Origin of the sequence: Shewanella sp. SR43-4 (assembly GCF_014163845.1) — a bacterium.
Lineage (GTDB): Bacteria > Pseudomonadota > Gammaproteobacteria > Enterobacterales > Shewanellaceae > Shewanella > Shewanella vesiculosa.
Map to the genome: position 1 here is coordinate 1 of NZ_JACJEB010000016.1, position 57671 is coordinate 57671.

The window sequence follows — 57671 nt, forward strand, 5'->3', positions numbered from 1 at the left end:
AGCTGTGGCACCACCTGATCCCATTCCGAACTCAGAAGTGAAACACAGTATCGCCGATGGTAGTGTGGGGTCTCCCCATGCGAGAGTAGGTCATTTCCAGGCGCCAAATAAAACAGCAAGGCCACCTTAATAGGGTGGCCTTTTTGTTTTGTGTCTTAAACCTAAGCAATTAGTCAGTGTGGATGATATGCCCATGTCAGAGTAGGTCATTTTCAGGCACCTAATTGACTTGAAAGAGTCGTGAAATGGCCCGCTATTACATAAATAGTTCTTCATTTTGTAGTTAGTCGAGATTTTGGTTTATAGGGTATTAATGTGCGTAACACAGTAAAAAATAACTATGATCGATATACCCTTGAGAGAGTAGGTCATTTCTAGGCGACTTAATAACTTAAATGAGTGCCAGACAGATCGCCATTATATCGCTAATGCTTTTGTGTCTATTATTTGATATGTTAAAAAGCGTGAGATCAGCATTAGGTCGATATGTTCCTCATTAATTGATTCATGTATCAATAGAAACAATTACTGTTGTTGTTTATGCAAATGGGATACGACTTAATATGCTTTTGACTTGATATTTAATCGATAATACATAGATAATGTCACTCTAATTTGCTCATCTAAGTGCCTCAATGACGTCTCAATCTCATCCAGTAAAACAATGGCAACACCATCATCAATTCAGTCATCAGAACTCTGATGGTGAGCGGAATACCCTTTACGTACTTATTTTAACCATTATTACTATGTTAGCTGAGATTATTGCCGGCTCCATTTATGGTTCAATGGCATTATTGGCTGATGGTTGGCATATGGGTACACATGCTGCAGCATTTATGATTACTTTATTTGCCTATCGATATTCCCGCAAAAATGCTGATAACCCCCAGTTTTCTTTCGGTATCGGTAAAGTTAGTGTTCTGGGGGGCTTCACCAGTGCCATCGCTTTAGGTATGGTTGCATTGATAATGTTAGTTGAATCATTAGTTAGAATTATCAATCCAGAACAAATCTATTTTAACCAAGCTATCTTTGTTGCTTTTATCGGTCTTACAGTCAATATTGTTAGTGTATTTTTATTGAAAGATCATCATCACGCTGAGCATGAGCATGAGCATGAGCATGAGCCAGTACATCATCATGATCATAATTTAAGAGCTGCTTATTTCCATGTTCTTGCAGATGCTTTAACGTCTGTTTTAGCCATTGTGGCGCTAGTCTTTGGTAAATATATGGGACTGACATTCCTCGATCCTGTTATGGGTATAGTTGGCGCAGTGATTATTACACGTTGGGCATGGGGGTTAATGAAGCAAACGAGTCCAATCTTGCTTGATAATTCAATCGGGTTGGACAAGAAGTCACGAATAAAACACTTCCTCGAGCATGATGGCGTTATTGTTACTGATCTTCATATTTGGAAGGTAAGCGCTGAACATTATGCTGCGATTGTCTCGTTACTAGTCCATAGTGACATTGATGCTGTGCAATTAAAGCAACAACTTGAAAGTAAGTTTTCGCAACTTAGCCATATCACAATCGAAATTAATCAATGCCCACTGGCATCCTGTAAAAGCATAAGCTACTCATAAATGCCTTTGAACGGCTTACTTGTGTGAAAAAACTGCAATTGAGCACTTTATTTGAAAAAGTACTTTACCTTTGGAAGGGGGTTTAGCATAATGCCCCTCGTCAACAGGGGTGTAGTTCCAATTGGTAGAACAGCGGTCTCCAAAACCGATGGTTGCGGGTTCGAGTCCTGCCACCCCTGCCAAATTTAGAAGGCCTAGCAGAAATGCTAGGCCTTTGTCTTTTCCGTTGCTATTTTTTCCTGGCAAATCCGCACTCTGATTTCAGTCTGCAATATTCAATTTATCCTTTTAAGATTGAGCAAGTTAACTCTTCCTATATTACTCGGTGAGTAAATCTTTTCTATAACACTATTTAGTTCCTTTTCCCTTTATTTCTTTTAGTTCATTTGCGCTATCTTGATGCACTCCATTGGGTTAATGCCCGATATTAGAGCAAAATACGCAAATCCTCTTAATTTACAATAAATTTTAATCCATTTAAAAACATAGTTTTACCCTTTTTTTACCCATAATTGTGCAAATTTTTGTGGAAAACGTTTACCCTTGGTGTTATAAAATATCTGCTAGATGGATACATCTAGTTAACAAAATGGTTGTCGCGCTCTCTACTCTATAAAAATAAATGTTAAGAGAATGGATAAGATAATGAAAAATAATATATTCAAACTCAGTAAAGTCGCAGTTGCATTGCTCCCTTTATGCTATGTAACTCATGCTTTTGCTGCGGAAGATGATACTAAAAAAGAAACAACAGAGGTTGCTGCTACAGCTACTGCCGAAGAAAAAGTTGAGGTAATACAAGTTAGGGGGTTTGCCTCAACTCTAAAACAATCGCTGTTTAGCAAACGTACTTCATCACAAACAGTCGAAACAATTTCTACCGATGATCTTGGCAATATGCCTGATGTGACTATTACTGACGCTCTTGCTCGTCTGCCTGGGGTGGCTGCCGATCGCGATCGTGGTAACGCAAGTCGTATTTCAATTCGTGGTATGGGGCCTCGGTTAAATATGGCCACTTTGAATGGCCGTGAGATTGTTAGTGGTGAGCCAAGTCGTGATGTGCGCTACGAACAATTTCCTGCTGAATTGATTAATTCGGTTCAAGTGTATAAAAGTCCAACGGCCAGTAATGTTGAAGGCGGTATTTCTGGCTTAGTGAATATGGATTTTGTCAGTCCATTAGCGCAAAGCGAACGTAAAGTAACATTAAGCGCTAATGGTATGTACTACGATCTGGCTGATGAATTGCCAGATGGGCAAACCAATGGCTCTAAATTGAGCTTTAGTATCGTTGATAACATTACCGATAACTTAGGTTATGCCTTCGGTATTGCTTATCAGGATCAGCCTTCAGTACAACGTGGTACTAAAAGTTGGAATTACAATAATGGCGCTGATAGAGGCGATATTAACGATAATGGTATCCAAGAGTCTGCACCTTGGGGCGCACAGTCAGGTGATAAAGTTGGTACCAATAAACGCTTAGGCTCTATGGGGATCCTAGAGTGGCAGGCGACTGATAAACTAAAGCTAAAATACGATCTGTTTTATTCAAAGTTTAAAATTGAAGAACGTGAAGATCAAATGTACTTCAATGACTTAGGAAATTATCAAAGCAGTAAAAATTGGAATTATAACAATTCTGCAGCTCAGCCCGAGATCATCACAAAGGCCGACGGTAGTGAACAGCTTGTTGGAGGCGGGTTAGCCTATGCAAACCATGAGGTGCATAACGCAACTTGGTTCCAAGAAAACGAGTTGTTGAGTACAGGATTGAATGCGGTATGGGAAGGCGATATATGGCGCATTAAAGCGGATGTCGGTTTTTCTAAAGCACAAATCGATTCTGTATGGGTTGATATTATCTCTAGCTACAACGGCCCTAGTTATGATTTAGGTTGGAGTGTGGCCGATGGTAATAGTTTCAGCGCTGAAGTGCATGATAATTCGGCGGAAGGGTTAAGTGCAATAGACATCTCTAATCCAGATTATTACACCTTAGGGGCCATGGAATGGGTTGAGACGGCACCCGGTGTTTGGGAAGAACAAAATATTGGTATGATCGGCGATAATGACCGCGACCTGTCGGATCAAATGGTGAATACCCGTGTAGACTTTGAGCGTTATGTCGATTGGGGAATTTTTCAACAATTAAGCTTCGGTATACGTTATTCAGATCGCGAGAAGGAAAACCGTGTCATAGACTGGCAGAAAGCCGTTGTTGCTGATAATGGCTTAACTAATTACGGCACAAGCTATGCTCTTGGTGGTGGCTATAAGGTGCCTAACCTTTACGCATTAAAGGATTGGGATAAAGTCGCACATGATGCGTTTGGTGGGCTTGGTAGTGCTGATTATGCATTGCAAAACAGCGCCGATAAGCTCGCATCTTGGAATTTAACTGAAAAGAACAGTGCTGCCTATGTGATGTTAAATATCAACAGTGAATGGGGCGATACACCTTATTCGGGCAATATTGGCGTTCGTGTTGTAAATACTCGCTCAACATCAGAAGGTTATGAGCAATTGCTTGATGGCTCTTTAGGTTCTGCGAGTATTGATCATGAATACACAGAAGTGCTGCCATCACTTAACTTGTTGTTTAATATAACTGATGATTCACAAATACGCTTCGGCTTAGCACGTACTATGTCACGTCCTCCGTTGATTGAAATGCGTACCGGTTTTTCAATCGATACTACAGTAACGCCAAATACCGCTTCTGGTGGTAACCCTGAGCTAGATCCATATATTGCCAATCAGGTAGATCTTGGCTACGAGTATTACTTCTCTGACAGTGGTGCTATGACAGTGTCTTTATTCTATAAAGACATGCAGAGCCATATTGGTATTGCGACCAGCACTAAAACCTTGGATGGTGTCGCCTATGAATATAGCGGCCCAGTCAATGGCGATGGCGGTGCAATTAAAGGGTTTGAAGTCTTATACCAACAGGGCTTTGATTTCTTACCGGCACCATTTGATGGTTTAGGCATTTACGCTAACTATTCCTTCACTGATTCAGAAGTGGAAGAATTCACACCACAGGATAATCCATATGCTTTAGCAGGCTTATCTAAAAATGTCGGTAACGTGACCTTGTGGTATTACAAGGAAGGGTTTGAAGCACGAGTAGGCTATGACTACCGTAGTGAATACACTGGGATCAATAGCTGGGATCCAAGCGAAATCTCCTTATATGATGCCCAAGCTACTGTAGATGCGAGTATTTCATATCAGTTCACTGATAACTTTAAAGTGATGTTACAGGGGCAAAACCTGACTAACGAAGCGTCAACAAGTTATTGGGACAACGATAAAACCCGTGTAGCAGAAAATGCAGAGTGGGGTCGCCGTTACGTGTTGGGCTTTACGCTCTCTATGTGACCATAACTGAAGCGCTCACTTATGTGAGCGCCTTGGTTCATTTTTCACTACCGGGATTTCTAGTTTTTGGTTTATTCCGTTTATAAGGTACCTTGGTATGTATTTCAAGTTGTTGTTTGCAATTGTATTACTGTGTTTCCCCAGTGTGCAAGTGCAGGCTTCGCCAAAGGCGCAGACTGCTATCAAACTGTCGTTCAATGAGGATTGGCAATTCCAAAAGTCACCCGCACACGCAACCGTGTTTCAGCCTGAAGCTAAAGCATGGGAAAAGGTGAGTTTACCCCATACTCCTAAGCTTGAACCTTTGTTGGTTAATGACCAATGGCAGGGTATTGCTCTGTATCAAAAGCAATTCAATGCCCCTAAATCGTGGCAAGGACAAAGTCTTTACCTACGTTTCGAAGGCGCAATGAACTCCACTCGAGTGTGGTTAAATGATAAGCCAATAGGTGAGCATTTAGGTGGTTATCTGCCATTCAGTATTGATATATCAACTGCAGTAAATTACGGGGCTGACAATCAGTTAAGGGTGGAGTTAGACAATAACGATAATCCAACAACTGGTCCTAAACCGCTACAATTACTCGACTTTAATACCTATGGCGGTTTATACCGCGAGGTTAACTTATTCATTAAAGCGCCACTGCACGTCAGTGATGAGATGCTGACTAATTTACCTAATCGTGGCGGTTTACTGATTTCGAGCAAGATAGACAATAAGGCTAAGGCAAGTGTGGCCGTTCAGACCGATATCCGTAATCAAGGTAGTAAACCGGCTAACTTCACCTTAAAACAGGTGCTTGAGTTCGACGGTAAAGCGGTTGCAACAACAGCGCAAAGCTACACTTTAGCTGCCAATAGCCAGCAAGTCTTTGACCAGAGCCTAACGGTTAAAAAACCAAAGCTGTGGCATCCAACTCATCCAAATCTTTATCAATTAAATACTGAACTTTGGCAAGGTAAAACCTTGCTTGAGCGAAGCAATAATAACGTTGGAATTCGTGAGTTCGCCTTTAATGCTAAGCATGAGTTGCTGATTAATGGTGAACCCTATTTTTTACGCGGTGTTAATCGTCATCAAGATTATCCCCATGTCGGTTATGCCACCTCAAATCAGGCTGATTACCGGGATGCGATCAAAATTAAAGAGGCTGGATTTGATTATGTCCGTTTATCTCACTATCCCCATTCACCAGCTTTCATGGATGCTGCAGATGAATTAGGTTTAGTGCTGATTGATGACATATTAGGTTGGCAGTATTACTCTCCAGATCTAGCATTTGCTGAGCAAACGTACCAATCTTGCAAAGATTTAATACGTCGTGATCGCAATCATGCCAGCGTATTAGCATGGGAATGTTCGCTCAATGAAACTGAGATGCCACTGGCGTTTATTGAGCATTTAAAAGGTATTATTCAGGCGGAGTTACCTGGTGCTATGTCTGCAGGTTGGCAGACTCAATACGATATCTATTTACAAGCACGTCAACATAGAATGCAGCATTATCAAACACCTATTCAGCCGTACAATGTGTCTGAGTACGGTGACTGGGAATACTATGCGCAAAATGCGGGTCTTAACCAACAGTCATGGGCTGATTTAAAAGATGATGAACGCACCAGTCGTCAGTTACTCGGTGCGGGTGAGAAACGTCTTTTACAACAAGCGATGAACCTACAGGAAGCGCATAACGATAATCTTCACACTCCAGCGTTTGCTGATGGTTATTGGGTGATGTTTGACTATAACCGTGGCTATGCCAATGACTTAGAAGCATCTGGCATTATGAGTATTTATCGTCAGCCTAAGTTCAGTTATTACCTGTTCCAAAGTCAGCGTGATCCGGCGTTAACGTCAACCCAATACAATGCCGGACCTATGGTGTATATCGCTTCAGATTGGCAAGCGGACTCTTCGCCAAATGTTCGGGTTTTTAGTAACGCGGATGCCGTCGAGTTATGGTTAAATGGCAAATTAATTGCCCGTCAAACGCCCGATAACGGCGCGAATACAGACAAGCTGCTTCATCCACCCTTTACTTTTCATCTGCCACGTTTTGAGGCCGGAAAGTTGAGTGCGAAGGCTTTTATTGGCAATAAATTAGTCGCAACCCACAGTGTTAGCACCCCAGAAGCGATTCACGCCCTTGAGATTTCACTCGATACCGCAGGTGTACCTGTTAATCCTACTGGCAGTGATGTGTTATTTGTCAATGTCAGATTAGTTGATACTAATGGCACCACCGTTCCTATGAATGGCAAAGTCGTCAGCTTTGAAGCCGATAGCGCTATTGAGGTACTTAACCCTGAAGCGATAGTGACTGAAAAAGGCGTTGCTACGGCTTTAGTTCGAGTACATAACGGCGCCAAAGGCGCGCACTTGCGAGCAAGTTTCAACCTTGAAAATGCCGTTACACCTTTAACTGCAGAGTTGAAATTCTAATACCATGAATGAGTTGAGTAATATCATGAACCCCGAATTTGATCCGACTGAACACCCACATCGCCGCTATAATCCGCTGCTGGGAGAATGGGTTTTAGTGTCGCCCCATAGGGCAAAACGTCCTTGGCAAGGCCAAGTTGAGGCTGTCGATGACGCGCCAAAGCCGAGTCACGATCCGAGCTGCTTTTTGTGTTCGGGTAACACACGTATTAATGGTGAGGTTAATCCGAGCTACACAGATACGTTTGTTTTCACCAATGACTTTGCTGCGTTAAAAGCTGATACGCCAAAATTTCAACAAAATTCTCCACTGTTTCGCATGCGTACCGAACAAGGTGAGAGTCGAGTAATATGCTTCTCACCCGATCATGCTAAAACCCTACCTGAGCTCTCAGTTGATTCAATCATTAAAGTGATTGAAACTTGGCAGAGTCAGTGTGCCGATTTATCCCAGCGTTATGTTTGGGTGCAAGTGTTTGAGAATAAAGGCGCTGTTATGGGCTGCTCCAATCCACATCCCCATGGGCAAATTTGGGCCCAGACCCAACTGCCCACACTAATAGAGCGCAAGCAACAAAGTCAGAGTGAGTATTTCAAGCAACAGGGTACAGCCTTGCTTGCCGATTATGTGGAGCAAGAAGTTGTCAGCTGTGAGCGTTTGGTGGTGAGCAATGAAGATTGGGCAGTGGTTGTGCCTTATTGGGCCGCTTGGCCATTTGAAACTTTACTACTGCCACGTTTTGCAATTCAGCGTATGACAGATTTAAGCGCCAGTCAGCAGGCCAGCTTGGCAGATATTTTGAGCCAAATTACCATTCGCTATGACAATCTGTTCCAGTGTTCCTTCCCGTATTCGATGGGATGGCATGGTGCACCATACGATGGCGAAGCACATGATGAATGGCGCTTACATGCCAGTTTCTTCCCGCCATTACTGCGTAGCGCATCTGTGCGTAAGTTTATGGTTGGCTACGAAATGCTTGCCGAAGCCCAACGAGATTTGACCCCTGAGCAGGCCGCCGAGCGCCTACGTCAGTTGTCTCCCGTTCACTATAAAATGAAGTCTTAAACATGAATCAAGATACGTTGAACCTAACCCATAATAGCAATGATGATATCAATGCGATGAGCCAAACAGTGGCTCAGTCGGACATTATCGCCCTGCTGGAGCAGACATTTGTAGAGCACTTTGGTTATGCTGCGACACAAATTAGCCATGCACCAGGTCGTGTGAATTTGATTGGTGACCATACCGATTATAACGGTGGTTTTGTGTTACCCGCCGCGATTAACTTTGGCACTTGGATGGCAGGTAAAGCAAGAAATGATCGCACTATCAATGTAGTTGCGCTGGATTGTGATGGTGAACGCATTAGTTTTTCCCTCGATGATATCGCTTTTGATAAGGTTTCGTCGTGGAGCAACTATGTCCGCGGCAGTTTGATTGCACTGGCTAAAGCATTACCAGATTTTGGTGGTGCCGATTTAGTGGTCAAAGGTAATGTGCCACGCGGCGCGGGATTAAGTTCATCGGCTTCATTTGAAGTGGTGACCTTAAAGACCATGGCGGCACTGTATGATTTACCTTTATCTGGCGTACAAGCAGCCTTGATGGGGCAGCAAGCCGAAAACGAGTTTGTGGGATGCAACTGCGGCATTATGGATCAGATGATTTCTGCCATGGGTAAACAGCACAACGCTATGTTGCTTGATTGTCGTAGTCTAGACATTCAATACGCTCGTATGCCTGAAGATCTTGCCATCATCATAGTCAATTCCAATGTAAAGCGTGGCTTAGTTGATAGCGAATACAATACTCGCCGTAAACAGTGTGAACAAGCTGCAGCCTTATTAGGTAAAACCTCATTACGTGATGTGACCTTAGCCGAGCTTAATGCCGCAAAAGCGGATCTCGAACCGATACTTTATCGCCGAGCCCACCATGTGATCAGTGAAAGTCTTCGCACCTGTGACATGTTAGCGGCACTTAATCGTCACGATATGGCACAGATCAGCACATTAATGGCTGAGTCACATGATTCTCTGAAAAATGACTTTGAAGTCACCACTTCACAGTTAGATATTCTAGTGTCCTTGTTGGCCGACAAGCTTGGTGAATATGGCGGTGCCCGTATGACTGGTGGCGGTTTCGGCGGTTGTGTAGTGGCACTAACTGAACGTAGCCATGTGGATAACGTGCTTGCCACATTAGCCGAGGACTATCACGCGGCGACAGGGCTTAAGGCCGATGTCTATTTATGCCATGCGGTCGATGGGGCCTTCGTTGCCGTTTAGCGCATTAACATAAGATAAAACAATAATAAGAGTACAGAATATGAAGCTCGCTACACTCGATATCGCCATCATAGCCATTTACGCTATTGGTTTGTTGTTGGTTGCATTATGGATTTCACGCTCAGAGAAAAATCACGAGCGCAATACTGAAGATTACTTCCTCGCCAGTAAAGCTTTACCTTGGTGGGCGATTGGTGCCTCGTTGATTGCCTCGAATATTTCAGCCGAACAGATTATCGGTATGTCAGGTTCAGGTTATGCCATAGGTTTGGCTATTGCCTCCTATGAATGGATGGCGGCCATTACCTTACTATTGGTCGGTAAGTACATGTTGCCTATCTTTTTGAAAAACAAGATTTTCACTATGCCGCAGTACTTAGAGCAGTGCTTCGATAGCCGAGTAAAGACAGTGTTGGCGCTATTCTGGCTTGCGGTGTATGTGTTTGTAAACTTAACCGCTGTGCTGTGGCTCGGTGGTTTGGCGATTCAAACGGTCACGGGAATCGATTGGTTTACAGGCATGATGATGTTGGCCATTTTTTCAACGGCATACTCGCTTTATGGTGGCTTAAAAGCCGTTGCCTACACAGATATCATCCAAGTCGTGTTATTGGTGTTTGGTGGATTGATCTTAAGTTACTTGGCCTTAGATGCTGTATCCGATGGTGCGGGTGTGATAGCCGGTTTTGGTGTGTTGACTGAGAAACTACCTGAGCATTTTGACATGATCTTAAGCAGTGATAATCCGGCTTACATGAGTTTACCCGGCATTTCAGTGCTGGTGGGCGGCATGTGGATCATGAACTTAAGTTATTGGGGCTTTAACCAATACATTATTCAACGCGCATTGGCGGCTAAAGATATCCGTGAAGCGCAAAAAGGCATGGCATTTGCGGCTTACTTAAAGCTAGTGGTACCGGTTATTGTGGTGTTGCCCGGTATCGCCGCTGTTGTTTTATATCCCAACCTTTCTGCGCCCGATCAAGCTTATCCGTCGATGATAGAGCTGATGCCAGTTGGGATTAAGGGGTTAGTGTTTGCGGCGTTAGTGGCGGCAATTGTTTCGTCTTTGGCCTCGATGACTAACAGCATTTCAACCATTTTCACTATGGATATCTATCGTCATCTCAAACCGGCTAAATCACAAACCCATTATGTGTTTGTGGGCCGGGCGGCAACCTTAGTTAGCCTAGTGATTGCGATGATCATGGCGGAGCCGTTACTGGGTAAATTTGACCAAGCCTTCCAATATATTCAGGAATTTACTGGCGTATTTACGCCGGGTATTGTGGTGATTTTCTTAATGGGCATGTTCTGGCGTAAAGCGTCACCGGCAGGCGCCATTGCGGCGGCTTTGGGTTCCGCCGTAGGGTCATTTGTACTTAAGTTTACTTGGCCGACATTGCCTTTTATGGATCGCATGAGCGTGGTGTTCCTTTTGTGTTTAGGGCTCGGGGTGTTGGTGTCTTTACTGCGCCCAAGAACGCAGCCAAGTAATACTGTGGATTTAAGCCAAGTGTCTTTTGCGACCACGCCATCCTTTAATCTACACACTGCGATTATCGCGATTATTTTAATCGCGCTGTACACAACTTGGTGGTAACACGATGAAAGTATTAGTGACAGGTGGCGCAGGTTACATAGGTTCGCATACCGTTTTGGCATTATTACAACAGGACCACCAAGTGGTGGTGTTTGATAACTTGTGTAATGCCAGTGAGGTGCCGTTAGCGCGAATTGAAGAGATGACGGGCAAACATATTGAGTCTGTCCGTGGCGATATTCGCGATGAAGCAGCATTAGATGCGGTGTTTGAGGCGCATCAATTTGATGCGGTGATCCATTTTGCTGCGCTTAAAGCGGTTGGCGAATCAACCCAAAAACCGCTGGCTTATTATCAAACCAACGTACACGGCAGTGTGTGTTTGCTTGAGGCCATGCAGCGTCATCAAGTCACTGATTTTATTTTTAGTTCATCGGCGACAGTCTATGGTGAGCTGGCGATCGTGCCTTATCTTGAGTCAATGCCGCTAGGGTCTCCTTCGAGCCCCTATGGTGCGACTAAGGTGATGGTCGAGCGCATTATGGCCGATTATGCGGCCGCTAACCCTGAATTCAGGGGCGTATCCCTACGTTATTTCAATCCTATCGGTGCTCACGAAAGCGGTAACTTAGGCGAAGATCCTAAGGGGATCCCGAATAATTTATTACCTTATTTAGCCCAAGTCGCAGTGGGTCGCCGCGCCCATTTAAGTGTCTTTGGTGGTGATTATCCAACGCAAGATGGCACCTGTTTACGGGATTATCTGCATGTGATGGATTTAGCCGAAGGCCATACGGCGGCGCTTAATTGGTTGGCAGACCATCCATTGCAGCGTGGCATTGAAGCGTTCAACTTAGGAACGGGTCAAGGTGTGTCAGTGCTGGACATTATCGCTGCCTTTGAACAGGCGAGTGGTGTGCCTGTTCCCTATGAGATAGCGCCACGTCGCGCGGGCGATCTCGCTGCATTTTGGGCCAATGCCGATAAAGCCAGCACTGTGCTAGGTTGGCAAGCTAAACGCAATCTCACCCAGATGATGCAGGATACTTGGCGTTGGCAAAGTCAAAATCCTTCGGGCTACAGTGAAGAATAAAAGGAATTGTGCATGAAATTACTCACCAAATTAGCAGCAGTGCTTGCGTTATCACCTTTGTTACCGTTATTGAGCGCGAGTGTTTTTGCGGCTGATGCGAAGGTTGAAGACGGAGTGTTGTACCTAGACGATGGCAGTGAAGTGCGTCACTTTGGCGTGAATTACTCTGCGCCATTTGCCTTTACCTACCGTGCTATGGTTAATAGCGGTGTTGACATGCACGCCGCTATCGATATGGATGTGGCGCATCTTAAGCGTCTTGGGGTGACGGGCTATCGTGTGCATGTCTTCGACAGAGAAGTTTCCGATGTAAAAGGGAATTTAGTCGATAATGTTCATCTAGAACTGCTGGATTATTTACTGAATAAGCTTGCCGCTAATGGTATTCGCGCCATTATTACCCCGATTGCGTGGTGGGGTAATGGTTATCCTGCGCCGGATACTGAGACTCAAGGATTTGCTAATGGCTTTACTAAAGCGCAGATGAATACCGAGCCTAAGGCTATTACGGCAACGCACACTTATCTGAAACAATTCTTTGCTCATAAGAATAGTTATAGTGGTGTGACCTATGGTCAGGATGCCAACATTATTGCCTTTGAATTGTTTAACGAGCCGAGTCACCATGGCGATGTTTATCAGAGTCAAAGCTATATCGATGGTTTAATTAAGGTGAGCCATGACAGTGGCGTAACGAAACCGCTGTTTTATAACATTAGCGAGCAGGGCGACAACCCAGCCTTTGCAAAAGCGGTATGCGATTCTAATATCGATGGAATTGCCTATCAGTGGTATCCGACTGGGCTAGTAAAAATGAGCCGGATTAACAGTAATACTCTGGTCAATGTTGCCCATTACACCAATCCCTTCGCCGATATTGCGGCCTGTAAGACGAAGGCGAAAATGATTTATGAGTTTGATGCCGCAGATGTAACTGCCAGTGTCATGTATCCAGCAATGGCACGCAGTTTTCGCGAGGCTGGATTCCAATGGGCGACTCAGTTTGCCTACGATCCGGCAGTCATTGCGGGCAGCAATGCTGATTACAATACCCATTTTCTTAATCTACTTTACACTCCGTCAAAAGCCATCAGCTTTTTGATTGCCGGTGAGGTATTTAGACAAGTTCCTCGCGGTTTTGAGGGCGGTGCTTATCCGCAAAGTAATCACTTTGCTGACGTGAGCTTAGATTATGGCCACGATGTCAGTGTATTAAATCAGCCAGCGCGTTTTTATTACAGTAATAACACAGATGAAAAGCCACAAGCGCCTAAAAAGCTTGAGCATATCGCTGGCGTTGGCAGTTCTGCGATTGTTAACTATGACGGCAATGGTAGCTACTTTTTAGATAAGATCTCTGATGGTTTATGGCAATTAGAAGTGTATCCCGATGCCTTAGTGTTATCTGATCCACATCAGAATTCGAGCTTAAAACGTGAAGCCGTCCGTTTGTATCAAGCCTCGCGACATTTTAATCTGGCTCTGTCGGATTTAGGCCAGCATTATTGGCTGCAAGGTATCAACCAAGGTAATAGCGCTTCGCTACAAGCCAGCAAAGGCACAGTGCAGTTAACGCCTGGCAAGTATTTACTCGCTAAGGATAAATCGTTACTTGCATCAAAGCAGGGCAAGGTTGATGACCATTATTATCTGCCGCCTATGCCGCATCAAACCTTAGGCTTAGTGCACCAGAATGTGCAGGCGCTGAATCAGGGGGATGCGCTCTCCTTTAGCACCAGTGTGATGGACGCAAAAGCGATAGATAAGGTTGAGCTTTATGTGCGCTATCTTGGTGATAGTGAGTTTAAGGTGTATCCGATGCAAGCCCATGGCAGTCTCTATCTCCAAACCCTCACTGATGTCAAAAACTGGCAGCGCACTGGGGCGATTGAATATGCTTTTGTGGTGACTCAAGCTGCTGATCAAACAAGCTTTCCAGGTCATGCTGAGGGAAATCCAAATGAATGGGATTTTGTGAAGCGCAGTGGCGCAGCTTTTTATCAATTTGAGTGGCGTGCTAAAGGCACTCCGGTCAGCTTGTTTAATGCCACGCTCGATAGAGATAACTTAATTTATCCACAAAATGGCCGTAGTGAATGGCGTTTCCAAAGTGGCGTGCGCGATCAAGGACTTGGATTGCAACTTTATCTCCCAAATCTGCTGACATCTGCTACAGGTTCAGAAGCTGATAATATGCTCGTACGTATCTCATCAGCCAAAGATAATGCGCTTTCTCAACATTCCCTGAAGGGATACAATACCGTTCAGCTGCGAATCTATGCAGACCAAGCCAATGAACATGTGTCTGTTGCGCTGTTAAACGAGGATGGACTAGCCTATGGCGCGGTTGTTACATTGCAAGCTGGGTGGCAGTCTATTAGCATACCATTAGCTGATTTATCGCCAATGCCGACGGTATTAACAAAGGCTTATCCCATGTTTATGCCGATGAATTATCCTCATTCTGAACCCTATAGATTCGACGCTGAGGCGCTAGGGAAATTACAAGGTGTGCAGCTGGGGTTTGTGGCAAAGGATTATGAGATAAAGGCGCGGGACAAAGGCCATAATATTGTCTTGTCTGAAATAAATTTAATTAAGAGGTAAGTGCTATATCGATAAGCCGCGCGAGTAAGGGCTACAGGCATCAGCAACAAGATAATTCTGCGAGTGATGCAGTATGCCAAAGCCTAGATTTAGCTCCTAAAAAGTACCTTCAGTGGGTGCTTGGTGCAGGCTTTTTTGCGGCGTTTATCGCCCAGCAAGGGGTTGTGGCGTTAGCCTTACCCTATTATCAAATGCTGCGCGGCTTAGACCCTTTACTCTTAGGCGCTTTGCTGAGTTTACCTATCGTTTGTGGTGCAATGCTTTCGGGACGAATTATGTCGCTGTTGCAGCGACAATTGTGGACCGAGCGGCGGATAATATTAACCTGTGGTTGGGTAACCGCTTTGTTATTTGGCCTATTGTGGATGGTCCCAGCAGATTGGCCTATGGCTTGGCAGTGGGCTGTCTTAGTGATGTTATGTTTGTGCTATAGCCTATCCATGACAGTACTGATCCTCACCTTGAAGCTATTGGCCTTTCGTTTGGCCTTGATAAGTGATGATGGGCAAGGGATATTTAGTCGTATTACCTTGTTTGAAAAGATTGCCGCGGTGTTGTACTTTTGGTTATTTCCATTAACTCAGTTAACTTTATTTACTGATGCTACTAGTGGTGTGAGAATAATAGGCTGGCTGGTGGGCTTAGGCTTAATCGGCAGTTTATGTACTTTGGTGGCTTGGCAATTCGCCCCTGAGCGAGTGCGATTAGGCGATAGCCGGATGAAAATCGCAACAGATATGGCGCCAACCTTGAGCGTGCATACTCGCCGGCAGGTTAACCAATTACTGTGGATCTCGGCATTGCAGTTTGGCGCTGTGGGGATTTGTATCAGTTTTGACTATTACTTGCTGGTATATTTTATGTCTGCAGGTGACGTGACCGAAGGCTCAATGCTTAAAGGTGCGTTATCGAGTGGCTATGCGATAGCGGGAGCCTTGTATTTACCCATACTCGCCCATGGCGTTAAACAATGGGGTGCTGTGGTAACATTACAAAGAGTACTCGTATTTACGGTTTTTGGCTGTTTACTCAAATGGTATGTGTATACGCCATATGGTTATTGGGCTTTGTGGATTGATGCTGTGATTGGTGCCGCTATTTGGACGGCGATGACCTGTATTATACCCAATATGCTCACTGAACTGGGGCGCGATACAGGTCAAGATATCAGTCCTTATTTAGTCAGTCGTCACCATACAGTGATCAGCATGAGTTTAGTGTTGGCAATGCTAGGGTCTGGTGAGTTACTCAATTTAGTCGGTTTTGATGCCAGTTTAGCAGGCAATCAAACGGATAGTACCTTGTTTGCTATGCGTTTATTATTGTCTTTTGGCAGTTTTATTTTTACCCTTGGTGCCCTAATGATCTTGTCTCGATACAAGGCCGATAGGTTAATTCATTCATAGTACGATTTCCGGTTAAAGGGGATAAATTGGCTACCATAAAAGATGTCGCGAGAGTGGCGGGTGTCTCAATTGCAACTGTATCACGGGTTGTTAACGGCCAGGGCAAGGTTGGAGCCCAGTGCCGCACACGAGTGCAGAAGGTGATAGAGCAACTTAACTATCGCCCAAATTCGAACGCCAAAGCGCTTGTCAAACGCAGTACTAATACGATTGGTATCGTCACGCCGAATTTATCTATGTCTTTTTTTAGTAGTTTGGCCTGCGGCGCAGAACGTGCTGCTCGTGAGCGTGGTTATGGATTGATTATGCGTAATTCGCTTTATGAGACTCAGTCTGAAATCGATGCGATCGAATCCCTGCGTGACCAAAACTGTGATGCTATTATTCTCCACAGCGAATATTCGGATGAGTCGACTTTAATAGGCCTTACTGAACAAATCCCCGGGCTTGTGATCATCAACCGTTTTATCCCTAAAATTGCCGATCGCTGCGTTTGGCTCGACAATGTAACCAGTGCCCAAGAGGCGACTAACTACTTACTCGACCGCGGCCATCAAGATTTTGCGGTGATCACCAGTATTTACCAAAACCGCGATCCTGCGTCACGCATATTAGGGGTACGCCAAGCTCTGCTGTTGCGGGATATGAAGTTGCCCTTGGATGCCATTGAAGAGTCTACCGCGAATATGGAAGGTGGCGAAGCCGCTGTACAAGCCTTACTCGCAAGAGGCACACCATTCACGGCCATCTTAGCTTATAATGACTTAATGGCGATTGGCGCGATTCATGCGTTATTTGCGGCGGGAATTCGGGTGCCTGAAGATGTCTCTGTGATTGGTTTTGATGACTTATCGATTGCCCGTGCTTGCCGTCCTAGATTGACGACCATGCATTACCCGATTGAGGAAATGGCCAATTATGCTACAGATTTAGCGATTAAGTTAGCGTCAAATGCTACGCCTGAGTCCCGTAATACTCACCTTTTTTTGTCCAACTTAGTCGAGCGAGACTCAGTTGCAGCCTTAGTTTAAACACGTCCTCGCTATCTTGTTGATGGTGGAGTCAGGCTCGAATCCTCGTTCACAAGGTGGAACGACCTGACTCTATGATGTTCGTGATGAGGTACTTAGAGTGATTTTCCTCCAACAAACTGTCGAATCCCGCTTGTAACATTTAAGCCTGCGACTTAGGTAAATTGGTTTGCAACTTTAGTTGTGTTTAACATACAATCGCCAGCCAAATGAGTTGAGGAAGTATGGTTTGAATAGTGTGATGCAAACAAGACGCACCCTAGCAATATGGCTTGCCGCCATGTTGGTGCTTTTGTCTGTGGCCATTGCTGTTCACAGTATTACTCATGCCAATGAAGATCCTAAGTCTCATTGTTCGCTGTGCTTACATCAGCACCAGTTGCAACATGCGATAACCAGTACGCCCTTTCATTTTCAATTGGCTCAGCAGAGTTATATCTCGGTTGAGTTCCAAGCCATTTCCTTTAAACGACCTTTTAGTCGTTTCTTCAATAGTCGTGCTCCGCCCATAACAGCATAAGTTACTTTTTATTAGATATATCTTAATTAACTTTGAGCGTCTTGGCTTAGCTAAGACGTCGATGCTGTTTATTTTCGGAGTGAAAATGACCTCTTTTTATATTCCCAAGCGCGCTGCGCTGTTGCTGGGCGCCTTGTTTGTGCTCAATCCTATTTCAAAACTGTTGGCCGCAGAAGGCAGTCAAGTGAGTGATGTGGCTAGTGCTGTTGATACTGCTAGTGACGCGGCTCGTGATACCGCTCTTGGCACTGAGATTGAGCGTTTAAGTATCCACTATCGCCAAGCCTATCGTGGCAATGTTTCTGCAACTGAACTTCCGCAAGCGATAAGTGTGTTAGACGAGCAATTGATGAAAGATGCGGGACTGACAAGGTTTCAAGATGTGCTGGATTATTCCGCCAGTGTGGCGCGGCAAAACAATGGTGGCGGTTTGTGGGATAGCTTTTCCCTGCGCGGCTTTCCGGGTAATGAAAACATGCCATCGGGCTATTTAATTAATGGCTTTAATGGTGGCCGAGGTTTTAGTGGTCATAGGGATTTATCAAATGTGGCCTATGTCGAGATCTTAAAAGGTCCTGGTTCGGCGCTTTATGGTCGCTCGGAACCCGGTGGTACAGTCAATATTGTGACTAAGAAACCTCAGTATCAAACCAGTGGTTATTTAAAAGCATCTGCTGGAAGTTTCGATCAATATCGATTAGAGGGGGATGTGACTTCCGGCTTGACCGACAATGTGGCATTTCGGATTAACGGTGCGTGGCAGGAACACGATAGTTTTCGCGATTATGTGTTCAGCGATAAAAAAATCATCACGCCGTCTGCGCGTTGGCAGATTTCTGATAAAGCCTCGTTACTTTATGAAATGGAATATCTCAAGCAAGAACAGCTATTCGATCGCGGCATTATTGTGCTCAACAACGATATCAATACTGTGCCACTCTCACGTTATTTAGGTGAACCTAATGATGGCGCAACTGTGGTCAATGCCACTGGGCACCAGCTGACCTATGACTATCAATTAAATGATGATTGGTCACTCACCGCGGGCTATAACTATCGCGATTCTAGCTTGAAGGGCTTTTCCTCTGATGCTGAGTTAGCAAAGGGGCGCCAATCGCTATTTGATGATGGCCGCATGCTTACCCGGCAGCACAGATACCGAGATTATGCATCCGAGGATAACTCGCTACGTCTAGAGTTAAGTGGTCATGTGGATACCGGTTTTATTCGCCACAATTTACTGCTCGGTGCTGACGCCTATCACTATGATTTGAAGACGGGACTGTACCGCCACCGAGGCCGAAAAGGTGAATATGCCATCGATATTTTTGAGCCCCAATATGGCGGGACTCAACCCGAGGTCAGTTTGTTGTATGAGGATAATGAAACCCAACAGGCATGGGGGACTTATCTGCAAGATCAAATGGATTTAACTGAGAAATGGAAGCTGCATTTAGGGCTGAGATTCGACCGTTATAAGCAAGATATCGGTGAAGTTGTCAATGATACGTTATCTAAGCAAACTGAAAGTCGAGTTAGCCCAAAAGTGGGTTTAGTATATTTATGGTCTGATGAATTAAGTTTTTATTCCTCCTATTCTGAAGGCTTTTTACCGCTTTCTGGAACCGACTACACGGGTAAGCCTTTCGAAGCTGAAGAGAGTCAGTCGCTTGAGCTAGGAATGAAGTTTAATGGTAATTGGTTTACAGGCATAGGATTTGAAGGCATAGCAGTCACTGGCAGCTTGGCGGTGTTCGATGCGCAAAAGAGCAATATTTTGACCTCAGATCCTGTCAATGTTGGCTTTGCAGCCACCTTAGGGGAGGCAAAAAGTAGCGGCGTTGAACTTGATATCGCTGCCGAGTTGACGGACTCTTTACAGGCTAAATTATCCTACGCTTATTTGAATACACGTACCGCCAATGACAGTTTGAATCCAGACTGGGGCGAACTTATTCCTGCAGGCAGTCCTCTGGTCAATGTGCCAAAACATACGGCGAGTTTGCTACTGAAGCAGGATCTGAGCGGATTATCTATTGATGGTCACTTAGGTTTGAGCTGGCGCTATATTGACTCACGCCTTGGTGATTCCGCCGATCCCAGTTTTCAATTACCTGCTTATCAGCTGCTTGGGTTATTTATCAATACGCACCTGAGCGATAATCTAAACCTTGGGGTGAATTTGGATAACGTACTGGATGAGCATTATATCGCAAACAGTTATTCAGCACTTTGGGCTGTACCGGGTGAGCCACGTAGCATTAAGGTGAGTGTCAGTTATGAATTCTAATATCAGTTCGAATCCTTCGATGTCAGCCAATATTGCGGAACAAGCATCGAGTCCAACGCTTGGCCGAAGCCGTATCAATAGTATCGATATGATGCGCGGTGCAGTGATGTTGATCATGTTGCTCGATCATGCACGGGAGCGGTTTTTCTTTCATATGCAGGTGAGCGATCCTATGGATTTGAGTTCGACCTCTTGGGGGCTTTTTTTGAGTCGCTTTGCCGCCCATTTTTGTGCGCCGGTTTTTGTGTTCTTAACCGGGGTTTCTGCATGGCTTTATGCCAATCGTAGCCATGGCGAGCCACGTTCAGCACGTATGTTTTTGATTAAACGCGGACTGTTTTTAATCGCGCTGGAAATTTTAGTGATTAACTTCTCTAACCTCTCTTGGATGGTCAGCTATTACACCCTCTGGTTACAAGTGATTTGGGTGATTGGTCTGAGTATGCTAGCGCTCGCTGCGCTGATAAAACTGCCTAGACCTTGGATGGCTGTTTTAGGTTTAGCGATTGTTTTTGGCCATAATCTATTGACGCCTATTGGCTTTCAACCCAATGAGTGGGCTTATAGTCTGTGGACCATATTGCACGATCGCGGCTATCTCATCAGCGAAGGTGCGCTTAGGGTTAAGGTGAGTTATCCCGTGCTACCTTGGATTGGGGTGATTTTACTGGGCTATGTGGCTGGGCCAATTTTCAGTCAAAAATCCAATGGTAACCCGCTTGAAGCCTCGCAGCGCCAGCAAACACTGTTGAAGTTAGGAATAAGCTGCTGGGTACTTTTTGCCGTACTACGCGGGTTTAACCTTTATGGTGAAACCTTGCCTTGGCAGGCGGGATCGAATTTTGGTGAAACCTTAATGTCGGTCGTTAACTTAACCAAATACCCGCCATCATTAAGCTTTTTACTGGTGACCTTAGGCGGGATGTTTTTCTGCTTAGTCGCGTTTGAGCGGCACTTTGCATCAGACGGGAAAGCTGATGGGAGTTTAGCGCGAGTCGGCCATTGGTTGTCTGTGTTTGGCTCAGTACCGATGTTTTTTTATATCTTGCATTTGTACGTGCTGTTATTGCTTTATACCTTAGCGAAATTCACCTTTGGTGCTAATCATGGTGAATTTTATGGAGTCAATAGTATCGGCTGGGTTTGGTTGATTGCAGCTTTGTTAGCCGTCGGACTCTATTATCCTGTTAAACGGTTTAGCCAGTATAAAAAAAATAGCACTCAGGCTTGGATAAAGTACCTCTAAGCCTAAGTGCTTCTAAACCTGAGTGATGTTGTTTTAAAGGCAAAAGTCGCCAAGCAGTCATGTTTGGCGACTTTTTGTTTTGGTTAGCACAATAATCCATTTAGCCAATTATTTTATGAATAAGCTATGCTGTATTCAGGCATTTTTTCATCTAGCTGAATACCTTGGATAAGCAGTTTCGCAGTCGTTTCATCATTGGCTCGATTTACCTGTGAAAACTGTGTGTCTTAAGATACAGGCTGTCGGTCAATGCTTGGTTAAGACTCGCGGTGATTTCACCTCTGTTGGCTTGATAGCTAAGTTAATCATGGCGTCATCCTGCTGTTGTTTTGCTAGAGTGTTCAGTCTAATCTTATGATATTCAATGTGAAATGAGTTAAGTCCATTGGTATTTAAAGGTTATATTCCAGAAACTATCTATCCTATAATCGGCTTGATACCATCTCCTTTAGCCGTGTTGCACTAACAATAACGTGCTAAAACTGCTATTCTAGCGGCATATTGTGAGTCGATAATTTAATTGAATAAAACTGACCCTAATGAATAAATCAGCCTATTTAACTGCCATGAATGTGACCACTTGGCGAGTGCGCGATACTAAGGTAAAACCTTATTTAGTGATTTGGGATGAAAACGGTGAGTTACCTGAAGCTGAGCCGCTTATCGACGCCGTGCTTAAGCTTATCGATGTAAAACGCGAAGAGTGTGACTTTGACTGTGAGCCTCATACGGGTAAACAGATTGTTTGGGATTTACGTCGTCATAAAGTCAGACCACGCACTGCATGGCTTCTATCAGAACCTTTAGCTGATTTATTGGTGGGTTGGCAGGCTAAAAGCGCCCTTTGGCAGCAGATTTACCAATGGCGCGAGCAAGTCAGCGGCCAAGCTAGGGGCAAGTCATAACTCAAATCTCATCAATCAGACTGAACTCAGTTTTTAACAAACCTTTGCTTGTGAACAGATTAATCACACATTTTTGGGAATATATGCTTTGAGCCCCTCTTTAGTAGATAGCCTATCCTCAGCGCAGCTTACCACGCCACTCACTTTAGGTTTGCCTGTGGAGCTTGTCGCGCTGGCACCAATCGATGTTCCTCAAATGGCGCAGCTTGAATCTTTGGCCCATAGCCATCCCATGAGCGCGGGGAACCTTGCCGATTGTTTCGGGCACTTGTACCGGGTTTTAGGTTTAAAGCTGAGTGCTGACTTAGCTCCTAATACTGATGCTGCTGTCAATTCTGATTCAGTCGAAGGCCTTTTGGGGTTTGCGATAGTGCAGCAGATAGTCGATGAAGTGACCTTACTGGATATTTGTCTATTACCGAGCCAGCAGGGCAAAGGCTACGGCAAGTTATTATTGAATGCTGTTATGGCTTCGGCTAAGGCGTCTGGCGCTGTAGTGCTGATGTTAGAAGTGCGAGAATCCAATCTTGCAGCCCGTACCTTGTATCAAAAGGCAGGCTTTATTGAATCGGGCCGTCGTAAAGGTTATTACCTAATAGAGGGCGGTAAAGAAGACGCGATCTTGATGGATTTAGCGATTACCCAAGAATAAGCTGTGTATTAGCAACCATGTCGTAAAACGATAGCTATGCGAACAATTTTCATAAACAACAGTCATAAAAACTGTCATAAAAAAAAACAGCGCCTAAGCGCTGTTTTTTTTATGGTTAATCCTGGTATCTACATAAGGATTATCTGTATCTAAGCGATAAGGTTATTTAACTTCTTTACCTTGGGCTTGCAGATCGGCATGGTAGCTTGAGCGCACTAATGGGCCACAGGCTGCATGGGTAAAACCTAACTCATCGGCTAAGGCTTTAAGCTGGTCAAACTCTGCTGGCGGTACATATCGTTCAACTGGTAAGTGGAACTTAGAAGGCTGTAAGTATTGGCCCAAAGTCAGCATTTCAACCTTGTGGGCACGCAAGTCGCGCAATACTTCGGCTATTTCTTCGTTAGTTTCACCTAGACCCATCATTAATCCAGACTTAGTCGGAATCGTTGGATGACGCTCTTTAAAGCGTTTTAGTAGATCTAGTGACCACTGATAGTTAGCACCTGGACGTGCTTTGCGGTAATGAGCTGGAGCCGTCTCAAGATTGTGATTAAATACATCAGGAGGCTCTGTCGCTAAAATATCTAACGCCGCATCGATACGACCACGGAAATCAGGAACAAGAGTTTCAATCTTGATTTCAGGGTTTAATAAACGAATTTCGCGAATACAGTCAGCAAAATGCTGGGCACCGCCATCACGTAAATCATCACGGTCAACAGAAGTGATCACCACATATTTTAACTTCATGTCTTTGATCGTTTGAGCTAGTTTTTTAGGCTCATCGGCATCAGCTTTGAGTGGGCGACCATGGGCGACGTCGCAGAATGGACAACGACGAGTACAAATCGCACCCAAAATCATAAAGGTCGCGGTGCCGTGGTTAAAGCATTCTGCCAAGTTTGGGCAAGACGCTTCTTCACACACTGAATGTAATCCATTTTTACGTAATGCCGCTTTGATATCGAGAATACGTTGATTTGATGCAGGTAATTTTACCCGCAACCAATCAGGCTTACGCAGCATCGTTTCGCGCTCTGATGGCACTACTTTTACAGGAATTCGAGCGACTTTATCGGCATCACGTAATTTGACACCTGGTTGTAATCTTTCAGGCCTATTCATTATTCTGCTAATCCTTGATGATGTACAAGTTGTTGGTAGCCCATAATTTGGCTAAAGGTTTGGATTAATTTATCACCAGCTTCAAGCACTGTTTGTGGACCACCCAATGCTTTACATTGCACCATTTCTAAACCGGCATATCCGCAAGGGTTGATGCGCTGGAATGGGGCTAAATCCATGTCGACATTAAGTGCTAAGCCGTGAAAAGAGCAGCCTTTACGAATGCGTAATCCTAAAGAGGCTACTTTTCGTTCTGTGACATAAACACCTGGAGCGTCAGCTTTTGCGTAAGCATTGATATGGTAATGAGCAAGCATATCGACAATGCTCTGCTCTATATTATTCACTAGCTGACGCACACCGAGTTTATTACGTTTTATATCGATAAGTGGATAAACCACTAATTGGCCCGGTCCGTGATAAGTCACTTGACCACCACGGTCTACTTGAATGACCGGAATGTTACCTGGGTTGAGTATATGCTCACTTTTACCTGCCTGACCCTGGGTAAATACCGGCTGATGCTCAACAATCCACAGTTCATCATGGCTATCGCTATCACGAGTGTCAGTATATTCCTGCATTGCATGCCATGTCGATTCATAGTCTTGCATGCCAAGATGGCGAATGTGCAGTGTTTGTGCTTGCAAGGGCAACGTCTCCCCCAGATAAAGGTGTGTGTCCATCAGATCAATGGATTAATAGTTGAGTATCATACGCAAGTTTATTGTTAAAGAAGACTCATTTGGATCTTACAGTACACGTTTTACGCCTTCAATTGCGGCAAGATCAATGTACGCTTTTTCAATATGTTCTTTGCTAGTAACCGTAATACGGATAGTGACTGAATAGTAACTGCCTTTACTCGATGCTTTTACACTCGGAACGTAATCTCCCGGTGCCAGTTGTTGTGCAACCGCAACGACACGATCGGCTAAGGTATCATCCGCATCCCCGATCACTTTAAAAGGGCACGAATTAGGAAATTCCATTACTTGGTCAAACGTTGTATTTAACATTTAGCTTACTCAATTCTGTTTGGTATTACTTATATGGTGGTGATTATACCCGATTCAAGCCTGATAGATCTGAAAAATTAAAGCCGCTGATTAGGCGGCTTTAATTAGCTGATTCACTTATAGATCTATTAATAGAGTGTGTAAATCAGTTTCATTACTCGAACCAGCTTGCGAACATTTGTTTGAAGTAATCCATTAATTTACTAACCCAGCTGCCTTCTTGGACTTCATTTAGCGTCACCAGTGGGAACTGAGCAATATCTTTTCCGTCAAGTTGGAAAAAGACACGGCCTACAGTTTCACCTTTGGCAAGCGGTGCTGTTAATGGTTTGGTTAATTCAAAGTTCGCTTGTAAATCTTTTGCTTGACCACGGCTAATGGTGATCGGGGTATCTGTCATCACACCAAGATCAACGGTTTCTCTATCGCCGTACCAAATTTGTTGAGTGACGAAAGTATCGCCAGCTTTGTAAGGGGTAATGGTTTCAAAGAAACGGAAACCATAATTAAGTAGTTTCTTACTTTCAGCTTTACGCGCAGATTCACTTGATGTGCCCATGACTACGCTGATAAGACGCATACCATCGCTTGTACCCGAGGCCACTAAGTTGTAGCCCGCTCCAGATGTATGACCTGTTTTGATACCATCAACATTTAAGCTTTTATCCCATAATAAGCCGTTACGGTTATATTGTTTGATTCCGTTATAGGTAAAAGACTTCTCTGAATACACTTTGTATTCATCAGGCACGTCACGGATTAATGCTGCCCCTAAAAGAGCCATATCATAAGCGGTTGATTTATGATCTTGAGCATCTAAACCATGAGAGTTTTCAAAGTAGCTGTCTTTCATGCCTAACTGTTTGGCCCATGAATTCATTAAATCAACGAATGCGCCTTCTGTTCCAGCAATGTGTTCAGCCATTGCAACACAGGCATCATTGCCTGATTGAATGATGATGCCACGATTTAAGTCGTGTACTTTGACCGTTTTACCCACTTCAATAAACATTTTAGATGAATCAGGGAAGTTCTTTGCCCAAGCATTTTTGGTAATAGCAACATCGTCATCTAATGATACATTGCCAGCTTTAATTTCCTGACCAATCACATAACTGGTCATCATCTTAGTCAAGCTGGCTGGGTTTAAACTTTCGTAGGCATTTTCTTCAGCTATAACTCTGCCAGAATTATAATCCATTAGTACATAGGCTTTAGCCGCAACACTTGGTGCGTCTGGCGTCACCATAGGTGCACGATTTGGCATTGGACGTACATCTGGTTGTGGCGTTGCAGCAAGTGAAGAAAAACAGACAACTGATGCAAAAAGCATAGTTGATAATTGAGCGGTTTTGGATGTCATCATGAAGTTAGCACGTCTCTAGTTAGTCGAAGAAAAGACAAAGATCGATTGGTATAATGATAGATTATACATTAGTAGGCAGTCATTTCGCATTAAGGTTCATTCATCCAATGTAAATGAACCTTAATGTTGTCATTTAGTGCCGTTATTGTGGTTTACGGTACGATAAAGCTTTGTGGATAGCCATCAGCTTGGACACGATCGAGCAACTTATTCGTTAGATGAATTTGCTGTATGGGTCCTAACTGTAATTTATGCATACCATTAACGGATGTTACCCGAGAGGTTACGGCATATTTAGTTTCTAACTGTTTAGCCAACATATTGATGCGAAGTTTATCTTGTGAGGCGGCAACTTGAATAAAATGATTATCGTTATCTTTTAAATCGCTGATAACTCGCTCTTCTGGTGACGGAATGTAAACGGTTTCGATGGCCACCTTTGCCGTTCCTCTGGCCAGCATACCTAAGTGATAAGCCGCCGCATAAGAAAGATCAATCACTCGACCATGATGAAATGGTCCACGATCGTTAACACGGACAATAATTTGCTTATTATTCTCTAAGTTAGTCACTTTAACATAACTCGGTAAGGGCAAGTTTTTATGTGCTGCAGACATGGTATACATATCATAGGTTTCACCATTTGACGTTAAATGGCCATGAAACTTTGAACCATACCATGAGGCATTACCTTGTTCTTTAAAGCCCTTGCCACTGTCGAGCACTTGATAGCTTTTACCTAATACAGTGTAGTTTCGATTGCCTTGTCTGCTGTAAGGTTCGTATTTAGGCTGGGCATTTTTCACCAAGCTAACGTCAGGTGCGTCATCTGGATAACGGTCATTAGCCATTTGATAACGGCTTTTTTTACCTGAAGTGTTTTTCCCTGCCTCATTTGATGAGCAGCCTAACAGTAATAGACTGCTTAGTATCATTAGCAGGATGAAACGGCAATTAAAGTCCATGTTGATTTACCGATTTGTAATGTGCATTAAGTTGTTGGCTGAATTGATATACCGCCATGGCATAAAGTGGGCTTCTGTTATATCGGGTAATGACATAAAAGTTTTTCAGTCCTAGCCAATACTCTGCTTTATCAGGTTGATCTAATTTGATTAATAAGGCTTTTTGAGAAGCATCCAAATCTTGGTTATCGGCTAAACTTAATGTCGGGCTAAGGATATCCGCTACCTTGTAGTGCAGTTTTTCTTTAGTCCAAACATTAGCCTTGGGGGCTGTGCTTGAGGTGTGATTGAGCAATAGCGCCACAGGTTGGCCTTTTTGCCAACCGTGTTGATGAAAATAGTTCGCTACACTGCCAATGGCATCGGCTTTACTGGTTAATAAATCTCGGCGACCGTCACCGTCAAAGTCGACAGCATAATGGCGATAACTTGAAGGGATAAATTGACCATAACCCATAGCGCCAGCATATGAACCTTTTAAGGTGCTGTTATCAAGCTTTTCTTCTTTGATTAGTGCCATTAAATTTGCGTATTCACTGCGAAAAAATGTAGCTCTTGGCGGATAATAAAAACCTAAAGTATAGAGTGCATCTTGTACACGATAGTTACCCATATAGCCGCCATAAAAGGTTTCGATACCGATAATGGCAACAATAATTTGCGGGTCAACGTTAAATTTTTCAGCAGCTTGACTAATAATCATCTGGTTTTCTTGCCAGAATGCTAAGCCTTTTTCAAGGCGCTTGTCGGTAAGAAAAATAGGATAATATTGGTGCCAAGGTTTGGCTTCCCAAGGTTTAGTCATGGCATCTATGATGCTCTGGTCGAAGGTGGACGTCGATAGGAAATGTTCTACATCTGCTTTACTGGCGCCTTTTTCGACCTGTTGTTTCACAAATGCATTTTGTAATGCTTGAGGATCATTTTCTGTTGCCGCGTTGAGGTTGAACATAATGCTGCAAAGTAGTGTAAAGCTGGCGATTTGAGCGGTTATTTTTATCATAGTTAAAGTTGATCCTATCGGTCGACAAATCGTCTGTGGGTGTGAATGCTCATTAAAATACCGAAGCCCGTCATTAAGGTTAGCATGGAGGTTCCACCATAACTTATCAGTGGTAAAGGTACGCCAACCACAGGTAAAATACCTGATACCATACCAATGTTAACAAACACGTAAACGAAGAATGTTAAGGTAATACTTCCGGCCAACAAGCGTGCAAAGCTAGTCTGTGCTCGTGAAGCGATAACTAAACCTCTGCCAATCACAAATAAATACATAGCAAGTAATACTAAGCTGCCAATAAGTCCAAACTCTTCGCCTATCACGGCAAAGATGAAGTCAGTATGTCGCTCAGGTAAAAACTCTAATTGTGATTGAGTGCCATCAAGCCAACCTTTCCCCCAGATCCCACCAGAGCCAATGGCAATTTTAGATTGGATGATATGATAACCCGCGCCTAAAGGATCTTGTTCAGGATTAAATAAGGTTAATACTCGAGTACGCTGATAATCGTGCATCAAGAAGAACCACAACACAGGTAAAAAGATCAGAATAGCGGCGATAAACCCGCCTACAATTAACCAGCTCATACCCGACAAAAACAGGACGAAGACCCCTGATGCTGCCACTAAAATAGAGGTGCCTAAGTCAGGTTGTTTGGCGATTAATAGTGTTGGGATCAGTAAAATAATCACCCCGCCAGCTAAGTAACGTTTTTTGGGCGGTAATGGGAACTTACTGATGTACCAAGCCATGGTGATCGGGAAGGCCAGTTTAATTAATTCCGATGGCTGAAACTCCATGAAACCGAGATTTAACCAACGCTGTGCGCCTTTATTAATGGTGCCAAATAACTCTACGCCCAACAGCAATATTATTCCGGCAATATAAATAGGGAATGCCCAGCGTCTGAGTATTTCAGGGTTGATTTGTGCAAAACAAAACATCACGCCTAGGGATAGCGTCATCCGTACTAGTTGACGCTCCATCATGGCAGGATCTTCACCACTGGCGGAGTAAATAATAAAAAGTCCGAACCCCATTAGTATTAATAAGCCAATGAGCAATGGCAGATCTATGTGGATGCTCTGCCAAAACGATTTTTGATACGGATGATTATTCATGGTTTTACCGCCCATTCGTCGCGTAACATATATTCATCGAGTAATGCTCTTGCGACCGGTCCGGCATTTTTTCCACCCCATCCCGCATTTTCAAGTACCACAGCCAAAACAATACGAGGATTTTCATAAGGTGCATAAGCAACCACTAATGCATTATCGCGTAAGTGATCCGCTACTGTGTCGGCATTATACTTTTGATCTTTACCAACACTAAATACCTGTGCCGTACCTGTTTTCATCGCCGCGGTATAACTTGCATCAGTAAAGTGCGATTTATCCGCAGTTTGGCGCATAGCCTCATTAATGATGTCCCAATTATTCGGATCTTTAAGCTCTATTGGTATTTGCTCATCAATGGGAGAATCAATTTTAACGGTACTATTTTTAAAGGATTTTAATAGATGAGGTGTAAATCGCTTACCTTTATTAGCCATAATGGTGACCGCATTAGCAAGCTGTAACGGGGTAGTTGTCCAATAGCCTTGTCCAATACCAACCGAAATGGTATCGCCGTTATACCAAGGCTGATTATAACGCATTCTTTTCCAGTCTCTAGAGGGCATAACACCATCAGATTCTTCAAAAATATCAATGCCAGTGCTTCTACCAAAGCCAAAGCGATCCATAAAGATAGCCATTTTATCAATGCCAACTTTGTAGACAAGGTCGTAAAAGAAAATATCACAGGACTCGACAATGGCATGGTAGATATCTACCCAGCCGTGGCCCCATTTCTTCCAATCGCCCCATTTACGATCGACTCCGGGCATTTGCCAATAGCCAGGATCCCAAATACGCGTGCGTTCACTAATGATTTTTTCTTCTAAACCAAGTAATGCTACATGTGGCTTGATCGTTGATGCTGGAGAGTATTGCCCTTGGGTTGCACGGTTAATTAATGGCCGCGATTTATCATTTAACAGGTCATTATAGGCTTTAGAGGTAATGCCATGAACAAATGGATTAGGATCATATGATGGGCTGGAGATCATCGCTAAAACACCGCCATCTCTGGGATCTATTGCGACAACAGAGCCTTTTCGGCCATCTAACAGTTCCATGGCTTTTTGCTGTAGTTTGAGATCGAGTGTGAGATAGATATCTTGTCCCGGTGTCGGCGGTGTAACTTTGAGTGTACGGATCACTCTGCCACGATTATTCACTTCTTCTTCGAGGTGACCAGGAGTGCCATGAAGCAAACTTTCATAAAACTTTTCAATACCTTGCTTACCAATATCTTTGGTTGCAGCATAGTTTTTCCACTGACTACCTTTTTCAAGTAATGCTTTATCTCGGGTATTAATTTTGCCCACATAGCCAAGTACATGGGTTAATAATGCATTGTAAGGGTAATGACGCTTAAGGCCCGCTTCAACGTAAATACCGGGAAATTTATATTGATTGACACTAAAAATAGCGACTTCTTCGTCTGTTAACTTACTTTTGATGGTTAACGGTTTAAAGCGACGATGAAACTTTAGGTTTTCAGTGATACTTTCGCGATCATCTTCTGAAAGTTCAATAAAGCTATTAAGCTCATCTAACGTCGCTGTCATATCATCGACTTTCTCTGGGATGAGTTCTAGAGAGTAATAAGGTTGGTTTTCGGCTAATAGCACGCCATTACGGTCATAAATAAGTCCTCTACTTGGTGGCGTTGGAACGACCCGAATACGGTTATCATTTGACCGAGTTTCATAATCTTTATAGGAGACAACTTGAAGGTGATAAAGATTGGAAAATAATATGCAGAGTAATATAAATACGCAAAGAAAAGTGAAGAATGCCCGGCGCTTAAATAGCGCGGCTTCTGCGGCGTGATCATGCATGGTAATGCGCTTTTTTGGCGGCACTTATGCTATCCCCGTCGTGACCAAATTAAAGGTTAGATTATTAAAGGCCACAGTATCAGCTGATAAAAATGAAAAATAGAGCTGCATGATAATCATTATCTGTAAACTAAGTTATTCATGCGACTGAATTTATTCTCTATGATACGGATGATTGTTATTGACGCTCCAAGCTCGGTATAGGCTTTCTGCTACGATAACCCTAACCAAAGGATGAGGTAGGGTTAGTGCAGATAAACACCAGCTTTGGTTGGCCGCCTCTTTACAAGCAGGTGAAAGTCCTTCTGGGCCACCAATCAACAAACTGACGTCTCTACCATCGAGTTGCCACTTTGTCATTTGCTCGGCAAGCTCTGGTGTTGTCCAATTTTTGCCGGGTAAATCTAAGCTGACAATGTGGTTACCTTTGGCTACTGCCGCTAGCATTAGTTCGCCTTCCTTATTTAAAATTCGGGCGATATCGGCATTTTTTCCGCGCTTCCCTGCTGGGATTTCGATGAGTTCCAAGGCCATATCTCTAGGGAAACGGCGCTGGTATTCTTCGAAGCCTCGGGTTACCCAATCGGGCATTTTGGTGCCAACGGCAATAAGCTGTAACTTCATTAGACGTTATGTTCAGACCACAGTTTTTCAAGCTCGTAATAATCACGAGTTTGTTCTTGCATCACGTGCAGAATAACAGAGCCTAAATCAACTAAAACCCATTCGCTGCTGTCACGACCTTCAACCCCAAGAGGTTGTACGCCTGCGTCTTTTGCTGACACGATCACGTGCTCACCAATAGAACGAACGTGTGTTTTCGACGTACCAGTACAAATGATCATGGTGTCGGTAATAGTTGACCGCTTAGAAACATCGATAACAGTAATATTTTTTGCTTTTAAATCATCGACTTTGTCGATAACGAAATCTTTTAGTTCGGTGCCTTGCACGCGAAGTACCTCATAAGTAAAAATTAACGGAGTATTATACTCAAATTCACTGTTAATGCGCAATTAAGCAGGCGTAAACAACGATAGAATTAATTTAGCGCCCGATACTGAGCGGATTCATAATCCTGCTCATGAGCTCATCGCTGTAGGGCTTAGCGGTGCTAAATATAGAGCTGATGTTGGCGGATATAATCGATTGTCGTTTGCGGTAACACTGTGCTGATATCAATATTTTGAGCTAATCGCTGACGAACTTCAGTTGAGGAGATATCGACTAACTGGCTGTTGATGCAAAATATTCTTCCATGTTTGCTATGGGAATTTGATGTGAGGTAGTCGGTATTGGCTTGTCTAAATAATAACTCTTTGGTCATTTCACTGTGGGTATCAATTGTCCACCCGGGGCGTTGACAGAGTGCGATATGGCATAGATTAAACAAGGATTGCCATTGGTACCATAATGGCAGTTGAACAAATGAGTCCATTCCCATAATGAAAAAGAATTCTTCATCAGGATACAGTTCAGTGAGCAATGATAGCGTAGTGACACTGTAAGAGGGCGTGTCACGCTTAATTTCAATATCACATAGTTCAAATTCTGGATACTGCAGACAAACTAATTTCACCATTTCAAGTCGATGATGGCTGCTAACCACTGTGGTCTTTTTGTGTGGTGGGATGTGATTGGGCATTAACCAAATCTGATCTAAATTAAGTTGCTGTTTTACTTCTAGTGCAGGATTGATATGCCCTAGATGGATGGGGTCGAATGTGCCCCCCAATATACCAATACGCATTCGCTGTCCTTAGTTTTGGTCTCAGTCAGTGAGTTCAATATGGGCTAAACGCTTATGTGCCCGTGGGTCGAATAAAATGCATAAATGACTTAGACCGATCCAATCTTCATGGCCTTTTTGTTTGAGATTTAGTTCTAATTGAGAGGCAAACGCGAGCATGTGCTCAATGTGATCCAAATCTAATCGCGTTATTGCAGCTTGATAAAGTGGTTTACGTTTATCCCAAATGCGGTGTTGGCCCCATAATTTACTCAGTTGCTCACCATTATGCAGCGCCAGCTTTAACGTGAGTAGTAGGTTAATCTCTTTAAATAAAGCCCACATTAAAATAGGCATAGCTGTGCCTTCTGCCTGCAACTGTGCCAACATGTGTTGCGCATGTTTTTGGTGATTGCCTAATATGGCATCACAGAGTTGAAACACACTAAAACGAGATTGATCTTCAAAATATTCACTCAATTGCTCTGGAGTAATATTTTGCTTAGGGCTGAGCAGTTGTAACAATTGCATTGCTTGCTCACCAGCCAGTAAATTACCTTCAAATAAAGTAAACAACATCGCTTTAGCATCATGGTGGACAGTCAGCTGATAATGAGTAATACGGCTGTCTAACCAGCGTTCAAACTGTTTACCTTCAGGGGTGGCGCAAGGTAAATAGATGCCTTTGGCATCGAGTGATTTAAACCATTTACTATTGGTTTGTTCAGCACTGGCTTTAGGGCCTTGAACAATCAGGAGCATATCTGGATTAGGATGTTGTAACAGCGTCTGAAATGCCGCAGCGCCTTCAATACCGGGTTTACCCTGTGGTAGGGTTAATTCAATAATCCGTCGGCTAGCAAATAAACTCATTGCTTGCCATTCTTGGACTAGATCGCCCCAATTAAAGCCGGTTTCTTGACTGAGTTGAACGCGTTCTTCAAAGCCCTGTTTTTTAGCAGCACTCAGAATGTGCTGTTTACTGTTTTCGATTAACCATGGGTCATCGCCAAACAGTAAAAAGCATTGTGGTAGGGGCGTGAGGTGTTGCTTGAGTTGATCCGGATAAACCCGCATTACTCAGCTCCGATTGACGCCAAAGTCTGAATGATATAATCGGCTGCTTGTACTCGCATCTCTTTAACTAACAACTCCATTTCCCGACTTTTTGCTAATGCAGTTCGTGGGTCGTCTTGATAGTCACGGCGGATTTCAGTATCAAAGTCTTGTGGATCTTGTCCCGGTAAGGTGACCGAATAATGCACTAAATAGATCAGCTCATATTCGGCGACATTCCCAGTGGGATAAAGTGATAATGTGGCGCGTTCGAGTGAGTCATTGATTAATCGAAGTGTCGGTGTTTCTTGTGCAGCATCGACAAGGCTAATGCGGTTGATGCGCAACCTATCACGCACTAAGCGAGTTAACTCACTGTATTCATCGCTACTGGTTAAATGTAATTCAGCTAATTCAGCAGGGATGGAATAACTGCGTTGGAGTTTGAAGCCGCATCCTGCACTGGTCAGTAACACCAATGTCATTATGGCTAAACAGATTTTTTTGGCTAGCATAGTGAAGGTAGGCATCCTTGTTATTACATGGTTAAAATAAATAACATACCGCGGTTTCATCCGCGGTAAGTTATAACACTGCAGTCTTATCACTATAATCAGATTGAGATTACTTTATCTTAATGAGATCAGTTTAGTTAGCGACAATACTGAGTAGTTTACCTGGCACGTAAATCACTTTACGAACGGTTAATCCTTCAGTGTGCTTTTGGACATATTCATCATTCATGCCTAAGGCTTCAACATCTTCTTTTGATGCATCAGCGGCTACAGTGATTTTTGCACGCACTTTACCGTTAACTTGCACCACAATCAGTTTACTGTCTTCAACTAATGCAGACTCATCCACTTCTGGCCAGCGGCTGTCTTCAATGTTGCCTTCGTGACCTAATTCGTTCCATAAGGTAAAGGTGATGTGAGGCACGATAGGGTAAAGCAAACGAGTAACAGCAGACAAGGCTTCAGCGAGCAAGGCGCGGTCTTGAGCTGTTTCTTGTGATGCTTTCAGTAAATGGTTCATCAGTTCCATTACAGAGGCCACAGCAGTGTTAAACATTTGACGACGGGCAATGTCATCACTGACTTTAGCAATCGTCTTATGTAATTCACGGCGTAACGCTTTTTGATCAGCATTTAATTTGCTGGTATCTAACGCTTCTGTTTTACCCGCGGCAACATGATCGTTGGCTAATTTCCAGAAACGTTTAATGAAGCGATGTGCTCCTTCAACGCCAGACTCTTGCCATTCAAGGGTTAATTCAGGTGGCGAGGCAAACATCATGAATAAACGGACTGTGTCAGCGCCGTATTTTTCGACCATCACTTGCGGGTCAATACCGTTGTTCTTCGACTTAGACATTTTGCTCATGCCGGTGTAAACCAGTTCATGACCTTGATTATCTACCGCCTTAAGAATACGGCCTTTGTCGTCTTTTTCTTCTACAGTCACTTCCAAAGGTGATACCCAAACACGAGCACCTTTTTCGTTGATATAGTAGTAAGCATCGGCTAATACCATGCCTTGAGTCAGTAGTTGCTTTGCCGGTTCATCGCTGTTGACTAAGCCTGCATCACGCAACAACTTATGGAAGAAGCGGAAATACAACAAATGCATACAAGCGTGTTCGATACCACCAATGTACTGATCTACTGGTAACCAGTAGTTTGCTTTGGCAGGATCTAACATTTCATCAGCATGCGGGCTACAGTAACGAGCGTAGTACCAAGATGATTCCATAAAGGTATCAAAGGTATCGGTTTCGCGCATTGCTGGCTGACCGTTAACTGTGGTTTCGGCCCAAGCCTTATCGGCTTTAATTGGGCTTTGGATACCGTCCATTACCACATCTTCTGGTAAAATAACTGGCAGTTGATCTGCAGGCGTTGGTACCACAGTACCATCAGCTAGGGTAACCATCGGGATTGGTGCGCCCCAATAACGTTGACGAGAAACACCCCAGTCACGTAAACGGTAATTGACTTGGCGTTTACCTTTACCTTCTGCGGTTAATCTAGCATCAATGGCTTCAAAGGCTGCTTGGAAGTCTAAACCGTCAAGTTCAGGGAAAGCATCACCAGAGTTAAATACCACGCCTTTGTCACTATAGGCTTCTTTGCTGATGTCCAATTCGCCTTCAACAGGCTTGATCACCGCTTCGATAGCAAGCTTGTATTTAAGGGCAAATTCATAATCGCGTTGATCATGAGCGGGAACAGACATCACTGCACCAGTGCCGTAATTCATTAATACAAAGTTAGCCACCCAAATAGGCACCAATTTGCCACTAATAGGATGAATCGCTTGTAAACCAGTAGCCACACCTTTTTTCTCCATTGAAGCCATTGCTGCTTCAGTGGTATCGGCGTTTTTGCACTCTTCTATAAATTCAGCCAGTTGTGGATTATTTTCAGCAGCTTGTATTGCTAATGGATGACCTGCTGCAATTGCAACATAGGTGACGCCCATTAACGTATCCGGACGAGTGGTATAGATATCAAACGTAGCCTGACTATCAGCAACGGCAAACGTCATTTCTATGCCTTCGCTACGGCCAATCCAGTTACGTTGCATAGACTTAACCTGTTCAGGCCAGCCATCTAAGGTGTCGATATCGTTAAGTAATTCTTCAGCGTAATCGGTGATTTTAATAAACCACTGTGGAATTTCTTTTTGAATAACTGGAGTATCACAACGCCAGCAACAACCGTCTTGTACCTGCTCATTTGCCAGTACAGTTTCATCATTTGGACACCAGTTAACTGATGAGGTTTTTTTGTACACTAAGCCTTTTTCATACAACTTAGTGAAAAACCATTGTTCCCAACGATAGTATTCAGGGGTACAGGTGGCGATTTCACGACTCCAATCATAACCAAATCCTAATAACTTAAGTTGGTTCTTCATGTAGTCAATGTTTTCATATGTCCAAGGCGCTGGAGAGGTCTTGTTATTGATCGCGGCATTTTCTGCAGGCAGACCAAATGAGTCCCAACCAATCGGTTGCAAAACATTTTTACCTTGTAAACGTTGATATCGTGCCACTACATCGCCTATTGTGTAGTTGCGGACGTGACCCATGTGAAGACGACCTGAAGGATAAGGAAACATTGAAAGACAATAAAACTTCTCTTTGCTTTCATCTTCAGTAACTTCAAATGTTTTATGTTCGTGCCAGTGCTTTTGCACTAAGGCTTCAATTTCTGAGGGATTATATAGCTCTTGCATCAATCTATTTCCGGCAATGCCGCCCATTGTTTGATCTAACGCTCAGCAGCGAGATTTATAACTGCATAGAATAAACCAGAAGTGATCTATTAAAAAGGTGCGTATTAAGGAGTATTACTTATGAGTGGAAAAAGTTCAGCACTATTAGCCTTATATCAGTCACTATTCGAACAGGTGAAAACTACGTTTGACCAAGATAACTCATTGACAGCGAAGAGCTTATTCAAGTCAGTGACCCAGGGTAAAGAGTATTTAAAACTTAAATCTCATTCCGATGAAGAAGAGCTCGCATTAGTAGAAGAATTTTTAAAGCGAGACATAGCAGCTTTCTTAAATGAGGAAAATGCCGATAATTTGAGTTATAGCCCTATGGTTATTGGGATTGAAAATACATTATGGCAGTGGTTGAGCGAGATAACGGATCGAAGCCAAGTGGAGTGGCACGAGTTGTTACAAGATTTTAAACATCATGGGGTTTATAAGTCTGGGGAAATCATTAACCAAGGCAAACTGACCTGTAATAAGTGTGGTCATCAAATGCAAATTGATTTTCCTGGGGTAATCCCCGACTGTCCAAAATGTGATTACAACGAGTTTTCACGGGAGCCGTTAACGCCATAATTGGTAACTTAACGCTTAAAACTCTACTCGGTAATGGCAGTGGCTTGCACTGCTGTTACCGACCATCTCATCATATGCTGTTTGCATTTCTATCATGGCGTAACTGATCCCTTGTTGTTTATGCAATTCTTCGGCTTGTTTTATTGAGTTGAAACATAATGGCTTGCCGTCTCTATCATGAGCACGTTGAAAATTGCCATCAAGATCTTTAAGACCCAGTAGGTAATGATTTGAGTCTGCGTAGCTAATAATGGTGGGATGTTGAGTTTGTTCAGCAATGGCTAGCTTTATTTCAGATACTTGCATAATAACCTCCAATAGTGGTTTGTTAAGGTTATTACGTCGCAAACTTGAGGCTAGTTCAATTTTAATACTGTAATCGGTCGCAATGGCGGATTTTGGTTAGCAACCGCTTGATACTATCTGGTATTGGGGACCTGTATTTGCGTCAACGGCTTGGGTGTAAGAGAAGTAACAATTATCATTGGTTACTTGGCCATTACCATCTTTATCATAGCCGATATAAGTGAAATCAACACCTTGATATTGAACGGTAAAGACGTCATCTATGGTGATCCATTTTTCGACATCTGTGTTATCTAAATAGCCCCATTTTAATCGTGTTTCAAATAGACCATCATTGTCGATATCAATATCGATTAAGTCATCGCGATTTTGAACGGCTTGCACGTTTAGGCTGGTCATTTTTGATCGAGCATACACTAAACTATTGGCCGTTTTGGCACTGCTCATTATGCCAGATAGGGCCTGTTGTCTCGCTTCTGAACTGAGGCCAATAAATTTAGGCGCAGCAACAACCGCTAAAACACCTAGAATGATGATTACCACAACCAATTCAATTAGGGTAAACCCTTGGGATAAATAATTTTTTTTGAGTTGAATCGATTGTGACATCATAATTAGCCATTATTTACGTAAATAGTTTATTACACCCAATAATACTAACAAGCCACACAGTATCAGCAAGGGTAATTGACCTATCTTTCGAAACCAAGTTTGTCCTTGAAACAGTTGAATATTGGTCACAAGTACTCCCGCTTCAAATTGAGGAATCGCATCTGTGATACGTCCGTGTGGGTCAACGACGGCAGTAATGCCATTATTGGTCCCCCGCAATAGTGGTTTACCCATTTCAATCGCGCGCATCTGCGCTATTTCCATGTGCTGTAATGGGCCATTTGACGCACCAAACCAAGCATCGTTTGATACGGTAAGCAGCATATCTGTTTCGTCGGTTACACTCGCCCTTACTTGTTCTGGGAAGGCTATTTCATAACAAATTGCCGGAGCGATATGGTAACCGAGTGCGACTAAATTAGGCTGGGTATAGTCACCTCGTTGAAAAGATGACATTGGTAAATTAAAAAATGGTGCGATAGGGCGTAATAAACTGGCAAACGGGACAAATTCACCAATAGGCAATAAATGATGTTTTTTAAACTGGTTAGTGCCATCACCAATGTAGTCAGCGCTTTGTTGGTGCTTTTGATGATAATTACCGAGTACGATTAATGAGTTAAAAAAGTCTTGTTGCTGGTGGCTAATAATGCCAGTAACAATTGCCGTGTTGTTAATGCTGGCCACTTTACTGACATCCATTAGAAAGTCTTCCACCATGGCTTCTGGTGCTGGAATGGCGGCTTCTGGCCAAATAACAATATCGACACTGGACGCATCATCAAATTGCTCGCGGGTCATGTCCATGTACTTCAGCATGGTTGGCCACAATGCATCGGGTTCCCACTTCATACTTTGGGGAATATTGCCCTGTACTAATGCCACTTTTACGGTTTTGCCACTGGTAGAAATAGGGTTGAGTAATGGTGCAGCCCACGCACTCAATGCCAAAATCGGTAATATAACCAACACAGGGAAGATGCGTTTTTGGGTTAATAGTATCAAAGAGCCCGCCACCAATGCGACGATAAAGCTCAGCCCCAAGGCACCAATAAAACTGGCTAATTCACTTAGCGGGCCTAATGTTTGGCTGTAGCCGGCCCAAATCCAAGGAAAACCTGTAAATACCCAGCCGCGTAACCATTCTGTTAGGACCCATAATGCTGGAAATAGACCAAGATAAGTGAAGTAGGGATTTAAAGTGTATTTAGATGTGCGAGATAACTTGCTGAGTAAATATCCAGCTATGGCGGGATAAATCGCCAGATACATTGCCAGGATCGCCATTAACGTTATCGATACAAAAATCGGCATACCGCCGAAAGTATCAATACTGACATGCACCCAGCTAATGCCAATTGCAAAACAACCAAAACCGAAACTGAGCCAGTAATATAAACTTTGTTTAGCGGTTAATGTCTGGCTCTGCCATAGAGCAAAACTTAATGCTAAAGGAAATATGGCCCAAATTTCATAAGGCGCAAACGATAATGCCGTACTGGCGCCAGCAATAAATGCCGCCACCAGACGGACAATACTCAAAGAAGAGTATAGAGATTGAGTTTTTAGCACGATTTAGTCGTCGAATTCTTCACTAATATTAGGGTCTGGCAGTTTAACACGAAGTTGCACCAAACGGCGGTTATCGGCGTTAATCACTTTGAACTCAATATTATTAATCACGATGCTTTCATTACGTTCTGGTAAGTGGCCAAATGCATGCGACACCATGCCACCAACGGTATCAAATTCTTCATCGCTGAAGTTGGTGCCACACGCTTCGTTAAAATCTTCAATTTCAGTGAGCGCTTTGACCATAAATACTGTGTTACTGAGCTTTTTAATTTCAGTGTCTTCAACCGAGTTGTGATCAAATTCATCTTCAATTTCACCGACAATCTCTTCGAGAATATCTTCAATCGTCACTAAGCCTGATACCCCACCATATTCATCGACAACAATGGCCATGTGGTAGCGTTGCGAACGGAATTCTTTGAGTAGTACGTCGACTCTTTTACTTTCAGGTACCACCACTGCAGGGCGTATAACTTGGGCAAGAGTAAAGTTTTCATCAGATTGTTTGAAGCCGTATTTGATCAAATCTTTAGCCAGTAAAATGCCTTCAATATGATCTTTATCTTCATTAACAACCGGGAAGCGAGAGTGACCTGAATCCATGACAATTTCTAAAAACTCATCGACGGTCGAGTCTATTTGAATGGTAACAATTTGCGCTCTTGGTATCATAATGTCGCGCACACGAAGGTCAGAAACCTCTAATACACCTTTAATCATTTCGCGTGTGTCTTCTGTAATGAGGTCGCGCATTTCGGCACCTGCAATCACATCAACTAAATCTTCGCGATTTTGAGGTTCGCCCTGAAATAGCTGGTTAATTTTATCAAACCAGGTTTTCTTGTGGGCGTTTGTACTCGGGGGGATATCGTCACTCATAATATTTACCTAAACAGGGCTATCTATAAGATATTCCTTGTTTATTTATGCTTCCTTATAGGGGTTTGTAAAACCTAAGCCTTCAACAAGTTGGGTCTCTAGTGACTCCATCTCATCGGCTTCTTGGTCGATAATATGGTCATAACCCAGCAAATGCAAGCAGCCGTGTATGACCATGTGTGCCCAGTGTGCGTTTAGCGGTTTATTTTGCTCAATGGCTTCCTGTTCCACCACGTGTCCACAGATAACCAGATCACCTAATAATGGCAATTCAACCTCAGGTGGTGCTTCAAACGGGAATGACAACACGTTGGTCGGTTTGTCTTTACCGCGATAGGTTAAATTGAGTAGCTGACTTTCAGCAACTTCAACAATGCGAATCGTTAATTCCACTTCAGGCATTGTCTGCCCCACCGCGGTACGTACCCAAGTTTCAAATTCTGCTTGAGTGGGTAAATTCAGATTGTTCACTGCAATTTGCAGGTCAAGATCGAGTGATATCATGGGCTGACTCATTGAGGGCTGGCTTCTTTTTCAAGTAATTGACGTTTTTGCTCGCGTTCACGATAAGCTTGCTCTTTGGCCGCTTTTTCGAGTTGTTCTTGTTGCTCGAACGCTTCATAGGCTTCAACAATTCTTGCTACAACAGGATGGCGAACCACATCTTGGGCGACAAAGAAGTTAAAGCTGATTTCAGATACTTTGCTGAGAACCTCAATGGCATGACGCAAACCAGACTTTTGACTACGAGGTAAATCTATTTGGGTGATATCACCGGTGATCACCGCGCGCGAATTAAATCCAATACGGGTTAAGAACATTTTCATTTGTTCAACCGTAGTGTTTTGCGCTTCATCTAAAATAATAAACGCATCATTAAGAGTGCGGCCGCGCATATAAGCCAGTGGGGCCACTTCAATCACGCCGCGTTCAATTAACTTTTCAACTTTCTCAAAACCCATCATTTCAAACAAAGCATCGTAAAGAGGGCGTAGATAAGGATCGACTTTCTGGCTTAAATCGCCGGGTAAAAAACCGAGTTTCTCGCCCGCTTCAACCGCTGGACGCGTTAATAGAATACGGCGCACTTCTTGACGTTCATAGGCATCAACTGCCGCAGCAACTGCAAGGTAGGTTTTACCGGTACCGGCTGGGCCAATACCAAAACTGATGTCGTGACGAGTAATGTTATGCATGTACACACTTTGATTGGGTGTACGAGGTTTAATCACGCCACGTTTAGTTTTTATATGAATACTCGTGTCGTCGTTGTCTTGTTCCGCCTCAAGGTTAATCGCTTCTTGAATGGCTAAATGAACCACTTCAGGTTCTAAGTCCGGAGTGCTACCTTTGACGGTTTGAGTTTCAATGTATAACTGACGTAACAAATTATTGGCATTGAGGGCATTACGTGGCAAACCGACAATCGTAAAATGGTTGTCTTTATGGACAATCTCAACGCCTAATCGGCGTTCAAGTTGTTTGATGTTGTCATCAAATGGACCGCATAATGACACGAGGCGGCGAGTATCTGCAGGTTCTAGATACAAATTCATGGTGGTGACTTTAGTGGTCAAATAAGGCTCCAGGTGTCGAATTAGGACAAAAATAATGGCTTGTAAATGCCATACTACAGTAATGACAGTTTACGAGCCTCTGCATTGAATTACCATAATTAGCCTAATTTTAGACAAAATTAAAGGCGGACAAGCCGCCTTTAATATCGTTTAAACAACAAACATTGATTATGGCTTAAAGTGGGTTACACCTAATGCGTCATCTTGCTTGTGTTTAGCCAAAATATCAGCCGGATGTAAACTGCGACGTAAATCCATTTCATCTTCACCGCGGACAAATTCACCGCGCAATGAGTTGGTATAAACATCAACAATTTTCACATCAACAAAACTGCCGATGTGAGTGTGCGCGGCTTCAAAGTTAACCACACGACTGTTTTCAGTACGACCACGAAGCTCCATTGGATTCTTTACTGATGGACCTTCGACTAAAATACGTTGAACCGTGCCTAACATATGACGGCTATAGCGCATTGCTTGTTGAGTAATACGGTCTTGTAAAATGGCTAAACGCTGCTTCTTTTCTTCATCGCTAACATCATCTGGTAAGTCTGCTGCTGGTGTACCAGGGCGTGCGCTGTAGATAAAGCTAAAGCTGTGGTCAAAACCGACATCTTCAATCAGTTTCATGGTGTCGGCAAAATCGTCCTTTGACTCACCAGGGAAACCAATAATAAAGTCAGAGCTGATTTGAATATCAGGACGGGCTTTACGCAGACGACGAATAATCGACTTGTATTCAATCGCCATGTGACCGCGTTTCATTTGGGTCAAAATACGATCTGAACCAGATTGCACAGGTAAATGCAGGAAGCTCACCAATTCAGGCGTATCTGCATAGACATCGATAATGTCTTGAGTAAACTCAATCGGGTGGCTGGTGGTAAAACGCAGACGGTCGATACCATCAATTGAGGCCACTAGGCGCAATAATTCCGCAAAGGTACATATCTCATCATCATGAGTGGCACCGCGATAAGCGTTAACATTTTGGCCTAGTAAATTGACTTCACGTACGCCTTGAGCGGCTAATTGAGCCACCTCAAGAATCACGTCATCTAATGGACGGCTGACTTCTTCACCACGGGTGTAAGGCACCACGCAGAAAGAGCAGTATTTACTGCAACCTTCCATAATAGACACGAATGCCGTTGGACCGTCTGCACGAGGTTCTGGCAGGCGATCGAACTTTTCAATCTCAGGGAAACTGATATCAATCACGGCTTTTTCGCCACGTTGAATTTGTTCAATCATCTCAGGTAAGCGATGCAGAGTTTGCGGGCCAAAGATAATATCAACACATTGAGCGCGATCTTTAATGGCTTTACCTTCTTGCGAGGCAACACAACCACCCACCCCAATAATTAAATTAGGATTTTTATCTTTTAAAGATTTCCAACGCCCTAGCTGATGGAACACCTTCTCCTGTGCTTTTTCACGAATAGAGCAAGTATTAAGCAGCAGTACATCTGCTTCGCTTGCGTCATCGGTCAAGGTATATCCTTGATAGTCGTCTAATAAATCAGCCATCTTTGATGAGTCATACTCATTCATTTGACAGCCCCAGGTTTTAATATGAAGTTTTTTACTCATCAGTGCTCGCCAGTAAATCACAGTAAAAATAGCGCGACATTTTACCTGTTGTCAGGCGGTCTGGCTAGTATTAGTGCAAGTTTCACGCATTTGAATATAAATTTTGCAATAGCCTTAAAAATAGTAATGACTAATCGTTTGGATTAAACTTGATTAGTTATAACGAGTAAACATCGTATTCAGTGGTTATTTAGGCTTAAGTTACGATTAAAGCCTCGCTACATTTCCGTGGTTTATTGATCTAGGGCATAATCGAACGATTAGCATGCACCATCGTCATGGTTTTATTTTGGTCTGTTTTATCGCCCTGATGGGTGCGTCGATCAGCAATTGTAGATGTGATTTTTCACCGTTAAAGGGTGATAGTGCTATTTGCCAAGCTAATGTGCCGCCAAGTAAGCCATCATGGATGTCATCGCGTATAGGTTAATAATGATTATTGATGCCCAACAGAGGTTCAGTTAATTCGTTTTTCATTGGCTGTTATATTGAACACAAACTCATTTCACTATTTATGGATGTAAACACAATGCAAGATGCTTCACACACATCAACGAACGCTACTGGCGATGCGACTCATTATGATGTTGTGGTCGTGGGCGGCGGAATGGTCGGTGCGGCTGCCGCGATTGGATTAGGTCAATTAGGACTTAGCGTGGCGGTGATAGAGTCCCGTCAACCGCAGCCTTATGATGTAGAACAGCCATTAGATGTGCGAGTGTCTGCAGTCAGTGTTGCATCTGAACAATTATTAACCCGTCTTGGTGCCATGGATGAGCTGCTGTTGATGCGCCATGCGCCTTATACTGGCTTAGAAACATGGGAGCTTGACGATTGCCTTACGGCATTTAGCGCCGAACAAGTGGGTCAAGCGCACTTAGGCTACTTTTTTGAAAATCGGTTAATTCAATTAAGCCTATGGCAGCAAATCCGGAAAATGGATAATGTCACCTTATTGTGTCCGCATAAAGTGACCCAATTTGGCCGTTTAAGCGATAGTCAGCAAGTGAGTATTGAGCTTGATAATGGCGATAAAATCACGACAAGATTATTGATTGGCGCCGATGGTGCTCAATCGCAAGTTCGTCAATGGGCTGGTATTGGTGTCACTGGCTGGGATTATGCGCAGTCGGCGATGCTAATTAATATCAGTACTCAAACCCCACAGCAATCAGTAACCTGGCAGCAATTTACCCCTGCAGGGCCAAGAAGCTTATTGCCGCTTCCTGGGAATCATGCATCATTAGTCTGGTACGACGACGCCAATCGCATTAAACAATTATCACAACTTAATGATCTGCAATTAGCACAACAAATTAGGCAGCATTTTCCGCCGCGTTTAGATCCTAATTTCACGGTTGAGAATAGAGGTAGCTTTAGACTCACTCGCCGCCATGCCCAAGGTTACTACCAAGATAATTTAGTGATTATTGGTGATGCCGCCCACACGATTAACCCTCTAGCTGGCCAAGGAGTAAATATTGGCTTTAAAGATGTTGATGTGCTGGTAGCCCAGATTGCCAATGCCATTGGCAGTGGGGAAATATGGTGGCAAACGCCTGTGCTAAAGCGATATCAGCAAGCGCGTTATTACGATAATCAACTGATGATGACCGCGATGGATGCTTTTTATGCGGGGTTTAGCAATGATTTATTACCGTTAAAACTGCTGCGTAATGGTGCATTGAAATTGGCAAATATCGACTCACCATTAAAGCGAAAAGTGCTCAAGTATGCCCTTGGATTGACTTAAACTCTTCGCTAACCCAGTTCGGCTTTTTGGGTTTGCGTTATTGCCCCGCACGCAAAACTTGATGGGGACATGATTAACGCTAAGGCTTGAGTGGCTTTGAATGATTACATTATGAGTGAAATTGGTATAAAATGCCGCGTTTTGCATCATGTGTATTTTGATGTACCCCATGAAGGCATTTAGCAATAGTGTTTGCTAAGAAACTGACTAGGTTGTGATGAGTAACATTAAATTGATTGTCGGGTTGGCAAACCCGGGTGCTGAATACGCGCAAACTCGCCATAACGCTGGTGCATGGTACGTGCAAGAACTGGCACGCATTTGCAGTGTTCAATTAGTACCAGAGAGTAAATACTTTGGCGTCACAGCTCGGGCTATTTTACACGGTAAAGACGTGCGCTTGCTGATCCCAACAACCTATATGAATTTAAGCGGTAAGTCTGTGGCAGCGTTAGCTAACTTTTTCCGTATCCTGCCTGAAGAAATATTGGTTGCCCATGATGAGCTTGACATGGCACCGGGCGTGGCTAAATTCAAATTAGGTGGTGGCCATGGTGGTCATAATGGCTTAAAAGACATTATTGCTAGCTTAGGCAACGACAAGAACTTTCATCGTTTACGGATTGGTATTGGTCATCCAGGCGATAAAAATAAAGTCAGCGGCTATGTACTGGGCAGGGCACCAGCGGTAGAACAAGAGCGAATAAATGCGGTGATTGATGAAGCGGTTCGTTCCACCGAGATTTTATTTAACCAAGACATGGCGAAAGCTATGCACAGATTACATTCGTTCAAAGCAGAATAAGCCAGGCTAGTTTTGTTTTAACACCCTTTCGACATCATTATCCAATGGGATAATTCTACATATATAAAGGTAAGCATATGGGTTTTAAATGCGGCATTGTTGGTCTTCCAAACGTAGGTAAGTCAACGTTGTTTAATGCGTTAACACAAGCAGGGATTGAAGCGGCAAACTTTCCGTTTTGTACTATTGAGCCAAACACCGGAGTGGTACCTGTACCTGACTCACGTCTCGACGCGTTAGCTGCCATTGTCAAACCTCAACGCATTTTGCCGACATCTATGGAATTCGTTGATATCGCCGGTTTAGTTGCTGGTGCATCGAAAGGTGAAGGTTTAGGCAACAAATTTTTAGCTAACATTCGCGAAACCGATGCTATTGGTCATGTGGTACGTTGTTTTGAAGATCCAAACATTGTTCACGTAGCCAATAAAATTGACCCTGCTGGCGACATTGAAGTGATTAACACCGAATTAGCCCTAGCCGATTTAGATGCCTGTGAACGGGCTATTTTTCGTCAAGCTAAACGCGCTAAAGGCGGTGATGCGGATGCCAAATTTGAAGTTGCAGTGCTTGAAAAAATGCGCCCAGCATTAGATGAAGCTAAAATGCTACGTTCATTAGAATTAACCAAAGAAGAATTAGCCGCAGTTGCGTACCTAAACTTTTTAACCTTAAAGCCGACCATGTACATAGCTAACGTGGCTGAAGACGGTTTTGAAAATAATCCTCATCTTGATGTTGTGCGTGCTATTGCGGCAACAGAAAATGCAGTGGTTGTGCCTGTGTGCGCTGCGATTGAGTCAGAACTCGCTGAAATGGAAGCTGATGACCGCGCCGAGTTTATGACTGACTTAGGTATCGAAGAGTCTGGTTTAGACCGTGTGATCCGTGCAGGCTATGAATTATTAAATCTGCAAACGTATTTTACTGCTGGTGTAAAAGAAGTACGTGCATGGACAGTACCTGTTGGCGCATCAGCACCACAAGCTGCTGGTGTTATCCACACCGACTTTGAACGTGGCTTTATTCGTGCGCAGGTGATGGCATATCAAGATTTTATTACCTACAAAGGTGAAGCGGGAGCCAAAGATGCCGGTAAATTACGTGTCGAAGGTAAAACCTACGTTGTTAAAGATGGCGATGTGATGCATTTCTTATTTAATGTCTAAGCAGCATTTAGATTAAGTAAAAAATCATAATAAGGGGCGTAAAGGATATTTTAGTCAGTTAATTGGCTTTATTTTGTCGATTCGGCATTCAGTTTGGTGAAGTTATAGCCGAACAAGACGAATTGATGAAAATAGCGAAAAAAACCAGTTGACCTAGATAACCTGAATAAGCATAATACGCCCCGTTCCTCGCCAAGAGGGATTGCAAGAAATAGTGGCAATATAGCTCAGCTGGTTAGAGCACAGCACTCATAATGCTGGGGTCGCAGGTTCAAGTCCCGCTATTGCTACCATATTTATTACACATCTGCTCAAGATGTTAAACTAGAGTGTTGTGCGGGAGTGGTGGAATTGGTAGACACGCCAGATTTAGGTTCTGGTGCCGCAAGGTGTGAGAGTTCAAGTCTCTCCTTCCGTACCATTTATTAGAGATGTTGGCTTAGGCGGATGTTTCAAAAAGTTTGATTGGGATATCGCCAAGCGGTAAGGCACTGGGTTTTGATCTCAGCATTCCAAGGTTCGAATCCTTGTATCCCAGCCATTTATAAAGTTAGACAAGATTATTGGGATATCGCCAAGCGGTAAGGCACTGGGTTTTGATCTCAGCATTCCAAGGTTCGAATCCTTGTATCCCAGCCATCTTTGGCAATGTAGCTCAGCTGGTTAGAGCACAGCACTCATAATGCTGGGGTCGCAGGTTCAAGTCCCGCCATTGCTACCATATTTACTAGGTAGAGTGAGTTGTACTTACATTAGCTAGTAAAGCCAAAGTTTACTCTGAAATAAAAAGAGTATACTCTAAGTTAAAATTTGATGCGGGAATGGTGAAATTGGTAGACACGCCAGATTTAGGTTCTGGTGCCGCGAGGTGTGAGAGTTCAAGTCTCTCTTCCCGTACCATCAAATTTTATTCAAAGTGATTTTTAGTCTGTATTGCCATAATTTGTTTTAATTGGGGTATCGCCAAGCGGTAAGGCACCGGGTTTTGATCTCGGCATCCCCAGGTTCGAATCCTGGTACCCCAGCCAAATTCTGAAAAGCCCGTCTTAATAGACGGGCTTTTTGCTTTTTTGTTTTTATAACGTTAAATCTTGTGCGGTATTGATAGCCTTTTTCTATTAACTCAATTGATTCTATCCATTATCTATCTTCGCTTCAGTTCTTTAGACTTACCTTATGCAGTTAATCACTAACCTTAGGTTTACTATGAACACCCAAACAACTCATCCTCCAATGCTTTCTGAGCATATATCACAGCCTATGACGGCGTTAATTGCCGAAGGTGGTGGTCAGCGTGGGATTTTTACTGCTGGGGTGTTAGATGCTTGGTTAGAAGCCGAATTTGATCCATTTGATCTGTTTATTGGCACCTCTGCCGGTTCGCAAAATTTAACCAGTTTTTTATCGCGCCAAAAAGGCTATGCAAAACGATTAATTCGAGGATTATCACGTCATAAACGTTTTTACCAATTAAGCCGAGGTTTAGTTGGTAAAAACGTAGTCGATCTCGATTGGTATTTTGATAAAACTACTCGAGGCAGTTTTACTTTGGATTTCGCCTCTGCAGCAAAATATTTAGGCAAGCGGCAATTATTGATCACTACAACTAATTCACGAGATCGCCAAGGTTACTTTTTTAGTCCTAGCAACGATGGTGAGCATTGGCGCGAGTTGTTAAAAGCATCGAGTGCGTTGCCTTTTCTATACAAGCAAGGTGTGAAACTCGCGCCTTGGTTAAATACCCATGCCGCGAATCAAACACCTGAGCTTATAGGGCAACCTCAAGAAGACTTTTACCTTGATGGCGGGCTAGCGGCACCTTTACCTGTTCGTGAGGCTTACCAGCGCGGTGCGCGTAAAATTGTGGTCATTCGAACGGTTAATGCAGACTTTCAGGCGCAATCAGCTTGGGTACATAAGCTAAAATCATGGATTTGTGTCTCTGGTTATTGCCCCAGAACCATTGATTACTTAGTGCAACATGAACAAGCGTATCAACAAGAGTTAGCGTTTATTGCTAATCCGCCTGCTGATGTTGAAATTATCCAAATTTTTGCCGACAACAGTTTACAAAGTAAACTGCTTGGCAGTGCTGATACAGATTTACTGCATGATTATCATAGTGGCTTAGCGGCTGGGAAATCATTTTTAGTGCAGCAACAACATGTCAATATTGCGCCAGCGATGATGCAAGGTCAGCAATCATCTTTTATGCCTAAGTATGCTTTGTCTGCTTAATGAATCGAGTTCCACACAAATAAAAAAACGCACTCAATCGAGTGCGTTTTTGATGACCCTAATCGGTTAGATTAGTGGCGGAACATAGCAGAGATAGACTCTTCGTTGCTTACACGACGGATCGCTTCAGCAAGTACCGCAGACATGGTTAACTGAGTCACTTTAGCCACTTTGAGCATTTCAGGGCTTAATGGCACTGTATCAGTTACGATAACTTCGTCGATAACAGAATTGGCAATATTTTCAGCTGCATTACCTGAGAATACAGGATGAGTAGCATAAGCAAACACGCGGTTAGCGCCATGTTCTTTTAATGCTTCAGCAGCTTTGCATAAAGTGCCACCCGTGTCGATCATGTCATCAACTATGATGCAATCACGGCCTTGAACGTCACCAATAATGTGCATTACCTGAGCCACATTCGCCTGTGGGCGACGTTTATCGATAATGGCAAGATCAGTATCATCCAATAGTTTGGCTACTGCACGAGCGCGAACAACACCGCCAATATCAGGAGACACAACAACAGGGTTATCAAATTTCCGGGAGAGCATGTCTTCAAGTAGCACTGGGCTACCGAATACGTTATCAACCGGGACATCAAAGAAACCTTGAATTTGCTCAGCGTGTAAGTCACAAGTCAATACGCGGTCAACACCCACGCTCGACAAGAAATCTGCAACCACTTTCGCTGTAATAGGCACACGTGCACTGCGTACACGGCGGTCTTGACGAGCATATCCAAAGTACGGAATAACGGCAGTAATACGACCCGCTGATGCACGGCGAAGCGCGTCAACCATTACAATAAGCTCCATGAGGTTATCGTTAGTTGGTGCGCAAGTAGATTGGATAATAAACACATCCGCACCACGTACATTCTCGTTTATTTGAACACTGATTTCACCGTCGCTGAAACGGCCTACAACTGCGTCGCCAAGTTTGCAAAATAAACGATCGGCAATCTTAGCAGCTAGATTTGGGGTAGCGTTACCAGCAAAGAGCTTGATGTCGGGCACTTTATGAACCTCAGATGTTTGCTTTACGATTAAAGGCTAGATCAATTTTACGTGTTGTCACTCAAAACTGACCCAGAAGATATTATGTAATTAGAGCTGCTCAAGCCGTATTTTTAATGGCGACTTATTCATCCCTTTTGCAACAAACCCTCGCATATGAGCCGGCAATTCGGCTAAAGCGTCAAGTGCTTGTTGCGAATGTGTAAATTCCCCGAACACGCATGCGCCTGTTCCAGTCATTCTCGACGGCGCATATTCTACCAGCCAGCTTAAGGCATTGGCAACTTGAGGGTGCTTAGTTGTGACCAATTTCTGACAATCATTGATCCACTGCTGAGTCATTAAGCTGTTCATATCCAATTTAGGTGTGTTGCGTGGTAGATCAGGATGCTGAAAAATATCCTTAGTTGACACATGCACATCAGGGACAATAACTAAGTACCATGGTTCAGCGGGTTCTACTGTGATCAATTGCTCACCGACACCTTCGGCGAATGCTGATAAACCATTAATAAAAACAGGAACATCCGCACCGAGTGTTAAGCCTATTTCAGCCAGTTTACTGGGTGACACATTGGTTTTCCACAAGGCATTTAGTGCCACTAATGTGGTTGCTGCATCCGATGAACCACCGCCTAAACCACCACCCATAGGGAGTAATTTGTCTAACCAAATATGCGCACCGCCTTCATATTGGGTATAACGCTTGAGTGACTTTGCGGCTTTAAGAATTAAGTTATCGCTGTCAGCGACAGAATCGGAGATAGCAGAGTGTAAAATTAAATCGTCTGTGTTGGTAATATGAAAATCGAGGTAATCGCAATGGTCAATAAATTGAAATAAGGTCTGTAATTCGTGATAACCATCAGCTCGCTGGCCGGTAATGTGTAAAAATAAATTTAATTTTGCTGGCGCAGGCCAACTTGTTGAAACGGCTGATTTACGTAAGTGAGTTGGTTTCATGTTTGTTTAACTACCTTGTTAATGTGCCAGCAATTAACATTTATTGTTATTGGGTTTTGGCTGCTACAGCTGTCCATTGATTAGTTTGAATTTTTATTTGCACATTTTCTCTCTCAATCTTCAACAACTTAGGCACAAGCGCGCCGCTTTGTTGTTGCCAACTGAGAAAACTCACTGACCAGTTTGCCTGAGGATCGTAACTGATGACTTGTTTAATTGTGCCATCAGGATTATAGCTGACAATTTTATCATTGCTGCCAATTTGGCCGGTGATCCATAAAGGAAGGCTATCAAGCGGGATTGACCAACCGCTAATACCTGTCAGTAAATCTTGGGCGTTACTGTCGCGATAGGTTTTGCCGTCCACTTCAAGCGTCGCCATGCCTTGATTTGTCTTGAGGGTTAATACTGTCGTACCTAATACTGTGGTTAAACGCAAGTCATTGGCAGCGGGTTGGTGTAGCCAGTACAGATTAGTGCTGAATTTATCTTCCGCTGTTTTAACGGCAATTTTACCCTGCAGCTCCCATGCATTGGCTTGAGCTGCATTGGTCACATTGATAGGCGTAAAATCTTCAGATGGAGTCACACTACAACCGGTTAACAAAAGCAACGCGGTGATAATAGCGGTATAAAAGAAAGATGCAGATAATCGCAATGGATTGCCTATCAGTTGCTTAAGATTTTCTTATGATACTGGGCTTAAGTCATTATGTAAAAATGCTTTTAGCAAAATTAATGTGATATTAATGTAAGGGTTTGCATAATGTTTATGTGAACCATAAATAAATATTTAGACATTTATTCGGTTTTGTTAAGCCAATTGTGTTTTTAGTCGGTTCAATTCAGTAGAATAGCCTAATTAACGTCACCGAAAAGAACTTGATACCATCAAATGAGCCTAGTAATAATCGGGATAAACCATAAAACCGCCACGGTAGATTTGCGTGAAAAAGTCGCTTTCTCTCCAGACCGCATTCATGACGCCATGAAAAGCTTGGCTAGTCGCACCCGTACGGGCGAGGCTGTTATTGTGTCGACCTGTAACCGTACTGAGCTATATTGCAATAATGCTGAAAAGGAAGACATTATTGAATGGTTGGAGGATTACCATAGTATTGAGCACAGCGACTTAATGCCGTGTCTCTATGCCTATGAAGAGCAAGTTGCCGTGAAACATTTAATGCGGGTAGCATCGGGGCTGGATTCACTGGTACTGGGTGAACCACAAATTTTGGGACAGGTAAAGCAAGCGTTTGTTAAAGCCAAAGAGGCTGGCACGATTGCATTGACCATTGATCGCTTGTTTCAAAACACCTTCTCTGTGGCTAAAAAAGTGCGCACTGAAACCGAAATCGGTGCCGCGGCAGTTTCTGTTGCCTTTGCCGCCGTCAGCATGGCGAAACATATTTTCTCATCATTGAGCACCACTAAGGTGTTACTCATTGGTGCTGGAGAAACGATTGAGCTGGTGGCCAAACACCTTAAAGATAATGGTGTTGCCTCTATGGTGGTGGCAAATCGCACTATCGAACGTGCCCAAGCCATGTGTGAAGAGTTTAACGCTACCGCCATTACCCTCGAACAAATACCAGATTTTCTCGCTAAAGCCGATATCGTGATATCCTCTACCGCCAGTCCTTTGCCCATTTTGGGTAAAGGTATGGTCGAAAAAGCGCTAAAACAGCGTCGTCATCAACCTATGTTGTTGGTGGATATTGCAGTTCCAAGAGATATTGAAGCAGAAGTCGGTGAGTTAGACGACGCATTCCTTTATACTGTAGACGATCTGCATAGCATAATTGAACAGAACATGGCTTCACGTAAAGAAGCCGCCGAGCAAGCAGAATTAATTACTGAAGACCAATCACACTTATTTATGGAGTGGATTAGGTCTTTAGAGTCAGTCGACAGTATTCGCGAATATCGCAGCCAGAGCTTGGCGATTAAAGATGAATTAGTTGAGCGCGCCTTGAATAAAATATCTCATGGCAGTGACAGTGAGCAAGTGATACTAGAGTTAGCCAATAGGCTAACTAATCGTTTGATACATGCACCGACACAAGCGCTTACTTCAGCAAGCCGTCAAGGCGATTTGAATACGTTAGGCCAATTAAGAACTGCGCTTGGTTTAGATAAAAACTAAGGTTAGCGAGCTAAATGAAAGAATCCGTTATCCGCAAGCTTGAAGGCTTGCTCGAACGTAATGAAGAAGTATTAGCATTATTAAGTGATGCTACCGTGATTTCGGATCAAGACCGTTTTCGTGGATTATCAAAAGAATATTCTCAACTTGAAAATGTAGTCAGTAGCTTCAAGGCGTTTCAACAAGCTCAAAAAGATTTCGACTACGCTAAAGAGATGCTTGAAGAAGACGATGCTGAAATGCGCGAAATGGCGCAAGATGAGTACAAGCAATCTAAACAAGTGTTAGAAAAACTTGAAGATGAATTACAAGTTTTACTCTTGCCTACCGATCCTAATGATGACACTAACGCGTTTCTTGAAATTCGTGCGGGTGCCGGTGGCGATGAAGCCGCTATTTTTGCGGGTGACTTATACCGTATGTATTCGCGTTATTGCGAAGCGAACCGTTGGCAGATAGAAGTCATGAACGTCAACGAAGGCGAGCATGGCGGCTTTAAAGAAATCATTGTCAAAATCAGTGGTGATGGTGCTTACGGTAAATTAAAGTTTGAGTCTGGTGGACATCGTGTTCAACGTGTACCAGAAACCGAATCTCAGGGCCGGGTTCATACTTCAGCATGTACAGTCGTGGTATTGCACGAAGTACCTGAAGCTGAAGCGATTTCGATTAATGCAGCAGACTTAAAAGTTGATACATTCCGCGCCTCTGGTGCCGGTGGACAGCACGTTAACAAAACTGATTCAGCGATTCGTATTACCCATATTCCATCTGGCATTATTGTTGAGTGTCAGGATCAACGTTCACAGCATAAAAACCGTGCCCAAGCGATGAGTGTTTTGGCTGCGCGTATTCAAGCTGTTGAAGATGAAAAAAGACGTAGTGCAGAAGAAACTACCCGTCGTAGTTTAGTGGCCAGTGGCGATCGTTCTGAACGTATTAGAACGTATAACTACCCACAAGGTCGCGTAAGTGATCATCGTATCAACTTAACACTATATCGCTTGAATGAAGTCATGGAAGGCGACTTAAATGTCTTGCTTGAACCCATTATGCTAGAACATCAAGCCGATATGCTTGCCGCGTTAGCTGACGACTAAGGAGTTCTCTTGACGCAGTCTTCGTATTCAACAATTGCTGAAGCCCTTCAATGGGCTTATTCACAACTAGCCGCAACCTCTGAATCTGCTCACGTAGATGCAGAGGCATTGCTATTGCATTGCTTGAATAAAAATCGCAGTTTTTTATATACTTGGCCTGAGCGACAACTGACGAGTGAGCAATTTAAAGCTTATAGCCAGATGATCACTAAACGTCAAAATGGCACTCCGGTAGCGCATATTATTGGTGAACGAGAGTTTTGGTCATTACCTTTTATTGTTAATGACTCAACGCTTATTCCCCGGCCTGATACTGAAATTTTAGTTGAAACCGCACTGAACTTATCTGTGCGTCACAATGCCAGAGTATTAGATTTAGGTACAGGAACCGGTGCTATTGCATTGGCGTTAGCATCTGAACGACCTAAATGGCGGATTACTGCCATTGATAACGTTCCAGAGGCTGTCGAGCTTGCTAAAGCTAATCGCGGTAATCTTAACTTACCAGACGTTGAAATTATCCAGTCTGATTGGTTTTCAGCCGTTAAACAGCGCGATTTTGATTTGATCGTGTCTAATCCTCCCTATATTGATGAAGCCGATGAACATCTTCATTTAGGCGATGTTCGCTTTGAACCGCAAAGTGCACTCACCGCTGGCAATGAAGGCTATGCCGATTTGTATTATATTGCTGAGCAAGCGCGTGCTCATTTACTTACTGGTGGTTATTTATTGCTTGAACATGGCTATGAACAGGCGATTAAAGTTCGTGAGAAATTGATTGAACTTGGCTACCACAATGTGGCTACCGTTCGAGACTTTGGCAGTAATGACCGCTGCACGCTTGGGCAATGGATGGATGAGTAATTCAGTATCTACAGGTATATATCTCGCTAAGTAAATAGCAATAATCCAAATATTAGTATGCGGCTGGTTGATCGAGTAAACTAGGCGCCTTTTATTTTTACCTTTTTTTAATGAGACTTAATTAATGGAAACATTTTACAGTTTATATCCAGCGGTAAAGCATACTCACATGATGTTTATTGCCATGAGTGTGATCTTTTTTATCGTGCGTTTTGTTTTACATTTACGCAAGTCTCCCATCATGGAAAAAAAGTTTGTTAAAGTAGCACCACATGTCATTGATACGTTTTTATTACTATCAGGCTTCACTCTGTGCTTTATGATCAAACAATATCCTTTTGTCGATCCATGGATGACAGAAAAAATAATCTGTGTTGCGGCCTATATTGCTTTAGGTGTGATGGCACTTAAATCTAACCGTAATAAGCTGTTTAAGTTTTTTGCTTTTATCGGCGCAATCGGTTGGGTAGTGTTAGCGGCCAAACTGGCTTATTTCAAACAAGTCGTCTTCATGGGTTAATTGGTTTTAATGGCAAAATATCTTCTTGATGATGCAGTTTCGATACCTGAAACTGCATTTGAGCTCTCTGAACATCTTGGCTTTTCAACATCTAAACCTGCTATGTGGGCGTGGTATGAAATGGCAGGTTCAGTATTGAGTCACTATGTTATTGACCAACAAGCGCGCCTTGAAGGTCTGTTTAAGTGGTTTTACAATGATTTAGGTTTTTGTGTTCGAGACGACTATTTTAGCGTCGAGGCTGCAGATTTAAGCTATTGCGTGTTAAAGCGTCAAGGCAATAGCACTACACTATCAATATTGTTAATTTTATTGGCTAAACAACTCGACTTAACACTCGAGGCGGTTTTATTACCCGGTAATACGGTATTAAAAAGCCAAGTGAATGATGTGGTTAAATACCATGATCCGCTAACCGGTAAAGAACTTAGCCGTCATCAATTACATGCGTTAGTA

Annotated in this window: 49 protein-coding genes, 8 tRNA genes and 1 rRNA gene (1 of these 58 running past the window's edge); 34 read left to right on the plus strand and 24 right to left on the minus strand. The window is 43.4% G+C overall.

Features of this window, described 5'->3' with window-relative positions:
* The 17 genes from rrf to rimI form a co-directional block, all read left to right on the plus strand.
* A 5S ribosomal RNA gene (rrf, locus tag H5123_RS16230) occupies window positions 1–102 on the plus strand; the annotation flags it as partial.
* 533 nt (window positions 103–635) lie between these two features.
* The gene (gene dmeF, locus H5123_RS16235) at window positions 636–1595 is read left to right on the plus strand and encodes a CDF family Co(II)/Ni(II) efflux transporter DmeF (protein WP_182698647.1); all 960 of its coding nucleotides are present in this window, start codon (window positions 636–638) and stop codon (window positions 1593–1595) included.
* A 105-nt stretch (window positions 1596–1700) separates the two neighbouring features.
* Window positions 1701–1777 (plus strand) — tRNA-Trp (locus tag H5123_RS16240).
* A gap of 463 nt (window positions 1778–2240) precedes the next feature.
* On the plus strand, window positions 2241–4985 hold the full coding sequence (locus tag H5123_RS16245; RefSeq protein ID WP_182698648.1) for a TonB-dependent receptor: 2745 nt from the start codon (window positions 2241–2243) through the stop codon (window positions 4983–4985).
* Between the two features lie 97 nt (window positions 4986–5082).
* Entirely contained in the window at window positions 5083–7428 is a 2346-nt protein-coding gene (locus H5123_RS16250) for a glycoside hydrolase family 2 TIM barrel-domain containing protein (RefSeq protein WP_182698649.1), read from the plus strand.
* A 25-nt stretch (window positions 7429–7453) separates the two neighbouring features.
* Window positions 7454–8497, plus strand: a complete 1044-nt coding sequence (locus H5123_RS16255; RefSeq protein WP_182698650.1) for a UDP-glucose--hexose-1-phosphate uridylyltransferase — start codon at window positions 7454–7456, stop codon at window positions 8495–8497.
* 2 nt (window positions 8498–8499) lie between these two features.
* A complete protein-coding gene (gene galK / locus H5123_RS16260) occupies window positions 8500–9723 on the plus strand; it encodes a galactokinase (protein ID WP_182698651.1) in 1224 nt (407 codons plus the stop codon).
* Between the two features lie 40 nt (window positions 9724–9763).
* The gene (locus tag H5123_RS16265; RefSeq protein ID WP_182698652.1) at window positions 9764–11326 is read left to right on the plus strand and encodes a sodium:solute symporter family transporter; all 1563 of its coding nucleotides are present in this window, start codon (window positions 9764–9766) and stop codon (window positions 11324–11326) included.
* A gap of 4 nt (window positions 11327–11330) precedes the next feature.
* Window positions 11331–12359: a UDP-glucose 4-epimerase GalE gene (galE, locus tag H5123_RS16270; protein WP_182698653.1), complete on the plus strand. Its 1029-nt coding sequence runs from the start codon at window positions 11331–11333 to the stop codon at window positions 12357–12359.
* A 12-nt stretch (window positions 12360–12371) separates the two neighbouring features.
* Window positions 12372–14966: a hypothetical protein gene (locus H5123_RS16275; protein WP_182698654.1), complete on the plus strand. Its 2595-nt coding sequence runs from the start codon at window positions 12372–12374 to the stop codon at window positions 14964–14966.
* A 116-nt stretch (window positions 14967–15082) separates the two neighbouring features.
* Complete coding sequence (locus tag H5123_RS16280) at window positions 15083–16372, plus strand: MFS transporter (protein WP_182698655.1); 1290 nt, start codon at window positions 15083–15085, stop codon at window positions 16370–16372.
* 26 nt (window positions 16373–16398) lie between these two features.
* Window positions 16399–17403: a LacI family DNA-binding transcriptional regulator gene (locus H5123_RS16285; RefSeq protein WP_182698656.1), complete on the plus strand. Its 1005-nt coding sequence runs from the start codon at window positions 16399–16401 to the stop codon at window positions 17401–17403.
* Window positions 17404–17632: 229 nt separating this feature from the next.
* Window positions 17633–17923, plus strand: a complete 291-nt coding sequence (locus tag H5123_RS16290) for a DUF2607 family protein (RefSeq protein ID WP_182698657.1) — start codon at window positions 17633–17635, stop codon at window positions 17921–17923.
* 85 nt (window positions 17924–18008) lie between these two features.
* Window positions 18009–20213: a TonB-dependent siderophore receptor gene (locus H5123_RS16295; RefSeq protein ID WP_182698658.1), complete on the plus strand. Its 2205-nt coding sequence runs from the start codon at window positions 18009–18011 to the stop codon at window positions 20211–20213.
* Window positions 20203–21459 (plus strand): DUF1624 domain-containing protein, encoded by a 1257-nt coding sequence (locus tag H5123_RS16300; protein WP_182698659.1) that lies wholly within the window; start codon window positions 20203–20205, stop codon window positions 21457–21459. The genes H5123_RS16295 and H5123_RS16300 overlap by 11 nt, the downstream gene beginning before the upstream one ends.
* Window positions 21460–21998: 539 nt before the next feature.
* The gene (locus H5123_RS16305; protein ID WP_124017797.1) at window positions 21999–22364 is read left to right on the plus strand and encodes a hypothetical protein; all 366 of its coding nucleotides are present in this window, start codon (window positions 21999–22001) and stop codon (window positions 22362–22364) included.
* 196 nt (window positions 22365–22560) lie between these two features.
* Window positions 22561–23016 (plus strand): ribosomal protein S18-alanine N-acetyltransferase, encoded by a 456-nt coding sequence (gene rimI / locus H5123_RS16310; protein WP_404948324.1) that lies wholly within the window; start codon window positions 22561–22563, stop codon window positions 23014–23016.
* A gap of 162 nt (window positions 23017–23178) precedes the next feature.
* Here rimI and lipA read toward each other — a convergent pair whose 3' ends face one another.
* From lipA to leuS, 14 genes are all read right to left on the minus strand, one after another.
* Entirely contained in the window at window positions 23179–24144 is a 966-nt protein-coding gene (gene lipA / locus H5123_RS16315) for a lipoyl synthase (RefSeq protein WP_124017799.1), read from the minus strand.
* A complete protein-coding gene (gene lipB, locus H5123_RS16320; protein WP_182698661.1) occupies window positions 24144–24794 on the minus strand; it encodes a lipoyl(octanoyl) transferase LipB in 651 nt (216 codons plus the stop codon). The genes lipA and lipB overlap by 1 nt, the downstream gene beginning before the upstream one ends.
* Before the next feature lie 102 nt (window positions 24795–24896).
* Window positions 24897–25163, minus strand: coding sequence for a DUF493 family protein YbeD (ybeD, locus tag H5123_RS16325; RefSeq protein WP_011636177.1), 267 nt, complete (start codon window positions 25161–25163; stop codon window positions 24897–24899).
* Between the two features lie 154 nt (window positions 25164–25317).
* On the minus strand, window positions 25318–26430 hold the full coding sequence (locus H5123_RS16330) for a serine hydrolase (RefSeq protein WP_235781987.1): 1113 nt from the start codon (window positions 26428–26430) through the stop codon (window positions 25318–25320).
* Between the two features lie 251 nt (window positions 26431–26681).
* Complete coding sequence (locus tag H5123_RS16335; RefSeq protein WP_182698663.1) at window positions 26682–27494, minus strand: septal ring lytic transglycosylase RlpA family protein; 813 nt, start codon at window positions 27492–27494, stop codon at window positions 26682–26684.
* Window positions 27484–28446 carry a lytic murein transglycosylase B gene (gene mltB, locus H5123_RS16340; protein WP_259395685.1) on the minus strand — a complete coding sequence of 321 codons (963 nt, stop codon included), beginning with the start codon at window positions 28444–28446 and terminating at the stop codon, window positions 27484–27486. The genes H5123_RS16335 and mltB overlap by 11 nt, the downstream gene beginning before the upstream one ends.
* Before the next feature lie 65 nt (window positions 28447–28511).
* Entirely contained in the window at window positions 28512–29618 is a 1107-nt protein-coding gene (gene rodA, locus H5123_RS16345) for a rod shape-determining protein RodA (RefSeq protein ID WP_124017803.1), read from the minus strand.
* Window positions 29615–31471 carry a penicillin-binding protein 2 gene (gene mrdA / locus H5123_RS16350; RefSeq protein ID WP_124017804.1) on the minus strand — a complete coding sequence of 619 codons (1857 nt, stop codon included), beginning with the start codon at window positions 31469–31471 and terminating at the stop codon, window positions 29615–29617. Before mrdA ends, rodA begins: the two co-directional genes overlap by 4 nt.
* Before the next feature lie 129 nt (window positions 31472–31600).
* Window positions 31601–32071 carry a 23S rRNA (pseudouridine(1915)-N(3))-methyltransferase RlmH gene (gene rlmH, locus H5123_RS16355; protein WP_124017805.1) on the minus strand — a complete coding sequence of 157 codons (471 nt, stop codon included), beginning with the start codon at window positions 32069–32071 and terminating at the stop codon, window positions 31601–31603.
* The gene (gene rsfS, locus H5123_RS16360) at window positions 32071–32400 is read right to left on the minus strand and encodes a ribosome silencing factor (protein WP_124017806.1); all 330 of its coding nucleotides are present in this window, start codon (window positions 32398–32400) and stop codon (window positions 32071–32073) included. The genes rlmH and rsfS overlap by 1 nt, the downstream gene beginning before the upstream one ends.
* A gap of 161 nt (window positions 32401–32561) precedes the next feature.
* Window positions 32562–33197 (minus strand): nicotinate-nucleotide adenylyltransferase, encoded by a 636-nt coding sequence (gene nadD / locus H5123_RS16365; RefSeq protein ID WP_182698665.1) that lies wholly within the window; start codon window positions 33195–33197, stop codon window positions 32562–32564.
* 21 nt (window positions 33198–33218) lie between these two features.
* A complete protein-coding gene (gene holA / locus H5123_RS16370) occupies window positions 33219–34253 on the minus strand; it encodes a DNA polymerase III subunit delta (RefSeq protein WP_124017808.1) in 1035 nt (344 codons plus the stop codon).
* Complete coding sequence (lptE, locus tag H5123_RS16375) at window positions 34253–34747, minus strand: LPS assembly lipoprotein LptE (RefSeq protein ID WP_124017809.1); 495 nt, start codon at window positions 34745–34747, stop codon at window positions 34253–34255. Before lptE ends, holA begins: the two co-directional genes overlap by 1 nt.
* Before the next feature lie 133 nt (window positions 34748–34880).
* Window positions 34881–37472, minus strand: coding sequence for a leucine--tRNA ligase (gene leuS / locus H5123_RS16380; RefSeq protein WP_182698666.1), 2592 nt, complete (start codon window positions 37470–37472; stop codon window positions 34881–34883).
* A 120-nt stretch (window positions 37473–37592) separates the two neighbouring features.
* On the opposite strand from leuS, the gene H5123_RS16385 reads away from it, so the two are divergent.
* On the plus strand, window positions 37593–38093 hold the full coding sequence (locus tag H5123_RS16385; protein WP_124017811.1) for a zinc ribbon-containing protein: 501 nt from the start codon (window positions 37593–37595) through the stop codon (window positions 38091–38093).
* Between the two features lie 15 nt (window positions 38094–38108).
* On the opposite strand, the gene H5123_RS16390 is transcribed toward H5123_RS16385, so the two are convergent.
* From H5123_RS16390 to miaB, 7 genes are all read right to left on the minus strand, one after another.
* Window positions 38109–38399 carry a DUF6482 family protein gene (locus H5123_RS16390; RefSeq protein ID WP_182698667.1) on the minus strand — a complete coding sequence of 97 codons (291 nt, stop codon included), beginning with the start codon at window positions 38397–38399 and terminating at the stop codon, window positions 38109–38111.
* Window positions 38400–38495: 96 nt separating this feature from the next.
* A complete protein-coding gene (locus H5123_RS16395; RefSeq protein WP_182698695.1) occupies window positions 38496–39008 on the minus strand; it encodes a type II secretion system protein in 513 nt (170 codons plus the stop codon).
* A 12-nt stretch (window positions 39009–39020) separates the two neighbouring features.
* Window positions 39021–40583: an apolipoprotein N-acyltransferase gene (gene lnt, locus H5123_RS16400; RefSeq protein WP_182698668.1), complete on the minus strand. Its 1563-nt coding sequence runs from the start codon at window positions 40581–40583 to the stop codon at window positions 39021–39023.
* 3 nt (window positions 40584–40586) lie between these two features.
* Window positions 40587–41465 carry a CNNM family magnesium/cobalt transport protein CorC gene (corC, locus tag H5123_RS16405; protein ID WP_124017814.1) on the minus strand — a complete coding sequence of 293 codons (879 nt, stop codon included), beginning with the start codon at window positions 41463–41465 and terminating at the stop codon, window positions 40587–40589.
* A gap of 45 nt (window positions 41466–41510) precedes the next feature.
* Window positions 41511–41981, minus strand: a complete 471-nt coding sequence (gene ybeY / locus H5123_RS16410; protein ID WP_182698669.1) for an rRNA maturation RNase YbeY — start codon at window positions 41979–41981, stop codon at window positions 41511–41513.
* Window positions 41978–43042: a PhoH family protein gene (locus H5123_RS16415; RefSeq protein ID WP_182698670.1), complete on the minus strand. Its 1065-nt coding sequence runs from the start codon at window positions 43040–43042 to the stop codon at window positions 41978–41980. The genes ybeY and H5123_RS16415 overlap by 4 nt, the downstream gene beginning before the upstream one ends.
* A gap of 168 nt (window positions 43043–43210) precedes the next feature.
* Window positions 43211–44635, minus strand: coding sequence for a tRNA (N6-isopentenyl adenosine(37)-C2)-methylthiotransferase MiaB (miaB, locus tag H5123_RS16420; RefSeq protein ID WP_124017817.1), 1425 nt, complete (start codon window positions 44633–44635; stop codon window positions 43211–43213).
* A 514-nt stretch (window positions 44636–45149) separates the two neighbouring features.
* Here miaB and H5123_RS16425 point away from each other — a divergent pair.
* From H5123_RS16425 to H5123_RS16475, 11 genes are all read left to right on the plus strand, one after another.
* Window positions 45150–46388: an FAD-dependent monooxygenase gene (locus H5123_RS16425; RefSeq protein ID WP_182698696.1), complete on the plus strand. Its 1239-nt coding sequence runs from the start codon at window positions 45150–45152 to the stop codon at window positions 46386–46388.
* Window positions 46389–46605: 217 nt separating this feature from the next.
* Window positions 46606–47193: an aminoacyl-tRNA hydrolase gene (pth, locus tag H5123_RS16430; RefSeq protein WP_182698671.1), complete on the plus strand. Its 588-nt coding sequence runs from the start codon at window positions 46606–46608 to the stop codon at window positions 47191–47193.
* A gap of 77 nt (window positions 47194–47270) precedes the next feature.
* Window positions 47271–48362: a redox-regulated ATPase YchF gene (gene ychF, locus H5123_RS16435; protein WP_124017819.1), complete on the plus strand. Its 1092-nt coding sequence runs from the start codon at window positions 47271–47273 to the stop codon at window positions 48360–48362.
* 216 nt (window positions 48363–48578) lie between these two features.
* A tRNA-Met gene (locus H5123_RS16440) sits at window positions 48579–48655 on the plus strand.
* A gap of 43 nt (window positions 48656–48698) precedes the next feature.
* Window positions 48699–48783: transfer RNA gene (locus H5123_RS16445), tRNA-Leu, on the plus strand.
* A 45-nt stretch (window positions 48784–48828) separates the two neighbouring features.
* Window positions 48829–48903: transfer RNA gene (locus tag H5123_RS16450), tRNA-Gln, on the plus strand.
* Window positions 48904–48926: 23 nt separating this feature from the next.
* A tRNA-Gln gene (locus H5123_RS16455) sits at window positions 48927–49001 on the plus strand.
* 5 nt (window positions 49002–49006) lie between these two features.
* Window positions 49007–49083: transfer RNA gene (locus H5123_RS16460), tRNA-Met, on the plus strand.
* 94 nt (window positions 49084–49177) lie between these two features.
* Window positions 49178–49262, plus strand: a tRNA-Leu gene (locus H5123_RS16465).
* A gap of 53 nt (window positions 49263–49315) precedes the next feature.
* Window positions 49316–49390 (plus strand) — tRNA-Gln (locus tag H5123_RS16470).
* Between the two features lie 178 nt (window positions 49391–49568).
* Window positions 49569–50600 carry a patatin family protein gene (locus tag H5123_RS16475; RefSeq protein ID WP_182698672.1) on the plus strand — a complete coding sequence of 344 codons (1032 nt, stop codon included), beginning with the start codon at window positions 49569–49571 and terminating at the stop codon, window positions 50598–50600.
* Between the two features lie 71 nt (window positions 50601–50671).
* Here the strand turns inward: H5123_RS16475 and H5123_RS16480 are convergent, their stop codons facing one another.
* The 3 genes from H5123_RS16480 to lolB all read right to left on the minus strand — a co-directional run bounded on the left by H5123_RS16480 (window position 50672) and on the right by lolB (window position 53252).
* The gene (locus tag H5123_RS16480) at window positions 50672–51619 is read right to left on the minus strand and encodes a ribose-phosphate pyrophosphokinase (RefSeq protein WP_124017821.1); all 948 of its coding nucleotides are present in this window, start codon (window positions 51617–51619) and stop codon (window positions 50672–50674) included.
* Window positions 51620–51709: 90 nt separating this feature from the next.
* Window positions 51710–52582: a 4-(cytidine 5'-diphospho)-2-C-methyl-D-erythritol kinase gene (gene ispE / locus H5123_RS16485; RefSeq protein WP_182698673.1), complete on the minus strand. Its 873-nt coding sequence runs from the start codon at window positions 52580–52582 to the stop codon at window positions 51710–51712.
* A 46-nt stretch (window positions 52583–52628) separates the two neighbouring features.
* Window positions 52629–53252 (minus strand): lipoprotein insertase outer membrane protein LolB, encoded by a 624-nt coding sequence (lolB, locus tag H5123_RS16490; protein ID WP_404717026.1) that lies wholly within the window; start codon window positions 53250–53252, stop codon window positions 52629–52631.
* Window positions 53253–53477: 225 nt separating this feature from the next.
* On the opposite strand from lolB, the gene hemA reads away from it, so the two are divergent.
* The 5 genes from hemA to H5123_RS16515 form a co-directional block, all read left to right on the plus strand.
* Window positions 53478–54728 carry a glutamyl-tRNA reductase gene (gene hemA, locus H5123_RS16495; protein WP_124017824.1) on the plus strand — a complete coding sequence of 417 codons (1251 nt, stop codon included), beginning with the start codon at window positions 53478–53480 and terminating at the stop codon, window positions 54726–54728.
* 14 nt (window positions 54729–54742) lie between these two features.
* On the plus strand, window positions 54743–55828 hold the full coding sequence (gene prfA, locus H5123_RS16500; protein WP_124017825.1) for a peptide chain release factor 1: 1086 nt from the start codon (window positions 54743–54745) through the stop codon (window positions 55826–55828).
* Window positions 55829–55837: 9 nt separating this feature from the next.
* The gene (prmC, locus tag H5123_RS16505) at window positions 55838–56695 is read left to right on the plus strand and encodes a peptide chain release factor N(5)-glutamine methyltransferase (protein WP_182698674.1); all 858 of its coding nucleotides are present in this window, start codon (window positions 55838–55840) and stop codon (window positions 56693–56695) included.
* A gap of 124 nt (window positions 56696–56819) precedes the next feature.
* Window positions 56820–57215, plus strand: coding sequence for a SirB2 family protein (locus H5123_RS16510; RefSeq protein ID WP_124017827.1), 396 nt, complete (start codon window positions 56820–56822; stop codon window positions 57213–57215).
* 9 nt (window positions 57216–57224) lie between these two features.
* Window positions 57225–57671, plus strand: partial view of a tetratricopeptide repeat protein gene (locus tag H5123_RS16515; RefSeq protein ID WP_124017828.1) — the 5' portion only. Its footprint extends 342 nt past the window's final position; the window shows 447 of its 789 coding nt (coding positions 1–447); the start codon lies at window positions 57225–57227; its stop codon lies beyond the right edge, outside the window.

What these genes read in the sequence shown, in the direction of transcription:
- dmeF (WP_182698647.1), top strand. Translation starts at nt 636, where the DNA reads ATGACGTCTCAATCTCATCCAGTAAAACAATGGCAACACCATCATCAA.
- H5123_RS16245 (WP_182698648.1), top strand. Translation starts at nt 2,241, where the DNA reads ATGAAAAATAATATATTCAAACTCAGTAAAGTCGCAGTTGCATTGCTC.
- H5123_RS16250 (WP_182698649.1), top strand. Translation starts at nt 5,083, where the DNA reads ATGTATTTCAAGTTGTTGTTTGCAATTGTATTACTGTGTTTCCCCAGT.
- H5123_RS16255 (WP_182698650.1), top strand. Translation starts at nt 7,454, where the DNA reads ATGAACCCCGAATTTGATCCGACTGAACACCCACATCGCCGCTATAAT.
- galK (WP_182698651.1), top strand. Translation starts at nt 8,500, where the DNA reads ATGAATCAAGATACGTTGAACCTAACCCATAATAGCAATGATGATATC.
- H5123_RS16265 (WP_182698652.1), top strand. Translation starts at nt 9,764, where the DNA reads ATGAAGCTCGCTACACTCGATATCGCCATCATAGCCATTTACGCTATT.
- galE (WP_182698653.1), top strand. Translation starts at nt 11,331, where the DNA reads ATGAAAGTATTAGTGACAGGTGGCGCAGGTTACATAGGTTCGCATACC.
- H5123_RS16275 (WP_182698654.1), top strand. Translation starts at nt 12,372, where the DNA reads ATGAAATTACTCACCAAATTAGCAGCAGTGCTTGCGTTATCACCTTTG.
- H5123_RS16295 (WP_182698658.1), top strand. Translation starts at nt 18,009, where the DNA reads ATGACCTCTTTTTATATTCCCAAGCGCGCTGCGCTGTTGCTGGGCGCC.
- H5123_RS16300 (WP_182698659.1), top strand. Translation starts at nt 20,203, where the DNA reads ATGAATTCTAATATCAGTTCGAATCCTTCGATGTCAGCCAATATTGCG.
- H5123_RS16305 (WP_124017797.1), top strand. Translation starts at nt 21,999, where the DNA reads ATGAATAAATCAGCCTATTTAACTGCCATGAATGTGACCACTTGGCGA.
- rimI (WP_404948324.1), top strand. Translation starts at nt 22,561, where the DNA reads ATGGCGCAGCTTGAATCTTTGGCCCATAGCCATCCCATGAGCGCGGGG.
- lipA (WP_124017799.1), bottom strand. Translation starts at nt 24,144, where the DNA reads ATGAATAGGCCTGAAAGATTACAACCAGGTGTCAAATTACGTGATGCC.
- ybeD (WP_011636177.1), bottom strand. Translation starts at nt 25,163, where the DNA reads ATGTTAAATACAACGTTTGACCAAGTAATGGAATTTCCTAATTCGTGC.
- H5123_RS16330 (WP_235781987.1), bottom strand. Translation starts at nt 26,430, where the DNA reads ATGCCAAATCGTGCACCTATGGTGACGCCAGACGCACCAAGTGTTGCG.
- H5123_RS16335 (WP_182698663.1), bottom strand. Translation starts at nt 27,494, where the DNA reads ATGGACTTTAATTGCCGTTTCATCCTGCTAATGATACTAAGCAGTCTA.
- mltB (WP_259395685.1), bottom strand. Translation starts at nt 28,446, where the DNA reads ATGTTCAACCTCAACGCGGCAACAGAAAATGATCCTCAAGCATTACAA.
- rodA (WP_124017803.1), bottom strand. Translation starts at nt 29,618, where the DNA reads ATGAATAATCATCCGTATCAAAAATCGTTTTGGCAGAGCATCCACATA.
- rlmH (WP_124017805.1), bottom strand. Translation starts at nt 32,071, where the DNA reads ATGAAGTTACAGCTTATTGCCGTTGGCACCAAAATGCCCGATTGGGTA.
- nadD (WP_182698665.1), bottom strand. Translation starts at nt 33,197, where the DNA reads ATGCGTATTGGTATATTGGGGGGCACATTCGACCCCATCCATCTAGGG.
- holA (WP_124017808.1), bottom strand. Translation starts at nt 34,253, where the DNA reads ATGCGGGTTTATCCGGATCAACTCAAGCAACACCTCACGCCCCTACCA.
- lptE (WP_124017809.1), bottom strand. Translation starts at nt 34,747, where the DNA reads ATGCTAGCCAAAAAAATCTGTTTAGCCATAATGACATTGGTGTTACTG.
- leuS (WP_182698666.1), bottom strand. Translation starts at nt 37,472, where the DNA reads ATGCAAGAGCTATATAATCCCTCAGAAATTGAAGCCTTAGTGCAAAAG.
- H5123_RS16385 (WP_124017811.1), top strand. Translation starts at nt 37,593, where the DNA reads ATGAGTGGAAAAAGTTCAGCACTATTAGCCTTATATCAGTCACTATTC.
- H5123_RS16390 (WP_182698667.1), bottom strand. Translation starts at nt 38,399, where the DNA reads ATGCAAGTATCTGAAATAAAGCTAGCCATTGCTGAACAAACTCAACAT.
- H5123_RS16395 (WP_182698695.1), bottom strand. Translation starts at nt 39,008, where the DNA reads ATGTCACAATCGATTCAACTCAAAAAAAATTATTTATCCCAAGGGTTT.
- corC (WP_124017814.1), bottom strand. Translation starts at nt 41,465, where the DNA reads ATGAGTGACGATATCCCCCCGAGTACAAACGCCCACAAGAAAACCTGG.
- ybeY (WP_182698669.1), bottom strand. Translation starts at nt 41,981, where the DNA reads ATGAGTCAGCCCATGATATCACTCGATCTTGACCTGCAAATTGCAGTG.
- miaB (WP_124017817.1), bottom strand. Translation starts at nt 44,635, where the DNA reads ATGAGTAAAAAACTTCATATTAAAACCTGGGGCTGTCAAATGAATGAG.
- H5123_RS16425 (WP_182698696.1), top strand. Translation starts at nt 45,150, where the DNA reads ATGGATGTAAACACAATGCAAGATGCTTCACACACATCAACGAACGCT.
- pth (WP_182698671.1), top strand. Translation starts at nt 46,606, where the DNA reads ATGAGTAACATTAAATTGATTGTCGGGTTGGCAAACCCGGGTGCTGAA.
- ychF (WP_124017819.1), top strand. Translation starts at nt 47,271, where the DNA reads ATGGGTTTTAAATGCGGCATTGTTGGTCTTCCAAACGTAGGTAAGTCA.
- H5123_RS16475 (WP_182698672.1), top strand. Translation starts at nt 49,569, where the DNA reads ATGAACACCCAAACAACTCATCCTCCAATGCTTTCTGAGCATATATCA.
- ispE (WP_182698673.1), bottom strand. Translation starts at nt 52,582, where the DNA reads ATGAAACCAACTCACTTACGTAAATCAGCCGTTTCAACAAGTTGGCCT.
- hemA (WP_124017824.1), top strand. Translation starts at nt 53,478, where the DNA reads ATGAGCCTAGTAATAATCGGGATAAACCATAAAACCGCCACGGTAGAT.
- prfA (WP_124017825.1), top strand. Translation starts at nt 54,743, where the DNA reads ATGAAAGAATCCGTTATCCGCAAGCTTGAAGGCTTGCTCGAACGTAAT.
- H5123_RS16510 (WP_124017827.1), top strand. Translation starts at nt 56,820, where the DNA reads ATGGAAACATTTTACAGTTTATATCCAGCGGTAAAGCATACTCACATG.